Genomic DNA, 57221 nt, shown 5'->3' on the forward strand with positions numbered 1-57221 from the left:
CCTGGTCTACGTCTGGGGCGGCATGTCCACCGACGGCATCGACTGCTCCGGGCTGGTGCACCTGGCCTGGCGGCGGTACGGGATCACGCTCCCCCGCGACGCCGACGACCAGGCGGCGGCGACCTCGCGGGTGCCGCTGGACGCGGAACGCCCCGGCGACCTCTACTTCTTCGCCCGGCCCGGCCGGCGCATCCACCACGTCGGGATCGTGTCGGCCGAGCCGCGCGGCGGCCGGCGCCGGATGCTGCACGCCTGCTACCTCACCCGCCGGGTGGTCGAGGAGGAGCTGCCCGCCGACCGGACCGCCACCCTCGTCGGCGCCCACCGCGTCTGACCCCCGACACGCCGCGGGGCGCCCCCCGGATGGGAGCGCCCCGACGGTACGAGTGGGTCAGCGACGGGCCTGGGCCAGTTCCCGGCGCCGGTCCCGTGACGACTTCACCAGGCTGGCGGCCGTGGCCACGGCCAGGGTGCCGAGGATGACCGTCAGCGAGAGCCAGATCGGGATGTGCGGGGCCCACGCCACGTGCTCGCCGCCGTTGATGAACGGCAGGTTGTTCTCGGCCAGCGCCTCCAGCACCAGCTTCACGCCGATGAAGCCGAGCACCACGGCCAGCCCGTAGCTGAGGTAGATGAGCCGGTCCAGCAGGCCGCCGAGCAGGAAGTAGAGCTGCCGCAGCCCCATCAGCGCGAACACGTTGGCGGTGAAGACCAGGTACGGCTCCTGGGTGATGCCGAAGATCGCCGGGATCGAGTCCAGCGCGAAGATCAGGTCGGTGGTGCCGATCGCGATCATCACGATCAGCATCGGGGTGAACAGGCGCCGCCCGTGCTCGTGGGTGGTCATCTTCGCCCCGTCGTAGTCCCGGGACAGCGGGAGCGCCTTGCGGCTCCACCGGATCAGCAGGTTCTCGCTGAACTCGCCCTCGTCCGGCTCGCCCTGCCGGGCCAGGTTCACGGCGGTGTAGATGAGGAACGCGCCGAAGATGTAGAAGACCCAGGAGAACTGGGAGATCAGCGCCGCGCCGGCCGCGATGAACCCACCCCGCATGATCAGCGCCAGGATGATGCCGACGAGCAGCACCTTCTGCTGGTACTGCCGGGGTACCCCGAACCGGGCCATGATGATCACGAAGACGAAGAGGTTGTCCACCGAGAGGCTGTACTCGGTGAGCCAGCCGGTGTAGAACTCGCCTGCCACGCGGCCACCCGCGGTCAGCCAGAGCACCACGCCGAAGAGCAGCGCCAGGCCGACGTAGAAGCCCACCCACAGGCTGGACTCGCGGACGCTCGGCTCGTGCGGCCGCCGGCCGATGATGAACAGGTCGGCGAGCAGGACCGCGATCATCGCGATCAGCGTTACCGCCCACACCAATGCGGACACGTTCAAATCCATCCTCCGGCAGACACGCTGCGTCGGGCACACCGTACGCCGGATGTGGTGCCGGGGTGCGTCGACGCTGACAGGGGTGACTGTCGGAGGTCTCTTCCGCCGGAGCCCGGGTGCCGGGTTCCGACCGGCGGAGCCGGGTCGGGCTACCGGGGGTGCCGGCGCCCTTCCGTGCTGACGACTCCGTCGCGGGGGAATACTCCCCTCCTCGGCCGCCATTGTTCACCATCACACCCAGGTGGCGCATCTCCGGGCCACCCGTCGATGTCCCGACGTGCCGCGGGTCACGTCCCGCAGGGCGTCCTAGGAGGCTAGCCATGTGCCCACGTGGGGCTCCGGGAAGTCACCCGGGACGTACCGGCGGCGGGCCGGCATGGCAGGCTGCCAGCATGGTTCTTGAGGTCGCGCTGATCGATGTCACGCCCGGACACGAGGACGAGTTCGCCGCCGCCTACGCGCAGGCGCGGCCGATCCTCGCCGGCGCCGAAGGCTGCCGCTCCGTGCGGATGACCCGGGGCGTGGAGTCGCCCACCCGGTTCGTGCTGCTCGTCGAGTGGGACTCGGTCGAGGCGCACGACGTGAACTTCCGCCAGACCGAGCGCTTCGCGCAGTGGCGCGGGCTGATCGGCCCGCACTTCGCCGGCCCGCCGCTGGTCGAGCACTTCATCGACGTTCCGGCCTGAACTGTCGTACCCCTGGCGTAGCCTGCGCGCTGCGCGGCCACCGATCCCGACGGGCATCGGGGGCGCCGGGCCCGGTGGTCGCGCCACACCGACGGCGGGCCGTGCGGCTCACTCCCGCTCGTGCGGATCGCGCGGCCGGGGCACCGGCGCCGCGCCGAGCCGCCGGGCCACCAGCTCGGCGGAGGCGTCCGCCGGCAGCGCCGCCGCCAACAGCCGCTCGATCACCCGCTCGTAGTGGGTCACGTCCGCCTCGGCGACCAGCCGCAGGTCGGTGGTGAGCGTCTCCACCAGCACGGTGCGCGGGTCCTCCGGGTCGGGGTAGGAGTAGTAGGAGAACGGCGCCAGCGGGTGCGGCCCGTCGCCGCTCGACGCCGTGGACCGCAGCACCCGGACGGTGACCCGGGGCCGTTCCGCGAGCGCGAGCAGATGCCGCATCTGGTCGCGCCACACGTCGGCGGGCAGGCCGTCCGGGTCGCAGACGCGCTCGTCCACCAGCGCGGTGTAGTGCGGCGGATCCGGCCGGATCAGCAGCTCCTGGCGCGCGACCCGGGCGCGCACGTCGGCCTCCACGTCCACCTCCCCGGCCAGCGCCGCGCCGGCCGACACGCGCAGCCGGGCGTACGCCGGGGTCTGGAGCAGGCCGGGCACGAGCACGCACTGGTACTCCACGATGCGTTCCGCGCCCGCCTCCAGCTCGGCGTACGCCCGCTGGCGCTCCCCCATCTCGCCGAGCGCCTTCGACCAGCCCCGGCCGGTGGCGGCGTCGCGGGCGATGACGATCAGCTCGTCGCGCTGCGGCGGCGGCACCTCGTAGACGTCGAGCAGGTCGAGCACGTCGGCCAGGTCGGGCCGGCTCTGCCCCAGCTCGATGCGGGACAGCTTCGAGGTGGACGCCCAGCCCAGCCGGGCGCAGACCTGCTCCAATGTGAGCGACTCGCGACGACGCAGCCGGCGCAGCTCCACACCGAGCCTCGCCCTCCGGACCACAGGACTTGCTGACAACGGCATGCACGCCTCCCGGGAGGGAGCGTACGCATCACCGTCACGCTCGGCAATACCTCGCCCACACAGCGCAACCGTACGGTCGGCGCGCTCAGGGCCGGTAGGTGCCGAACGACCAGACCAGCCCGGCCAGGTCGCGGGCGGCGTAGTCACGGGAGCCGTAGTCGGTGTCGAACGGCGCCCGGACGATCTCCGCCCCGGCCGCCCGGGCGCGCTCGTGGTGCGCGTCGACGTCGTCGAGCGCCACGTAGACCCGGTAGTCGTCGTCGGCGGGCCGGGCCCGCGGCGCCGGCCCCGGGCCGAGCATCACCAGGTCGCCGCCGTACGCCAGCTCGGCGTGGCCGATCGTGCCGTCGGGCAGCTCGTGGGCCTCGCGCACGGTGAAGCCGAACGCGGAACAGAGGAAGTCGACGGCGGCTCGCACGTCGGGATACCGCAGGACCGGATAGATGCTTCGCATGGCCGTCAGTCTGCCGCCGGGGCGGTCAGGCCGGATTGGACGAATGCGATCAGGGCGCGGTCAGCGCGGCCGGGGTGGCGCCGGCGAACTCGCGGAACTCCCGGATCAGATGCGACTGGTCGTAGTAGCCCCACCGGGCGGCCCGCTCCGCCCACCCGGCGTCGTCCGGCACGGCGGCCGGCGCGGTGAGCAGCGTGCGGCCCAGGCTCGCGTACGCCCGCTCGAAGCGCACCAGGCGGGCGGCAGTCTTCGGCGGCAGGCCGAACTCCCGCCGGAACCGGACCGACAGGTGGCGGCGGGACCAGCCCAGTTCCCCGGCGAGCGTGGCCACGCCGACCGCTCCCCCGCTGCCGTGCAGGCGCCGCCAGGCCGCCAGCAGGTGCGGGTCCACCGGCGCGGTCGACGCCAGCCGTGCGGCCAGGGCGGCGTCGAGCCGGGCGAAGCGCTGCGGCCAGCCCGGATCGCCGGCCAGCTCGTCGCGCAGCCGGGCCAGCCAGCCCGCCACCGCGTCGACCGGCACCGCCCGGTTGGTGAGCTCGGCCAGCGGCAGCCCGAGCAGGCGGCGGGCCGCCGGGGCGGTCAGCAGCACCTGCACCCCGGTGCCGGTCCCGGCCGTCCGGGTGACGCACCAGCCGTCGAACGGACCGGCCAGGAAGGCGTTGGCGGCGTACGCGCCCCGGCCGGGGGCACGCGGGTCGGTCACGTCCAGCGGGTCGCCCCAGCCGAGGATCAGCACGACGAACGCGCCCGCCACCTCACGGCGGACGAGCGGGACGGGCGCGTCCTCGCGGTAGCCGAGGTAGCGGTCCACCCACTGGCGCAGCCGCGGGTCGGGCCGCCCGATGACGGCCTCGGTCAGCATCGCGCCGCCTCGGCCGTCGCGCCGGTCACCGGACTCCTGCGGCGTCCATCCCCCGCAGCTCCTTCTTGAGGTCGGCGACCTCGTCGCGGATCCGCGCGGCCAGCTCGAACTGCAACTCGCGCGCGGCGGCGAGCATCTGGTCGTTGAGCTCCTGGATGAGGTTGGCCAGGTCGGCCCGGGCCATCCCCTCGCGCGACGGGGTCGCGGCGGCGCCCCGGCGGCTGCGCGTCTCCTTGACCGGCGCCTTGCCGCGGGACAGCTGGCGAACGGCCCCGCCGACGTTGCTGTTCTCGGTGTCCTCCGCCTCGCGGTAGATGTCGTCGAGGATGTCGTGGATCTTCTTGCGCAGCGGCTCCGGCTTGATGCCGTTGGCCTCGTTGTGCGCGATCTGCTTGGCCCGGCGCCGGTTGGTCTCGTCGATGGCGCTCGCCATCGACGGGGTGATCTTGTCGGCGTACATGTGGACCTGGCCGGAGACGTTACGGGCCGCACGGCCGATGGTCTGGATCAGCGACCGGCCGCTGCGCAGGAAGCCCTCCTTGTCGGCGTCGAGGATCGCCACCAGGGAGACCTCGGGCAGGTCGAGACCCTCCCGGAGCAGGTTGATGCCGACGAGCACGTCGTAGTCGCCCTTGCGCAGCTCGCGCAGCAGCTCGACCCGCCGCAGCGTGTCGACCTCGGAGTGCAGGTAGCGCACCCGGATGCCGTTCTCCAGCAGATAGTCGGAGAGGTCCTCGGCCATCTTCTTGGTCAGCGTGGTGACGAGCACCCGCTCGTCCCGCTCGGTGCGCAGCTTGATCTCGTGCATGAGGTCGTCGATCTGGCCCTTCGTCGGCTTGAGAACCACCTCGGGGTCGATCAGGCCGGTGGGCCGGATCACCTGCTCGACGAACTCGCCCTGGGCCTGCTCCAGCTCCCACGGGCCGGGGGTGGCGGAGAGGTAGACCATCTGGCCCACCCGCTCCAGGAACTCGTCGAAGCGCAGCGGCCGGTTGTCGGCCGCGCTCGGCAGCCGGAAGCCGTGGTCGACCAGCATCCGCTTGCGGGAGGCGTCGCCCTCGTACATGCCGCCGATCTGCGGGATCGTCACGTGCGACTCGTCGACGACCGTCAGGAAGTCGTCGGGGAAGTAGTCGAGCAGGCAGTGCGGCGGGCTGCCCGGCAGGCGGCCGTCGATGTGCATCGAGTAGTTCTCGATGCCGGAGCAGAAGCCCACCTGGCGCATCATCTCGATGTCGTAGGTGGTGCGCATGCGCAGCCGCTGGGCCTCCAGCAGCTTGCCCTGCCGTTCCAGCTCGGCCAGCCGCTCACCCAGTTCGGCCTCGATGTCGCGGATCGCCCGCTCCATCCGCTCCGGACCGGCGGCGTAGTGCGTGGCCGGGAAGATCATCAGGCTGTCGACCTCGCGGACCACGTCACCGGTCAGCGGGTTGAGGTAGTAGAGCTTCTCGATCTCGTCACCGAACAGCTCGATCCGGACCGCCAGCTCCTCGTACGCCGGGATGATCTCCAGTGTGTCGCCGCGGACCCGGAACGTGCCGCGCTGGAAGGCCATGTCGTTGCGCGTGTACTGGATGTCGACCAGCCGGCGCAGCAACTGGTCGCGGTCCAGCTCCTGCCCGACCTTGACCCGCACGGCCCGGTCGAGGTATTCCTCCGGCGTGCCCAGGCCGTAGATCGCCGACACGGTGGCGACCACGATGACGTCCCGCCGGGTGAGCAGCGACATCGTGGCCGAGTGCCGCAGCCGCTCGACCTCCTCGTTGATCGAGGAGTCCTTCTCGATGTAGGTGTCGGTCTGCGGGATGTAGGCCTCGGGCTGGTAGTAGTCGTAGTAGGAGACGAAGTATTCGACCGCGTTGCGCGGCAGCAGCTCGCCGAACTCCTTCGCGAGCTGGGCGGCCAGGGTCTTGTTCGGGGCGAGCACCAGGGTCGGCCGCTGGAGCCGCTCGACCAGCCACGCCGTGGTGGCGCTCTTGCCCGTGCCGGTCGCGCCGAGCAGCACGGTGTTGCGGTCGCCGCGCCGCACGCGACGCTCAAGCTCGTCGATGGCAGCCGGCTGGTCACCGGCCGGCTGGAACTCACTGACGACCTGGAAGCGGCCGTCGAGCCGGGGAATGTCGAGCGCCATGACACCAACCGTACGCCCGCGGTCCGACACTTCCGGCCACGACCACGGACCGTCCCTGATCGGCTTCGATATTCCCATTGTGTGGCTCATCTCACCGGTCTACCCTCGTACCGTAGGCCGCTCGCGGCGGCCGACCGGGCCGGTGATCGCCCCTCGCGGGCCGGTCGCCCCCGGCGCCAGGGCCGCAGCACCCGGGACGACCGGCGTGCGCGCCGACGGTGGTCGCGCGCAGCGCTGACCGGCCGCCGCGAGCGCCCCTGCTCGTCACCGAAACCCCGCTCTCGCGTTCTCCACTCGTGGGGACCTCTCCCGAGCGCCGGCCGCGACGCGAGCCCGACACCGGCACGCCCCCGCCCGCCGACGAGCCGGGCCGCCAGCGCGCCGCGAGCCGCCCGCACCGGCTCTCCGCGCGCGGCGACGGCGACCAGGCCGTACCCCGGGAACCGGGCCGGGGTCATCGTCGTGGCCGCACCAGCACACCGACCCGGCCCGCCACAGTGGCCGGCCGGCGCCGCCGCGCCGACCCGCTCGCCGGCCGCCGTCCCACGCTCACCACCCGGCCGGGCGGCGACCCGGAGCTGGACGGCGCCGACGACCCGCCCGACGGGCCGGACCGGCGCCGGATCGCGCTCACCGCGCTCGTGGCAGCCGCCGCGATCTCCGCCGCGACGCTCGTCGCCGGCCTGCTGACCTGGGTGCCCGACCCCGCCGACGAGAACGGGACGGCGCGCCCGCTCACCGCCGCCGAGGCCGACCGGGTGGCCGCGCTGCGGGTCACCAACCTGCGCGACCTACGCGCCGGCGTCCGGGTCACCGTCGGGGCCCACGCCGCCCGCACCGAACTGGTCGGCTGGGTGGACTGGGCGCGCCCCCTGGTCTACCTGGACGTCGGCGGTCCGGGCGCGGGCGCCGACCGGGGCCTGGTCCAGGCCACCGCGTCCGCGCTGCTGGTGCGGCCCGACCCCGGCGCGCTCCCCACCCCGGCCCGGCCTCCGCTGGTGCCGCCGGCGGACCGGTGGCGGATGCGGGAGCCGGCCGGCGGCCACGGCCTGGGCGCGGTACGCGACCTGCTGATCGGGCTCGGCGCCGACCGGGTCGACAGGCCCGCCGCCGACGGCCGTCGGCTACGCGACGACCGGGTGGGCGGCATCCCGGTGGACGTGTTCCAGGCACCCCTCGCACCGACTGGTGGCCCGCCGCCGACGCTGTGGGTGGACGCGGACGCCCGCCTGCACCGGCTCAGCGGCCGGATGGCCGACGGCACTCCCGTCACCGTCGACCTGACCCGCGCCGACCGGCCTGCCCTGCACCCGGTGGACGCCCTCGGCGGCCGGCCCGGGCAGCCCCGGGCGCTCACCGACGACGAGGCCGCCCGGCTGGCCGCGCTGCCCGCCCGGCTTCGGGCACTGGGCGGCGCGGCGGTGACGGTGGCCGCTCCGCTCGCCCCGTCGGCCAACCTGCGGGCCACCGGCACGGCGGACTGGACGAGCCCGTCGGCGTACCTCGCGGTGATCGAGGAGGGCAGCGGCCGGCGTACCCTCCGCTGGGCCCGGCCGGGGCGGGTGGCGCAGGTGCCGCGGTCCCCCGACGGGCCCGCGACGCCCCCGGCTCCCGTGCCGGCCGCGCTGCTCGCGGCCCCCGCGCACCCGCCCGGCGACGACCTGGACCGGCTGCTCGACGCGGCGCTGCGGGCGGCTCAGCGCCCGCCAGCCGGCGACGCCGTCCGGGTCCGGGAGGACCGGCTGGACGACCGGACGGTCGACGTGTTCGGGCTGCCGGGCGGCCGCCGCCTGTGGCTGGACCGCGGCGGTGTGCCGCGCCGGATGGAACTGCGGACCGGTTCGGGCGTGTGGATCCGGCTCGACCTCACACCGGGCCGTCCGTCGGGCAGCGGCGGGTCGCCGGCCCCGGCGTCCCGCTGAACCCCGGTGGGTCGGGACGCCCCGCTCAGGGCCGCCAGCCGGTCTGCGCGGCCCACTCCTCGGCGCGCAGGTGCTCCTCGTCGAACCAGGGATCGGTCACCGTGCCCCAGGCCGCGTGCTCCGGCGCGGCCGCCGCGAGTTCCCGCTTCACCTGGAGGTAGTCGGCGCGCCGCGCCGGGTCGGCGCGCAGGTGGTCGCGCATCAGCAGCGCGTACCGCCAGCCGGGCGAACCGGCCTCCCGCAGGTGCAGGCGCACCGGGCGCACCGGGTCCGCGCCACCGTGCAGCCGCTTGGCCCAGCGCACCGGCTCCGGCTGCCGCGGAGCGTCCCACCACTCGCCCGGCAGCCGGGGGAAGCCGGCATCGGCCAGCCGCTGCGCGAGCGGCCCGTCCGCCTCGTCGAGCGAGGACACCGTCACCTGAATGTCGATCACGTCCGGGGCGGCAAGTCCCGGCACGGCGGTGGAGCCGACGTGGTCGACGCGGATGTCGCGGCCGGCCGCGTGGCGGATCCGGGCGGCCAGCCGGGCGTACTGTTCGGGCCAGGTCGGGTCCGGCCCGACGAGCGCCGCCGGGTCGGGCGGCACGGCGCGGCGCTCGCGGACGTTGTGCTCGTAGGGCAGCAGACGGTCCCGCCAGAGGACGTCCACCGCGGCGTGCAGCTCGGTGAGCGTGCCGTCGTTGGCGAGCAGCACGTCGGCGACCGTGCTGCGGGTGGCGTCGTCGGCCTGCGCGGCGATGCGCCGCTGCGCCTCCGCCGGGGTCATGCCCCGGTCGCGGGTCAGCCGGGCCATCCGGGTCGGCACGGCCGTCTGCACCACGACCACCAGGTGGTACGTCGGCGCCAGTCCCACCTCGACCAGCAGCGGCACGTCGTTCACGACGATCGCGTCGGCGGGGGCGGCGGCGACCAGTTCGGCGCTGCGCGCGCGTACCCGGGGGTGGGTGATCCCTTCGAGGGTGCGGCGGGCGGCCTCGTCGCCGAAGACCAGCGCGCCGAGGGCGGCCCGGTCCAGCGCACCGTCGGCGTCCAGGACCTTCTCGGAGAAGGCGGCGACCACCTCGGCCAGCCCGTCGGTGCCGGGCGCGACGATCTCGCGGGCGATGCGGTCCGAGTCGACGATCACCGCGCCCAGCGCGGCGAGGCGGCTCGCCACCGCGCTCTTGCCCGATCCGATTCCGCCGGTCAGCCCCACCTTCAGCACCCGGACAGTCAACCGGATCCGGCCTCCGCATGCCAAACCCGCCCGGCGTACGACGCGGGCCCCGCCCCCGGCGCTCCGCTGGTGCGGAACGCGGGGACGGGGCCCGTCGTCAGAGGCAGTCGCCGGTTCGTCCGGTGGGACGAACAGGCGTCAGCGTCCGGTCACTTGCCGCCGGCGAGCTTCTCCCGCAGCGCGGCGAGCGCCTCGTCGGTCGCGAGCGTGCCGGCCGGCTCCTCGGCCTGACGGCTCGGGGCCGAGGTCGAGGTGGTGGTGCCGCTGGTGACGGGCGGAGCCGGGTTGGCAGCGGCCTCGGCGTCGGCGGCGCGGGAGGTCTGCACCTGCTTGGTGTGGGCCTCCCAGCGCTGACGCGCCTCGGCGTACTGCTGCTCCCAGGTCTCGCGCTGCTTGTCGTAGCCCTCGAGCCACTCGCCCGTCTCCGGGTCGAAGCCCTCCGGGTAGATGTAGTTGCCCTCGTTGTCGTACGTCGCGGCCATGCCGTAGAGGGTCGGGTCGAAGTGCTCCTCGCCCTCGACGAAGCCCTCGTTGGCCTGCTTGAGCGACAGCGAGATCCGGCGACGCTCCAGGTCGATGTCGATGACCTTGACCATGACCTCGGAGCCGACCTGCACGACCTGCTCCGGGATCTCCACGTGGCGCTCGGCCAGCTCGGAGATGTGGACCAGGCCCTCGATGCCGTCGTCCACCCGGACGAACGCGCCGAACGGCACCAGCTTGGTGACCTTACCCGGCACGATCTGCTGGATCGCGTGGGTGCGGGCGAACTGACGCCACGGGTCCTCCTGCGTCGCCTTCAGCGACAGCGAGACCCGCTCGCGGTCCAGGTCGACGTCCAGGACCTCGACCTCGACCTCCTGGCCCACCTCGACGACCTCGGACGGGTGGTCGATGTGCTTCCAGGACAGCTCGGAGACGTGCACGAGGCCGTCCACGCCACCCAGGTCGACGAACGCGCCGAAGTTGACGATCGAGGAGACGACGCCCTTGCGGACCTGCCCCTTCTGCAGCTTGTTGAGGAACTCGGTGCGCACCTCGGACTGCGTCTGCTCCAGCCAGGCACGGCGGGACAGCACCACGTTGTTGCGGTTCTTGTCCAGCTCGATGATCTTGGCCTCGAGCTCGCGGCCCACGTACGGCTGCAGGTCACGCACACGCCGCATCTCGACGAGCGACGCGGGCAGGAAGCCACGCAGGCCGATGTCGAGGATGAGACCACCCTTGACGACCTCGATGACCGAGCCGCGGACGACGCCGTCCTCGTCCTTGATCTTCTCGATCGTGCCCCAGGCCCGCTCGTACTGCGCCCGCTTCTTGGAGAGGATCAGCCGACCCTCCTTGTCCTCCTTCTGGAGGACGAGGGCCTCGATGTGGTCGCCGACCGAAACCACCTCGGCCGGGTCCACGTCGTGCTTGATCGACAGCTCCCGAGAGGGGATGACACCCTCGGTCTTGTAGCCGATGTCGAGCAGGACCTCGTCCCGATCGACCTTGACGACGGTGCCTTCGACAATGTCGCCGTCGTTGAAGTACTTGATGGTCTCGTCGATCGCGGCGAGGAAAGCTTCCTCAGAGCCGAGGTCGTCGTGGGTGACCTTGTTGGCGCTCGAGGTGGCCTCGATGCTGCTCGTCATGTGGGCGGTTGCTCCGGTCGGATGGGTTGTCACAGCGGGCATGGGTGTCGCAGTGACTCTTCCGCGCCAACGGATCCGTCGCCGGGCACACCGAACGATCGACGCGAGAAGATCATTAGTGGCTCCGGTGACCGCGCACCTGCTCCCTGCCGAGGCACACGATCCGCGAGCGCATCGTCTAGCCTACCCGCTGCATTACCACAGCGTGCAAGCCCTCCCGGGTCCGCGCGAACTCATCCGCTGCGAAAGCGGAGATTTTGCTCGGTAAGGTGCCACAGCTGTCTCGTCCGTCACATCCGTCCCAGCCGCCACCCCACCGCACCGCGGCCGCGCCGCCGGACCTAGCGTGAACCCGTGGACGACGACAGGGTGACCCGCCGACGGGTCGACGCCGGGGAGATCCGCCGCGCCAACCGCGGCTGGTGGGACACCGACGCCGACGCGTACCAGGCCGAGCACGCCGCGTTCCTCGGTGACGCCGACTTCGTCTGGTGCCCGGAAGGGCTGCGCGAGGCCGACGCCCGGCTGCTCGGCGACGTGACCGGCCGGCGGATCCTCGAACTCGGCGCCGGGGCGGCCGCCGCCGCCCGCTGGCTCGCCGCCCAGGGCGCCCGGCCGGTCGCGCTGGACCTGTCCGCCGGCATGTTGCGGCACGCCGCCGAGGCCGCCGAACGCACCGGGGTACGCGTGCCGCTGGTGCAGGCCGACGCGCTCGCTCTGCCGTTCGCCGACGCCGCGTTCGACACCGTCTGCACCGCGTTCGGCGCGATCCCGTTCGTCGACGACTCGGCGGCGGCGATGCGCGAGGTGGCCCGGGTGCTGCGCCCCGGCGGCCGGTGGGTCTTCTCGGTCACCCACCCGATGCGCTGGATCTTCCTGGACGATCCGGGCGAGGGCGGGCTGACCGCAGTGCACTCGTACTTCGACCGCTCCCCCTACGTCGAGCAGGACGAGCACGGCGTGGCCACGTACGTCGAGCAGCACCGCACCCTGGGCGACCGGATCCGGGAGCTGGTCGGCGCCGGTTTCCGCCTGCTGGACCTGGTGGAGCCGGAGTGGCCGGCCGGGCACGAGGGGATCTGGGGCCAGTGGAGCCCGCTGCGCGGCCGGCTGTTCCCCGGCACCGCGATCTTCGTCGCCGAGAAGCCGACGGACTGAGCGCGTCGCACGTCGCCGCCGCAGGGATTCCCTTCTACTGGCGGATCGAGCAGGATCCGGTGCACCTCTACGCGTACCGGATCGGCCCGGGCGGCGAGCGGCAGTACGAACTGGTGGACGACGGCAGCGAGGTGATCGAGCTGCCCGAGCCCTTCGCGATCAAGCTGCCGATCGCGGAGATCCGGCCCTGACGACGCCGTTACTCGATATCCACTCCGGGTAACCGGGCGGCATGGCCGAGAAGGAGTTCCACGCCGGTGACCACGTCTCCTGGGCCAGCCACAGCGGCCGGGCGTACGGCGTCGTCAAGGAGAAGCTGACCGAGCGCACCCACGTACGCGGGCACACGGTGAACGCCTCGCCGGAGCAGCCGCAGTACCGGATCACCAACGACGACTCCGGCCGCGACGTCGCCCACCGTCCGGAGGTGCTTCGCCATGAGTCGCGCTGAGGATCCGCAGCAGACGTACCGGGAATTCACCGACGCGGTGAACATGAAGCCGGGCGAGCTGTCCCGCTGGCTGGAGAGCGAGGAGTCCAAGCACGTCGGATGGCACAAGAAGGGCACCCAGGGCGGCGAGTCGGTCGGCCACGACTCCGGCCGGCGCATCGTCGACCTGCTGCGCCGCAAGCGCGCCGACCTCACCGCCGCCGACTACAAGCACATGCGCAAGGTGATCGGGTACGTCCACCGCCACCTGGCGCAGCGGCCGTCCGGCGACGTCCGGGACACCAGGTGGCGCTGGTCGCTGATGAACTGGGGGCACGACCCGCTCAAGGGCTGAGCCGGCCGGTCCGTTCGCCGCGCGTTGGTACCGTGCCGGCGATGACGACAGACGTCTCGACCGCCGGCCGTCATCCCCGCGCCGGAAGGGTGGTCCTCCTGGCGGGCCTCGGCCTGATCGCCGTCGCGGCAGTCTTCCTGGTGGCGACCGGCAACACCGGCGTCAGGTACAGCGCCGACCACGACGGCACCGTACCGATGTGGAGCCGGTGGATTCCGGCGCTCGCCGGGATCGCGCTGATCCGGCTGATCCCGCCCGCACCCGGCCCGAGATGGCCGGACCCGGTCGCGCCGTACCGCGAGGCGGTGCCGCTGCTGCTCGCCGGGATCGCGTTCGCCGCCGTCATGCCACTGCTGGGCGGCGAACCCGCGTACACGCTGTTGAAGCTCGCGCTGCTGCTCGGCGTACCGATGGTGGTGTTCCTGGCTGCGCGCCGGTGGCCGCCACGGTGGCGGCCGGGCCCGGCCCCGGCGGACGCCGCCCACCGGTGGGGTCCGGCGCTGCCGGGGGCGGTGTGGCTGGTGCTCAGCTACGCGACGCCGCTGGCCGTGCCCGCGAGCGACTGGGGACGGACCGTCACGCCGGTCGAACTGGTCGTCACGCTGCTGGTGGCCTTCGCGGTGAACGCGCTGCTGGAGGAGGCCTTCTACCGGCGGTGGCTGCAGACCCGGTGGGAATCCCTGCTCGGCCGGTGGCCGGCGATCGTGCTCGCGTCGCTGGTGTGGGCGGCCTGGCACGTGGCCATCCAGGGCAGCGGCCGGCCCGCCGTCGACCTGGCGTCGGTGGTCGTCAACCACGGCGTGATCGGGCTGTTCCTCGGCTACCTGTGGTCGCGGTACCGCCGGATGTGGCCGCTGCTCGTGGTGCACGGCGCGGTCAACGCGATGCCCGTCCTGCTCGGCCTCTGACCGGCCCGCTTGACCCTGCCGCAGGCGGCAGGGTCGGACGATGCCGGCATGGAACGCCGCACGCCACGCGTCGCCGTGGTCACCGGTGCGGGCACCGGCATCGGCCGGGCCACCGCACGCTCCCTCGCCACCTCCGGGTACGCAGTGGTCGCGGTCGGCCGGCGCGCCGCGCCGCTGACGGAGACCGCCGCCGGCCGGCCCGACATCGCCCCGCTGGCCGCCGACGTCACCGCGCCCGACGGGCCCGGCCGGATCGTGGACGCCGCGCTCGACCGGTACGGCCGCCTCGACGTCCTGGTCAACAACGCGGGCGTGGCCGGCGGCGGGCCGCTGGCGGAACTCGACGAGGGCGCCGCCCGGCGGCAGCTGGACACGAACCTGCTGGCCCCGATCCGGCTGGCGCACGCCGCCGTCGAGGCGCTCGCCGCGACGCGCGGCGTGATCGTCAACGTCACCACGTCGGTCGGCCTGCGCGCCTGGCCGGGCAGTTCGGTGTACGCGGCGGGCAAGGCCGCGCTGGACTCGCTGACCCGCAGCTGGGCGGTGGAGCTCGCGCCCCGTGGCGTCCGGGTGGTGGCGGTGGCGCCCGGCGCGGTCGACACCCCCATCGGAGTGCACAGTGGCCTCTCCCCCGAGCGGCGCGCGGCGGTGCGGGACTGGCAGCTCGCACACACGCCGGCGGGCCGGATCGGCCGGCCGGAGGACGTAGCCTGGGCGATCCGGCGGCTGTGCGAGCCGGAGGCGGACTTCGTCACCGGTGTGGTGCTGCCGGTGGACGGGGGCGCGGTGGTCGCGTGAGAGAACGGTGGCAGCGGTGCGGATCGGCGCGGTGGCGAAGGCGACGGGTTGCACGCCGCGTGCCCTGCGGCACTACGAGGAACACGGGCTCATCGCCTCGGCCCGGGCGGCGAACGGCTACCGCGAGTACGACGACGCCGTGGTCACCCGGGTCCGCAACATCCGTCACCTGCTCGACGCCGGGCTGACGTTGGACGACGTGCGGGTCTTCCTGCCCTGCCTGGACGGGGACGTCGCGTCGGCGCCGCCGTCTCCGGCCGGGCTGCGGGTCGGCCGGGAGCGGCTGGCCGTGCTGGAGGCCCGGATCGCCGCCCAGGTGGCCGTCCGCGACCGCCTGGCCGCCGCCCTCCAGGCCGCCGCCCCACCTGCCGCGCCTCCGCCTCTTACGCGGTGATCAAGGAGTTTGTGTCCCCGAACAGGCTCGGGCGTGACACAAACTCCTTGATCACCGCCGGGGTGTGGTGCAGGTCAGTGGTCGGCGCTGTTCCAGTCGCGGCCCTCGCCCACGGAGACCTCCAGCGGCACCGACAGCGGGTACGCCTCGCCCATCTCCTTGCGCACCAGCGCTTCCAGCGCCTCCCGCTCACCCGGCGCGACCTCGAAGACCAGCTCGTCGTGCACCTGCAACAGCATCCGGGACCGCAGCCCGGCGTCGCGCAGCGCGCCGTCGACGTGCAGCATGGCGACCTTGATGATGTCGGCCGCCGAACCCTGGATCGGGGCGTTGAGCGCCATCCGCTCGGCCATCTCCCGGCGCTGCCGGTTGTCGCTGACCAGGTCGGGCAGGTAGCGGCGGCGGCCCAGGATGGTGGAGGTGTAGCCGTCCTGGCGGGCGCGGGCCACCACCTCCTGGAGGTAGTCGCGGACCCCGCCGAACCCGGCGAAGTAGTTCTCCATCAGCCCGCGCGCCTCCTCCGCGGTGATGCCGAGCTGCTGGGACAGGCCGAACGCGCTGAGCCCGTACGCCAGGCCGTAGTTCATCGCCTTGATCTTGCGGCGCTGGTCGGCGGTCACGTCGCCGACCTCGACCGTGAAGACCGAGGACGCGGTGGCGGCGTGGAAGTCGTGCCCGGAGTTGAACGCCTCGATCAGCGCGTCGTCCGAGGACAGGTGCGCCATGATCCGCATCTCGATCTGGCTGTAGTCGGCGGTGAGCAGGCACTCGTAGCCCTCGCCGACGACGAACGCGCGCCGGATCCGCCGCCCCTCCTCGGTGCGGATCGGGATGTTCTGCAGGTTCGGCTCGGTGGAGGACAGCCGCCCGGTCGCCGCCACGGTCTGGTTGAACGTGGTGTGGATCCGGCCGTCGTCGGAGACGGACTTGAGCAGACCGTCGACTGTCGACTTGAGCTTCGCCACGTCGCGGTGGCGCAGCAGGTGGTGCAGCAGCGGGTGCTCGGTCTGCGCGTAGAGCCACTGGAGCGCGTCGGCGTCGGTGGTGTAGCCGGTCTTGATCCGCTTGGTCTTGGGCAGGCCCAGCTCGGTGAAGAGGATCTCCTGCAGCTGCTTCGGCGAGCCGAGGTTGAACTCCCGGCCGACCACCTCGTACGCGCCCTGGGCAGCGGCCTTCACCTCGGCGGCGAAGTGCGCCTCCAGCTCGGAGAGGTAGTCGGTGTCGGCGGCGATGCCGGTGCGTTCCATGGTGGCGAGCACCCGCATCAGCGGCAGCTCGACGCCGGCCATCAGCCGGGCCGACTGCTCGCCGTCGCGGGACAGCTCGGCGTCGATCGCGTCGGCCAGGTCGAGCGTGGCGCGGGCCTTGAGCATGAGGTTCTGCTCGGCCACGCCCTCGTCGCCGAGCCCGTCGAGCGTGAGCTGACCGCTCTCCGGCGCGTCGACGCGCAGCTCCCGGTGCAGGTAACGCAGCGCCAGGTCGGTCAGGTCGTAGGAGCGCTGGTCGGGGCGGGCCAGGTAGGCGGCGATCTGGGTGTCGCGGGCGATGCCCTGCAGCTCCCAGCCGTGCGCGGCGAAGGCCAGCACCGTCGGCTTGCTGTCGTGCAGCACCTTCGGGCGCTCGGCGTCGGCCAGCCACCCGGCCAGCGCGGTCTCGTCGTCGGCGGCCAGCCGGCTCGGGTCGAACCAGGCGCCCGCGCCGGCGGCGGTGGCCAGCGCCATCGCGGTCACGGTGGCGGTGTGCCGGCGGTTGGGGCCGGTGTCGAGCGTGACAGCCAGGCCCACCGGGGCACCCGCCGGGGCGTACGTGTCGAGCCAGCCCGCGAGCGCGCCCGGCTCGGTGAGCACCTCGCCGGCCAGATCGAAGCCCGCCTCGGCCTCCGGCTCGACCGCCTCCAGATATTGGTAGAGCCGGTCGCGCAGGATGCGGAACTGCAGCGTGTCGAAGACCTGGTGCACCGCCTCGCGGTCCCAGCCCTGCCAGCGGGCGTCGTCCGGGCGGACCGGCAGCTCCAGGTCGGAGACCAGGCGGTTGATCTCGTAGTTGCGGATCACGTCGGCCAGCCGCTCGCGCAGGCTGTCGCCGGCCTTGCCCTTGATCTCGTCGGCCCGGGCCACCACGCCCTCGACGCCGCCGTACAGGTTGATCCACTTGGCCGCGGTCTTCGGGCCGACGCCGGGCACGCCCGGCAGGTTGTCGCTGGTCTCGCCGACCAGCGCGGCCAGGTCGCGGTAGCGGTCCGGGGTGACGCCGTACTTCGCCTCGATGGCGGCCGGGTCCATCCGGGCCAGGTCGGAGACGCCCTTGCGCGGGTAGAGCACAGTCACGCGCTCACCGACGAGCTGGAACGCGTCCCGGTCACCGGTGGAGATCAGCACGTCCATGCCCTGGTCGCGGGCCTGGCAGGCGAGCGTGGCGATGACGTCGTCGGCCTCGTAGCCCTCCCGCTCGACCACCGGCACGCGCAGCGCGGCCAGGACCTCCTTGACCAGGCTGACCTGGCCCTTGAAGTCGGTGGGGGTCTCGCTGCGGCCGGCCTTGTACTCGGCGTACCTGTCCGTGCGGAAGGAGCGGCGGGAGACGTCGAACGCCACGACGATGTGCGTCGGCTGCTCGTCGCGCAGCACGTTGATCAGCATCGAGGTGAAGCCGTAGACGGCGTTTGTCGGCTGCCCCGTGGTGGTGGAGAAGTTCTCCACAGGCAGGGCGAAGAAAGCCCGGTATGCCAGGGAATGTCCGTCGACGAGGAGCAGGCGCGGCGTCGTAGCTGTCACGGCAGCGACTCTAGTCCGTACGCCCGACAACTCCGGCCTCCGGTGCGGCGCGCGCCGCACCGGAGGCCGAGGTCAGAGAACCTTGGCCAGGAACGCCTTGGTCCGCTCGTGCTGCGGCGCCGAGATCACCTCGCGCGGGTCACCCTGCTCGACCACCACGCCGCCGTCCATGAACACGAGGTGGTCGCCCACCTCACGGGCGAAGCCGATCTCATGGGTCACCACGATCATCGTCATGCCGTCGCGGGCCAGATCCTTCATCGTGTCCAGCACCTCGCCCACCAGCTCCGGGTCGAGCGCGCTGGTCGGCTCGTCGAACAGCATCAGCTTCGGCCGCATGGCCAGCGCCCGGGCGATCGCCACCCGCTGCTGCTGGCCGCCGGAGAGCTGACCGGGGTACGCGCCGAGCTTGTCGCCCAGCCCCACCCGGTCCAGCAGCTGCGCGGCGTGCTCCCGGGCCTGCGCCTTCTTGGCCTGGCGCAGCAGCACCGGGGCCTCCATGACGTTCTGCAGCACCGTCATGTGCGGGAACAGGTTGAACCGCTGGAACACCATGCCGATGGCGCGGCGCTGCGCGGCCACGTCCCTGTCCCGCATCTCGTACAGCTTGCCGCCGCGCTCCCGGTAACCGATCAGGTCGCCGTCGACCCGGATCCGGCCGGCGTCGATCTTCTCCAGGTGGTTGATGCAGCGCAGGAACGTCGACTTGCCGGAGCCGGAGGGCCCGAGCAGGCAGCACACCTCGCCGGAGCGGACCTCCAGGTCGATGCCCTTGAGCACCTCCAGCGGCCCGAACGACTTGTGCACCTGCTCGGCCCGCACCATCAGCCCGGACTCGGCGGTCGGCGTCTCCGGGGAAGCGGTCGTATCCGTCATTGCGCCGTCCCACTCGTCGTGCTGCCGCTCTCGGCGGCGAGCCCTCGCAGCCGCTGTCGAGCCCGCGTACTGCGCCCGAAACCCTTCGAGTAGTGCCGCTCCAGGTAGTACTGCCCCACCAGCAGGACGCTGGTCAGCAGCAGGTACCACAACGTCGCGGCGACGTACATCGGGAAGGGCTGGAAGGTCCGGGAACCGACGGCCTTGAGCTGGAAGAACAGCTCCATCGACACCGGCACGAAGGCCACCAGCGAGGTGTCCTTGAGCATCGCGATGGTCTCGTTGCCGGTCGGCGGAATGATCACCCGCATCGCCTGCGGCAGCACGATCCGCCGCAGGATCTGCGCCCGGCTCATGCCCAGCGCCTGAGCCGCCTCGGTCTGCCCCTCGTCCACCGACTGGATGCCGGCCCGGACGATCTCGGCCATGTACGCGGCCTCGGACAGGCCCAGCGCCAGCATGCCGGCGACGAAGCCGGTCAGGATGTCGACCGCGCTGAACCCGAACAGCCGGGCCTCGAAGTCGTGCAACCCGAACAGGGCGCCGATCTGCCGGTCGAACGGCAGACCGAACTCCAGCCGCGACCAGAGGATGCCGAGGTTGCCGAAGAGGATCGCCAGCACCAGCCGTGGCACCGCCCGGAAGAACCAGGTGTAGACCCAGGCCACGCCGCGCAGCACCGGGTTGGGCGACAGCCGCATGATCGCGATGACGATGCCCAGGCCGATGCCGATCACCATCGACGTGATCAGCAGCAGGACGGTGCCGCGCAGCCCTTCGATGATCGGCGGGCGGAACATCTCGTCCACCATGAACGACCACTGGAACGCGGAGTTCGTGACCAGCATGTGCACGAACATCGCGACCAGCACGGCGATGACCGCCACGCCGGCCCAGCGCCCGGGGTGCCGCACGGGCACGGCCTTGATCGGTTCAGGCCGTGCCCGTCCGGATGTGTCGGCCGACATGGTCAGACCGACGGGTTCAGTTCAGCGTTGGTGATCGCGCCGCCCTCGACACCCCACTTGCCGAGCGCGGCCTTGTAGCTGCCGTCGGCGATGACCGCCTGCACGGCCTCCTTGAGCACCTCGGCGAACGCCTGCTGGTCCTTGTTCACCGCGTAGCCGTACGGCGCCGACTCGTAGATGTCGCCGAGCACCTCCAGCTGGCCGTTGCTCTGCTTCACCGCGTACGCGCCGACCGGGGAGTCGGCCAGCATGGCGTCGTTCTTGCCGCTGCCCACGGCGGCGGTGGCGTCGCTCTGCGCCTGGTACTGATCGATCTTGATGGCCGGCTTGCCGGCGTCGGTGCACTTCTTCGACCGGGCGGTGATGTCGTCGAGCTGGACCGTGCCGACCTGCACGGCGATCTTCTTGCCGCAGGCGTTCTCCGGGTCGACCCCGGCCGGGTTGCCCTTCTTGGTCGCCCACTGGGTGCCCGCCGAGTAGTAGCTCACCATGTTGACCGTCTTCAGACGGTCGGGGTTGATGGTAAACGACGAGACGCCGACCTCGTACTTGCCCGAACCCACACCGGGCAGGATCGCGTCGAACGGCGCCGACTCGTACTCGGCCTTGAGGCCGAGCTTCTGGGCCACCGCGTTGAACAGCTCCACGTCGAAGCCGACCACGGTCTTGCCGTCGGAGTCGAGGAACTCGGCCGGGGCGTACGTCGAGTCGGTGCCGACCTTGATCACGCCGTCGGCCTTGATGGCGTCCGGCACCTTCGCGGCCAGGTTGGAGTCCGCCGTGGCGGACACCGACGGGCCGTCGCCCGGCTCGGCCGAGTTCTCCTTCTCACCGCACGCGGCGAGGGAGAGCAGCAGGACGGCCGCACCGGCGACGCCGAGCGCCGCCCGCCGTCCGGGGTTGGGGTGGAACATGGCTGTACTCCTTATTGCGAGGGGTCGGCCGGTCAGGCCACGCCGAGGTAGGCCTCTTTGACCGAGGGGTCGTGCAGCAGGTCCGTGCCGGAACCGCTCTTGACGATCCGGCCGGTCTCCAGCACGTACGCCCGGTGGGCGCGCGCCAGCGCCTGCTGGGCGTTCTGCTCCACCAGCAGGATGGTGGTGCCCTGCTGGTTGATCTCCGTGATGATCGTGAAGATCTGCTGGATCAGCATCGGCGCGAGACCCATCGACGGCTCGTCGAGCAGCAGCAGCTTCGGCCGGCTCATCAGCGCCCGGCCCACGGCGAGCATCTGCTGCTCGCCGCCGGAGAGCGTGCCGCCGGCCTGCTTGCGCCGCTCGGCCAGCCGCGGGAACAGCTCCAGCACCCGGGCCAGGTCCTGCGCGATGCCGGCCTTGTCCCGCCGGGTGTACGCGCCCATGTCCAGGTTCTCCAGCACCGACATGCCGGGGAAGATGCCCCGGCCCTCGGGCGCCTGGCACAGCCCGCGCCGGACCCGCAGGTCGGCGCGGAGCTTGGTGATGTCCTCACCGGCGAACTTGATCCGGCCGGAGGCGACCGGCCGGATGCCGGAGATCGCCCGCATGGTGGTGGACTTGCCGGCGCCGTTCGCGCCGATCAGCGCGACGATCTCCCCCTCGTCCACGGTCAGGCTGATGCCGTGCAGCGCCTGGATCCGCCCGTAGAGCAGGCTCACGTCCTCGATCTCAAGCAGCATCGTCCGGCACCCCCAGGTACGCCGCGACCACCTTCGGGTTGTCCCGCACCTCGGCGGGCAGCCCTTCGGCGATCTTCTTTCCGAACTCCAGGACCACGATCCGGTCGGTCACGCCCATCACCAGGCGCATGTCGTGCTCGATCAGCAGCACCGTCACGCCCTGGTCCCGGATCTGCCGGATGAGCTGGAGCAGCTCCTCCTTCTCCGCCGGGTTGAAGCCGGCGGCCGGCTCGTCCAGGCAGAGCAGTTTCGGGTCGGTGGCCAGCGCGCGGGCGATCTCCAACCGCCGCTGCTCGCCGTAGGACAGGTTGCGGGCGAACTCGTGCATCCGGTTGCGGATGCCGACGAACTCCAGCAGGCGCTCGGCCTTCTCCCGGCCCTCGCGCTCCTCCTTCCAGTGCCGCGGCAGGCGCAGCAGGGCGGAGATCACGCTGGTCTTGTGGTGCGCGTCCGCGCCGACCTGGACGTTCTCCAGCGCGGTCATCTCCGGGAAGAGACGGATGTTCTGGAAGGTACGGGCCATGCCCATCCGGGTGATCTGGTGGCGCTTCTTGCCACTGATCTTCTGGCCCAGGAACCGGATCTGCCCCTCGGTGGGCTGGTAGATGCCGGTCATCGCGTTGAAGCAGGTGGTCTTGCCGGCGCCGTTCGGGCCGATCAGACCGAGGATCTCACCCTTGTAGAGGGTGAAGTCCACGTCGTTGAGGGCCACCACGCCGCCGAAGCGCAGCGTGACGTGGTCGACCTCCAGCAACGGCTCCCGCTTGCCGACCGCCTCGACGGCGGGGGCCGCCGCCTGGACCGGAACCTTCGGGTTCTGCTCGGTGTCACTCACCGACGATCACCTCCTTGCGGCGGTCCTTGAACTCCGCCGCTCGTCGCCGGTTCGGGATCAGGCCCTGCGGCCGGAAGATCATCATCACCACGAGCACCAGACCGAAGAACAGGAACCGGTACTCGTACAGCTCGATGCCGAACAGCTCGATGCCGCGGAACCGCTCGATCATGTACGCCACCAGGCCGCCACCGACGATCGCGCCGACGATGTTGCCCGAGCCGCCGAAGATGACAGCGGCCAGGATGATGATCGAGTTGAGCAGCTCGAAGTTCTGCGAGTTGACGAAGTTCTGCTTACCGGCGAACAGCGCGCCGGCCAGGCCGGCGATGGCCGCGCCGGAGGCGAACGCCCACAGCTTGAACTTGAACGTCGGCACGCCCATCAGCTGGGCCGCGTCCTCGTCCTCGCGGATCGAGATCCAGGCCCGGCCGACCCGGCTGTGGGTCAGGTTCCGCACCCCGATCACGACCAGGATGATCAGCGTGAGCACCAGCCAGTAGTACGGGCGGGCGTCGAGCACGCCGAACCACGGCCGGCCGTCGGCGTACTGGCCGGGCGGGTGCGGGATCTGGTTGAAGCCGCGCTGTCCCTTGAGGAACTCGGAGCTGACCGCCGCGATCCGGATCATCTCGGCGAAGCCGAGCGTCACCAGCGCCAGGTAGTCGCCGCGCAGACGCAGCGTCGGCGTACCGAGCATGACGCCGGAGACCATGGTCAGGCCGATCGCGATCGGCACCACCAGCAGCCACGGCCACAGCGTCTTGATGTCGCTGCTCGGCGAGGTCAGCACCGCGACGGTGTACGCGCCGACGGCGAAGAAGCCGAAGTAGCCGAGGTCGAGCAGGCCGGCGAAGCCCACCACGATGTTGAGCCCGACCGCCAGCAGCACGTAGATCGAGACCGTGAACATCACCTGCGTGAAGTTCGCGCCGGGCGTCGGGATCGGCCCGAGGTACTGGTAGAACTCCTTGTTCGGCAGCGCGTAGAAGAACGCGATGACCGCGACCAGCAGCACCCAGCGCACCCAGCGCGGCGCGTGGTGCCAGCGCTCCGAGATCGCGTGCCGGCCCTGCCGCAGCTTGTCCGCCGCCGTCTCCCGCCGCTCCGGCGGGTCGATGGTGGTCGTCATGCGCGTGCCCTCCCCAGTGATTCGCCGAGCAGACCGGTCGGCCGGAACATCAGCAGCACGACCAGCACCGCGAACGCGGCGAAGTCCTTCCACTGACTGCCGAACAGGCCCGCGGCGTAGTTCTCCACGACGCCGAGCAGCAACCCGCCGACGAGCGCGCCGCGCAGGTTGCCGATACCGCCGAGCACCGCCGCGGTGAACGCCTTGAGGCCCAGCAGGAAGCCGACGCTGTAGGTGAGCGTCTGGATCCGCACGTCGTACAGCAGGCCCGCGACGCCGGCCATGGTGCCACCGGCGATGAAGACCATCAGGATGATGCGGTCCTTGTTGACGCCCATCAGCGCCGCCGTGTTGGCGTCCTGGGCGACCGCCCGGATGCCGCGGCCGGTACGGCTGCGGTTGATGAACTGGTCCAGCGCGAACATCATCACCAGCGCGGAACCGATCGTGAGCAGCTGCACCGCGTCGATCGGCACCCCGGCGATGTGGAACAGCGGCTCGGAGCTGACCAGGATGGGCGCGCCCTCCGGCCGGCGCCGGGTGTAGACGCCGAACGCCTCCGAGATGGCGATCGAGGCACCGATGGCGGTGATGAGGAACGCCAGCGGCGGCGCGTTGCGCTTCCGCAGCGGCCGGTACGCGACCCGTTCGATCACCGTGGCGGTGCCCGCCGAGGCGATCGCCGCCACGATCATCGCCACCAGCAGATAGAACAGGATCGAGCCGATGCCACTGACCTGCGAGTTCTGGTCGAGTCCGAAGCCGTTCCAGGTCCAGATCGCGGCGAACGCGCCGGCGATGAAGACCTCGGAGTGGGCGAAGTTGATGAGCCTGAGCACGCCGTACACAAGCGTGTAGCCGAGCGCGACCAGGGCGTAGATGGCGCCCTGCGTCAAGCCGGTCGTGGTGAGTTCCCCGAAGTTGGAGAACAATCCGTCGAAGTCCAAGGGAGGGACGCTCCGTCGCTCAAGAGAAAAAGAGGGTGCGGCCGGGAGCCAGCTCCCGGCCGCACCCGCGATCACTACTCAATCGCCAGTCCAGCGATCGAACGATCAGGACTTGGGGATCTCCTGGTCCGGGACGACCTTGCCGCCCTGCACCTTGAACGCCCAGACCTTGACCTGCGCCGGGTCGAGCTCGCCGCCCTCGACGAACTTGTAGCTGGCGGCAACGCCCTCGCCGCTGTAGCCCTTCACGAACTCCAGCAGGTCGGCGCGGCTGCTCTTACCGGCCTTGATGCCCGCCAGCAGGATGTTCGCCGCGTCGTAGGCGGTGTCGCTGTAGGTGCCCGGCTCGGTGCCGTTGAGCGCCTTGAAGTCGGCGACGAAGCTGCCGCGGGCCTCGGCGGACGGAGCGCAGGGGCAGGTGAGGATGGTGCCCTCGGCGGCGGCCGCACCGGCGGAGGTGATGTACGCGCCGTCGTTCACGCCGTCACCGGCGACCAGCGGAGCGGTGACCCCGGCAGCGGTGAGCTGCTTGCGGATCAGACCGGCCTCCTGGTAGTAGCCGCCGTAGAAGATCGCCTTGACGTTGGCGGCCTTGACCTTGGTGACCACACCGGAGAACTCGACCTGCTTGCCCTCGCCCTGGACCTTGTCGCTGCCCACGACCGAGGCGCCGAGGACCTTCTTGACCTCGTCGGCCAGGCCGGCGCCGTACGCGGACTGGTCGTCGATGACGTAGACCCGGTCGGCCTTCATCACGTTCTTGATGTAGTTACCGGCGGCGGGGCCCTGGCTCAGGTCGTTGCCGACCGCGCGGAAGAAGGTCTTCCAGCCCTGCTCGGCGAGGCTGGGACGGGTCGCGGAGGGGGTGATGGTGACCAGACCGGCCTCGTTGAACAGCGGGCCGGCGGCCTCGGACTCGCCCGAGTAGGCCGGACCCACGACACCCAGGATCTTGGTGTCGTCGATCGCCTTCTGGGCCAGACCCGGCGCCTGGTCCGGGCTGCCCTGGGAGTCGAGCTCGGCGAGCTCGACCTTGCAGTCCGCGTTCTCCTTGTTGTACTTGTCGACGGCCAGCTTGACGCCGTTCTTCTCATTGATGCCCAGCGCGGCCGAGCTACCGGTCAGCGCGCCGAAGAAAGCGATCTTGCTCCCGCAGGCGCTGCCCCCGGAACCCTCATCGTCGCTGCCGCTGGAACAAGCGGTGCCACCGGCGACGAGCGCCAGCATGGCGACCCCGCCGATCACGCGTGCGAGCTTCTGCCTCAAGGCCGAACCCTCCTCCGTCCATGATCCGAACCACCCGCCGCTGATTGGCCCTTGCGGGGTGGACGAACCAAGACCGTCGTCGCCGGTCTGGGGCGGGACGTTATCCCACCGTGGGCGGTGGCGTAAGACCTGGAAAGCGGGGTTGACCGAACCGTTACACGCCGTGGCGGATTCAAGCCCATCGGCGTAAGAACCGAAGGCGGGAAAAGACTTTCGCCGACTATTCCTCGGTAACGAGCCAGGACCTCCCCACCCCCTACCGATCGACGGCCGGCAACGTCCCCCACCAGGCACGGGATGCCTTTCCGTCATCGGCGACCACGAGCAGCCCATCGTCGCGGACGGCCACTGCCAGCGCCGCGTCGCCCCCGTCCGGCACCGGCACCGGCGTGATCACCGGAAGCCACGACGCACCACCGTCACGCGACATCCAGAGCCGTCGCTGAGCCCCGTCCCCGGTCACCGCGACCAGCCGCCCACCGGACGCCGCGAGCGCGTCCACCGTCGACACCCCGGGGCCCGCCGAACCGAACCCGCCGACCCGCCGCCACCCCTGCGCCGCACCCGCCGCACCGGCGGACGGCGAGCCGCAGTCGCCGCACCCGCGCCACACCCCGAAGCGGTCACCGAGCGGGCCGACCGCCACCGGCCCGCCGTCGGCCGGCACCACCCGCTCCGCCGCCCCGGCCGCCCCCGACGGCACCGGCAGGACCACCCGCCGCCATACCCGGCCGTCGGCCGAGAACCACGACAGCGGGGTTCGGGCCGTACCGCCGGGCGGCAGCAACGACCCCACCACCAGCCAACCCGACCCCACCGCCGCCACGTCGTACGCCGCCGTCCGGCCCCGGCCGTCGCCGGCCAGCTCCGCGACGCCCTCGCGCAGCACGAACCCCTCCGCGTCGGGCGACGTCCACACCGCCGCTCCGTCCGCGCGCGCCCCGGCGACCAGCCAACCGCCCGGACCAGCGGCCAGCCGCGACGCGCTCACCGCGCGCGGACCGCCGAACAACTCGAACGCCGCCGGCACCTCCCGCACCGGCCCACCCGGACGCCACACCCACGTTCCGGTACGCGGATTGCCGTGCACGCCACCCGTCTTCGCGCCCAGCGCCGCCATGCCGTCGTCGCGGCACGCCACCGCGTAGAGCACGTGCTGGCGGCCGTAGAACGTCTGTCCGCGCACCGGAATCGGCGCCCACGTCACGCCGTCCGACGAGGACCACGCCGCCGGTCGGGTCTCCCCCGCCGGATCGGCCAGCCCGCCCACCACGTACCACCGGCCGGCGCACCGCGCGGTGTCGCGCAGGACCGGACGCCCGGTGGCGCCGGCGGGAAGGGCCAGCTCGACGGGCTGCCACTGCGGGCGGACCGGCGCGGGCTCGGGCAGCGGCCGCGGAGTGGCGTGGCAGGCCGACAGGAGCAGCGCGGCGGCGACGGCGAGCACCGGCCGGACGCGCACGGGAGACATGGATCCGATCCTATCGATCGGACGCCTCCCCGGGAGGTCAGGACGCGGGTTGCTCCACCTCGCCGCCGGCGGTCTCGGCGAGGATCCGCTCGGCGACCTCCTTCATGGTCATCCGGTGGTCCATCGCGGTGCGCTGGATCCACTTGAACGCCTGCGGCTCGGTCATCCCGTAGGTGGTCATCAGCGCACCCTTGGCGCGCTCGACGGTCTTGCGGATCTCCAGGCGGTCGGTCAGGCCGGCGACCTCCGACTCCAGCGCGGCGATCTCGGAGTAGCGGGACAGCGCGATCTCCACCGCCGGCACCAGGTCGCTCTTCTGGAACGGCTTGACCAGGTACGCCATCGCGCCGGCCGCCCGCGCCCGCTCCACCAGGTCACGCTGGCTGAACGCGGTCAGGATGATGACCGGGGCGATGCGCGCGCCGGCGATCCGCTCGGCGGCGGCCAGCCCGTCCATGATCGGCATCTTGATGTCGAGGATGACCAGATCCGGCTTGAGCTCCTCGGCGAGCTTGACGGCGGTCTCGCCGTCACCGGCCTCGCCGACGACGTCGTAGCCCTCTTCGACGAGCATCTCGGCCAGGTCCAGCCGGATGAGCGCCTCGTCCTCGGCGATCAGAACGCGCTTGCGCTCGGCGTCCGCCTGCATCTCGCCCACGAGCCACTCCCACCGGTTCGAACTCGACACCCGCCCTGCCGGGTGTCGCCGCCTTCAGCCTAGCGGGTAGGCTGTCGAGGCCGAATCACGGAACGCCCTCGTAGCCCAACTGGCAGCAGGCAATGGATTCAAACTCCATACAGTGTGGGTTCGAATCCCACCGAGGGCACCAGAAATGTCATACAGGCGTTCGACCATAGGGTTGTGCATCCACCCGAACTGCGCGCCCGGGCGCGGCGTCTCTACCTTGACGGCGCGACCGTCGCCGAGGTGGCGCGGACCGTGGGGCTCTCCTATCCGACGGTCCGCCACTGGTGCAAGGATCGGCCGGTGCCGAAGCAGCAGGGCACCGCACTGCGATGCTTCCGCTGTCGTGACGACTTGCACGCTCCGACAGACCCGGCGGCCTACGCCTATCTCCTCGGCCTCTACCTCGGCGACGGGCACCTCGTCACCAAGGCCCGGGTGCCGGTGCTCCGGATCGCCTGCAGCGACTGCTGGCCGGGCCTGATCGAAGCGTGCGACCACGCCATGCGAGCGGTGCTGGCCGAAAAGGTGCAGCGGGTCTCAAAACCGGGCTGCGTCAATGTGCAGAGCTACGGCAAGCACTGGCCGTGCTTACTACCGCAGCACGGGCCCGGCAAGAAGCACGAGCGTCCGATCGTCCTTGCGGACTGGCAGCGCACCATCGTCGAAGCTCGGGCCGGCGACTTCCTGCGCGGCCTCTTCCACTCCGACGGGTGCCGCTTCGCCAACCGGGTCGTCGTCCGGGGCAAGGAGTACGTCTATCCCCGTTACATGTTCAACAACGAGTCGGCCGACATCATGGGCCTGTGCCAGCAGGCCCTCGACCGGCTCGGCATCGCCTGGCGGATGAACCGCCGCAACTCCCTCTCGGTGGCCCGCCGGGAAGCCGTAGCCGCCCTCGACCGGCACGTCGGCCCGAAGTCGTGACCCGACGACGCCAGGGTCGTGGGCGACCGGCCGCTGTCAGATCCGCGCCAGCGCCCGCGCGAGATCCGCCCGCAGGTCCTCCGGGTCCTCCAGGCCGACCGAGACGCGCAGCAGCCCGCCGCAGGGCTTGGCGTCACCCTCGACCGGCCGGTGGGTGAGCGAGGCCGGGTGCTGGATCAGCGTGTCGACGCCGCCGAGCGACACCGCGTGCGTGATCAGCTCGCAGGCGCCGGCGACCTCGGCCGCGGCGGGCGCGCCGCCGCGTACCTCGAAGGCGAGCAGGCTGCCGGTGCCCGACATCTGGCGGCCGACCAGCCCGGCCGGGTCGTGCAGCGACGGGTGGTGGACGCGCTCGACGGCGGGGTGCCCGGCGAGCCAGGCGGCGAGCTTCTCCGCGCCGGCCTGCTGGGCGCGGACGCGCAGCGGGAGGGTCTGGATACCGCGGTGCAGCAGGTAGGCGCCGAGCGGGTGCAGGACGGCGCCGGTGACGGCGCGGACCTGGCGCAGCCGGGCGGCCCACTCGGGTCCGCAGGCGACGACGCCGGCCAGGACGTCGCCGTGGCCGCCGATGCTCTTGGTGGCGCTGTGCAGCACGAGCGCGGCGCCGTGGCGGGTGGGCTGCTGGAGCACCGGGGTGGCGACCGTGTTGTCGACGAGCAGCGGAACGTCACCGGCGGCGTCGGCGAGCGCGGCGATGTCGACCAAATCGAGGCTGGGGTTGGCCGGCGTCTCGACCAGGACCAGGGCGGTGTCGGGGCGGATCGCGGCGGCCACGTCGGCGGGGGTGGCCCAGGTGACCTCGGTGCCGAGCAGCCCGGTGGCGAGGACGTGGTCGGTGCCGCCGTAGAGGGGGCGGACGGCGACGACGTGACGCTTGCCGTCGCGGGTGGCGGCGAGCAGGGTGGCGGTGAGCGCGGCCATGCCGCTGGCGAACGCGACGGCCTCGGCGGTGCCTTCGAGCTGGGCGAGCGCGGTCTCGAACCGGGCCACGGTGGGGTTCCAGAGACGCTGGTAGACGGCGCTGCCGCCGGCCGGGAGGGTGCCGCCGGTCGCGAGCGTCTCGTAGTCGTCACCGCCGCCGGCCACCGAGGGCAGCGGGTTGGTGGTGGACAGGTCGATGGGCGGGACGTGGACGCCGAGCCCGGCGAGGTCGGCGCGCCCGGCGTGTACGGCTGCGGTGTCCACGGAAGTCATGTCGGAAGCGTCGAACATGACGACGGTGGGAAGCAATAGCAGCGAACAATATTCTGGCAATCCCGCTTTCGCCCGGCGACGATTCGGTGAAGGATGGTCACATGCCTGCCGCACCGAATGATGTACGGCCGTTCGCCGGCCTGGACGACACCGACCGCGCGATCCTCACCGAGCTGGCGGCCGACGGTCGGCTGCCGAACAACGCCCTGGCCGAGCGGGTCGGGGTGGCGCCGTCGACGTGCCTGACGCGTACCCGGGCGCTGCGCGAGTGCGGGGCGATCCGCGGATTCCACGCCGAGGTGGACCCGGCGGCGGTGGGGCTGCCGTTGCAGGCGCTGGTCTCGGTGCGGCTGACCGCGCACGAGCGGGCCGCTGTGGACGCGTTCCGGGCCCGGTCCGTGCGGCTGCCCGGGGTGGTGTCGGTGTTCCACGTGGCGGGCGCGGAGGACTACGTGTTGCACGTGCGGGCCGCCTCCGGCGACGCGCTGCGGGACTTCGTACTCGATCATCTGGCTGTCGATCCGGCGGTGCAGCACACGCAGACCAGCCTGATCTTCGAGCAGGCCCGGGGTATGGGGTAGCGCACCCGGCGGAACAATTCCGGCACGTCGCGGGTTGCACCTCTCTGTGATCGACGTACCCATGTCTGTTCTTGATCTTGCCCCGGTGGCGGCTACCGGCAGTGCCGGTGAGGCGCTGCGGTACACCACGGAGCTGGCCCGCCGCACCGAGGAGCTGGGCTACCGCCGGTTCTGGGTGGCCGAGCACCACAACATGCCCGCCATCGCGAGTTCCGCGCCGGCGGTGCTGCTCGCGCACCTGGCGGCGAACACCAGCACGATCCGGCTCGGTTCGGGCGGCGTGATGCTGCCCAACCACGCGCCGCTGGTGGTGGCCGAGCAGTTCGGCACGCTGGAGGCGCTGCACCCGGGCCGGATCGACCTGGGCATCGGCCGGGCGCCCGGCACCGACCAGGTGACCGCGCTGGCGCTGCGCCGCACCATGGAGGGCCTGTCCGCCGAGCACTTCCCGCGCGAGCTGGCCGACCTGATGAACTACTTCTCCGGCGCCGAGCCGGGCCCGATCACCGCGACGCCGGGCCGGGGGCAGTCGCCACAGGTGTGGCTGCTCGGGTCCAGCGGGTTCAGCGCGCAGCTGGCCGGTCTGCTCGGGCTGCCGTTCTCGTTCGCGCACCACTTCAGTTCGCAGAACACGATTCCGGCGTTGCAGCTCTACCGGCAGAACTTCCGGCCGTCGCAGTGGCTGGACCGGCCGTACGCGATGGTGGCGGTGAACGCGGTCTGCGCGGAGACCGACGAGCAGGCCGAGTGGCTGGCCGGGCCGGCCGGGCTGTCGTTCCTGAAGCTGCGGTCGGGGCGGCCGGAGCCGCTCGTCACGCCCGAGGAGGCGGCGGCGTACCCGTACTCCGAGTTCGAGCGGGAGTTCGTGGCCCAGCGCCGCGACGGCCAGGCGACCGGCTCGCCGGAGACGGTTGCCCGGCAGCTCGGTCAGCTGCTGGAGCGCACCGGCGCGGACGAGCTGATGCTCACCACGATGGTGTACGACGTGGCCGACCGGATCCGCTCGTTCGAGCTGATCGCCGAGAAGGTGGCGGGCGGTCTGCGCCGGGAGGGCTGAAACACGCTCTTCATAGCCACGTCACCGCACCGTCGCGCGGGACGCATAACTTTGTCCTCGGTGGTGGTACGGCATTCCCGGTCGGGACGGGTCGGGAATGCTGCGGTGTGGTGCACCGGGTCGCCGGCGGAGCGGATTCCGCGGCCGGCGACCCGGTGCCTGCCGTTTCAGCGCAGGTAGATGTTCGGCGCCGGCGGGGTGCTCATGCCGTCGCCCAGGTAGAAGCCCGGGTGCGGCGGCTGGTTGTAGGCGGTGTTCTGCCAGGCCACCGCCACCCGGTACTGCGGGTCGTGCATCAGCGTCGGCAGACGCAGGCCGGTGGTGACCGGCGTGCTGTAGATCCGTAGCGCGGTGCTGTCGGAGGTGCGCCAGACCACGTCCTCGCGCCAGTCACCGAGCAGGTCGGCCGAGAGCGCCGGGGTGGACTTGGTGCCGTTGTTCGAGGCGACGCCGCTGCCGGTGAGGAGACGGGTCTCGCCGCCGGTGCCGTACTTGTCGATCTTCGTGGCGTCGAGCAGTTCCCGGACCGGGTCACCGTCCCACCAGATCAGGAAGTTCGCCGACGACGGCTTGCGCCCGACGTTCTGTCCCCGGGTGTTGAGCAGCCCGTCGACCGCCGACGACCACGATTCAGCCCCCGGGCTGCCCGCCCAGACGTCGGCGGAGACGCCCCGGCCGTTGTCGCCGTTCGGCGCGGTCTGCCAGATGATCTGCCCGGTACGCGCGTCGGCCATCCAGGAGCTGGGCTTGCTGCCGTCCTCGTCGACCTTGAACACCTCCAGGCCCGAACGGGCGGGGTCGAGGTCGCCGACGTGCAGGGCGTCGCCGTGGCCGTTGCCGGTGGAGTACAGCAGCCGGCCGTTGTCGTCGATGGTGGCGGCGCCGTACACGATCTCCTGGCGGCCGTCGTTGTCCACGTCGGCCACGGAGAGCTGGTGGTTGCCCTGGCCGGCGGCGGCGCCGTTGCCGGAGGCGTTCGAGTCGAACGTCCAGCGCTTGCGCAGCGTGCCGTCGCGGAAGTCCCAGGCCGCGACGACGGCCCGGGTGTAGTAGCCGCGCGCCATGATCAGCGAGGGGCGCTGCCCGTCCAGGTACGCGGTGCCGGCGAGGAACCGGTCGACCCGGTTGCCGTACGAGTCACCCCAGGAGGAGACGGTGCCGCGCGGCGGGTCGTAGTCGACAGTGGACAGGGCCGCGCCGGTACGGCCGTCGAACATGGTCAGGTACTCCGGGCCGGCGAGCACGTAGCCGCTGGAGTTGCGGTGGTCGGCCGAGCCGTTGCCGATCACCTGGCCGGTGCCGGAGCGGGTGCCGTCGGCGGTCTTCATGGCCACCTCGGCGTCCCCGTCGCCGTCGTAGTCGTACACCTGGAACTGGGTGTAGTGGGCGCCGGCGCGGATGTTGCGGCCGAGGTCGATGCGCCACAGCCGGGTGCCGGTGAGCGTGTACGCGTCGACGTAGACGTTGCCGGTGTAGCCGGACTGCGAGTTGTCCTTGGCGTTCGACGGATCCCACTTGAGCACGAACTCGTAGCGGCCGTCGCCGTCGAGGTCACCGACGCTCGCGTCGTTCGCCGAGTAGCTGTACCCCTCCCCGGCGGGGGTGGTGCCGCCGGGCGGCGGCTGGATCGGCACGTCCAGGTAACCGTTGGCGAACTGGAGCGCCGGGGCGGACGCCGCCTGCTCGGCGCCGTTCACCACGGCCCGCACGGTGTACGCCGATCCGGCCGCCGCGCCGCTGTCCAGGTACGTGGTGGCGCCCGTGATCGGGCTGGCGTTGACCTTGGTGCCGCCCCGGTAGAGGTTGAACGCCACACCCGTGGTCTCGGTGCCGAGCAGCCGCCACGAGACCAGGTTCCCGCTGCCGGAGCGGACGCTGACCAGGCCCCGGTCCAGGGCCTCCATCTGCTTCCCGCCGGCCGGCGGGGTGGTCGGCGGCGGCGTGGTGGGCGGGGGCGTGGACGGCGGTGGAGTGCTCGGTGGCGGCGTGCTGGGCGGGGGTGTGCTCGACGGTGGCGGGGTGGTGGACGGTGCGCCGGTGCAGGCGGTGCCGTTGAGCGTGAACGCGGCCGGGACCGGGTTCGACGCGTTGTTCCACGAGCCGTTGAAGCCGAAGTTCGCGGTGCCGCCGGTGCCGATGGCCGCGTTGTAACCGGCGTCGCGGGCGCTGACCTGGGCGCCGGACTGGCTGACCGTCGCGTTCCACGCCTGGACGACCTGCTGGCCGGCGGCGAAGCTCCAGCCGAGGGTCCAGCCGTCGACCAGGTCGCCGAGGTTGGTCACTGTCACGTCGGCGCCGAAGCCGCCGCTCCACTGGTTGGTGATCCGGTAGTCGACCCGGCAGGCGACGGCCGCCGCGGCGGCCGTCATCGTGGTGAGCGCGCCGGCCAACAGCGTGACCGCCGAGGCCGCGGCGAGCAGCGCGATCCGGCGGCGTGGTGTGGTGGGGTGCACGGGGATGCCTTTCGCGGAGGTCAGGCACGCGACGACGCCGGCCTGCCCGGACCGGCGGGGAAGGTACGTGCCCTGATGCGACGGGCGACGCCGATATATCGACGTCGGTGATTAGGCTCCGCGCTTCGCCAGCTTAGCCATCTGCCCGCGCCCCGACAAGCGCGGCGCCGAGAGCCCTCGCTGTGGGCGAGACCGGAGGCTCAGCCCTTTTCGACGGCGGTGGCGAGCCGCCGGGGCTCCTCGGGCTCGGCGACCGGCGCGGAGGCGTCCACCGAACCGGCGGCAACCGGCGCCGGGGCGTCGACCGAGCCGGCGGCAACCGGCACCGGGGCGTCGGCCGAGCCGGCCGCGAGCGCGGACTCCACAGTGGCCCGGGCCCGGCGGGTACGGCGCAGCGCCCGCACCGCCAGCCCGACGGCGACCACCCAGGCGGTGGCGAGCAGCGCGTACACCACCGCCGGCACCGAGCCGCCCAGGTCACCGGCGCGCAGCAGGGTGCGGGCGTTGGTCAGCACGATCACGCCGCCGATCACGGCGCCGAGCAACTGGGCGGGGACGATGCGGACCAGCCAGGCCGCGATCGGCGCGGCGATCAGGCCACCGACCAGGAGCGCGGCCACAGTGGGCAGCAGGAAGCCCTCGGAGCCCAGGCCGATCAGGAAGCCGATGCTCGCCGCGCCGGCCACCACGAACTCGGAGGTGTCCACCGAGCCGATGACCTTACGGGGTTCCATCCGGCCGGAGACCAGCAGCGCCGGGGTGGCGACCGGACCCCAGCCACCGCCGCCGGTGGCGTCGACGAAGCCGGCGACCAGGCCGAGCGGGGCGAGGAAGCGGCTACGCAGCCGGCCACCCGCCCGGTTTGCCCGCAGCGGCCGGGAGAACCGCACCAGCAGGTACGCGCCGAGCGTGAACAGGATGGCGGCCATCCACGGCGCCGCCGCCTCGGTGGAGATGGAGCTGAGGAACGTCGCCCCGGCGAACGCGCCGATCGCGCCGGGGAGCGCGATCCGGCCGACCACCTTCCAGTCGACGTTGCCGAAACGCCAGTGCGAGACGCCCGCGGCGAGCGTGGTGCCGATCTCGGCCAGGTGCACCGAGGCGGACGCGGCGGCCGGCGCCACGCCGGCGAACAGGAGAAGCGTCGAGGAGGTCAGCCCGTACGCCATGCCGAGCGCGCCGTCGACGAGTTGCGCGGCGAGCCCGACGAGGGCGAGGACCAGCAGCTTGCGCACGAGCGCCCCCTGACTTTTCGGTATCTCCTATCAACTTGGTCGACAATGCGGCACGGAGGCGTCCCGGGTCAAGTCCCCCATCCGGTTGGTAGGAGACGCCGGACGGTGTGGTCAGCTCCAGGCGCGCGGGTCGGCGGCCAGCTCGTTGACCCGGCCGGGCAGCGCGCCGGCGGCCACGTCGGCGATGGTGACCAGGTCGAGGATCTCCCGCTCGCTGGCGCGCAGCGCGATCCAGACGTCCTGCAACGCGCGGGCCGCACCCTGGTAGCCGAGCTGTTCCGGGCGGTGCCCGCGCACATGCGCGAGTGGACCGTCGATGACGCGGATCACCTCGGCCAGGGAGATCTCCCCGGCTGGCCGGGCCAGCCAGTAGCCGCCCTCGGGGCCACGCTGGGCGTGCACGATGCCGCCCCGCCGCAGCTGCAGCAGGATGCTCTCCAGGAACTTCGGCGGGATGTCCTGTGCGCGGGCGATCTGTTCGGCGGTCACCGGGCGGCTCCGCCCGGTGGTCCCTCCGTCCGCGACCGAGGCCAGCTCAGCGGCCGCGCGGAGGGCGTAGTCGACCCGGGCGGAGAGACGCATACGGCCAGGTTAGTCCGCTGCCCCGCGGACCGGCCCCCCGACCCGCGCCCGGACGATCACCGGCCGGGCGGTCAGCCGCCGACGCGCCGCAGCAGCCCCTCCTGTACGGCGCTGGCGATGTGCCGGCCGTCGGTGGTGAACATCCGGCCCGTGGCCAGCCCGCGGGCGCCCGACGCGGACGGGCTCCAGCAGTCGTACAGGAACCACTCGTCGGCGCGGAAGGACCTGTGGAACCACAGCGCGTGGTCGAGGCTCGCACCGACCACGCCGCCCGGGCCCCACACCTCGCCGTGCACCGAGAGCACCGAGTCCAGCAGCGTCAGGTCGGAGGCGTACGTGAGGGCGCACGCGTGCAGCAGCGGATCGTCCGGCAGCTTGCCGTCCAGGCGCATCCACACCCGCTGGTGCGGTTCGGCCGGGCGGTCGCCGGGGCGGACCCAGCCGGGCTCGCCGACGTAGCGCACGTCGATCGGGCGCGGGATCATCCCCCAGATACCCAGGCGCTCCGGGTAGCGGGAGAGCCGGTCGGTCATGGTCGGCACGTCGTCCGGGCCGGGTACGTCCGGCGGGAGCGGGGCGTGGTGGTCCAGCCCCTCCTCCTGACGCTGGAACGACGCGGACATGAAGAAGATCGGCTTGTCGTGCTGCAACGCCACCGAGCGGCGTACCGAGAAGGACCGGCCGTCCCGGACGTTCTCCACCTGGTACTCGATCGGCTCGGCCGGGTCGCCGGGGCGCACGAAGTAGCCGTGCAGGGAGTGCACGGCCCGCTCCGCGTCGACGGTGCGGCCGGCCGCGACCAGGGCCTGGCCGGCGACCTGCCCGCCGTAGACCCGCTGCGGGCCCACCTGCGGGCTCATCCCACGGAAGGTCATCTCCCCGGTACGGGCGAGGTCGAGCACCTCCAGCAGCTGGTCGACGGCCGCCTGCCCGGTCGCCACCGCGCCTTCACTCACTGCGTCACCTTCGTTCGCGACTGCGGGGCTCGCAAACCCGGCTCACTCCTCGCGCTCACTGAAGAGCTCGCGCCGAAGCGGCGTCGACCAGCGAGCCGAGCTGGTGCACGCGCAGCGTGTTGGTGGAGCCCGGGGTGCCGGGCGGGCTGCCCGCCACGATCACCACGTAGTCGCCCGGGTTGGCCCGGTTGAGGCCGAGCAGCGCCTGGTCGACCTGGCGGAACATGTCGTCGGTGTGCTGGACGAACGGCATCAGGAACGTCTCCACGCCCCAGGACAGCGCGAGCTGGTTGCGCACCTCCGGCACCGGCGTGAACGCCAGCAACGGCAGGTCGCAGTGCAGCCGGGCCAGCCGCTTGACTGTGTCACCGGTCTGCGAGAACGCGACCATGGCCTTGGCGCCGATGGCCCGGGCGATCGACGAGGCGGCGACGGTGAGCGCGCCGCCGTGCGTACGCGGGTCGTGCTGCAACCGCGGGACGGCGATCGAGCCGGCCTCGGTGGTGGTGACGATCTTCGCCATGGTGCTGACCGTGAGCACCGGGTACTTGCCGACGCTCGTCTCGCCGGAGAGCATCACCGCGTCCGCGCCGTCGAGCACCGCGTTCGCCACGTCGGAGGCCTCGGCGCGGGTCGGGCGGGAGTTCTCGATCATCGAGTCGAGCATCTGGGTGGCGACGATGACCGGCTTGGCGTTCTCCCGGCACAGCTGCACGGCGCGCTTCTGCACCAGCGGCACCTGGTCCAGCGGCAGTTCGACGCCCAGGTCGCCGCGGGCGACCATGACCCCGTCGAAGGAGAGCACGATCGCCTCGAGGTGGTCGACCGCCTCCGGCTTCTCGACCTTGGCCAGGACCGGGCGGCGCACGCCCTCCTCGTCCATGATCGAGTGGACGAGCTTGATGTCCTCCGGCGAGCGGACGAAGGAGAGCGCGACCAGGTCGACGCCGAGGCCGAGGGCGAAGCGCAGGTCCTCGGCGTCCTTGTCCGACAGGGCCGGGACGCTCACCGCGACGTTCGGCAGCGAGACGCCCTTGTTGTTGGAGACCGGACCGCCCTCGGTGACCAGGCACCGGATGTCGTTGCCGGTGACGTCGCTGACCTCGACCGCGACGCGGCCGTCGTCGATCAGCAGCCGGTCGCCCGGCTTCACCTCCTGGGGCAGCTTGCGGTAGGTGCAGGAGACCCGCTCCTTGGTGCCCACCACTTCGTCGCCGGTGATCACGACGGAGTCGCCGGTGCGCCACTCGTGCGGGCCGTCGGCGAACTTGCCCAGGCGGATCTTGGGACCCTGGAGGTCGGCGAGCACCGCGACCGGCTTGCCGGACGCCTCGGCCGCCTCGCGGACCAGCCGGTAGACCGACTCGTGGTCGGCGTGACTGCCGTGGCTGAAGTTGAGCCTCGCCACGTTCATGCCTGCCTCGACGAGTCCCCGGATACGCTCCGGGGACGAGGTGGCGGGGCCGAGGGTACAGACGATCTTCACGCGGCGTGTCACGCCCATCAGGCTAGTCTCTCCTCCGGGTCGGCCTCCCGGCCGACCCCTTGCGGACTGCGGAACATTTGTCCAACGACGCGCGTCAACCGCGTGGGCGGGGCGGTAGGCGTACCGCACCGGAACGTCGTGTGGCGGGCATCGGCGACCGCGCGGTGAGAAATCGTACCGCTCGCCGCCACGGGCCGGCCCGGGGCACTGTGGGGCCGCCGCGCCCGGCCGTCCGGCCGTGGGCGGGCACTGGGTACGCGGCAGCGGGCGGTGCTGCCGCAGGGGCGCGCGGGGAGTCTCAGCTCTCCGTCTTGACCAGCGGGAACTCCAGTGAGCCGGCCGGGCAGAGGAAGGTGAGCACCTCGACGCGGTAGAGACCGGCCTGCACCGCCGGGTCGGCCTCCATGACGCTGCGGACGTCGTCCACCGAGCCGGTCCGGGCCAGGCCGAAACCGATCGGCGGGTCGGGTTCCCGGGCCGGGCCGTCCACTGACCCGTCCACGAGCACGATGCCGCGCCGTTGCAGCGCCCGCATGTGCTGGAGGTGCTCGGCCTGCAGCCGCTGCACGGTCTCGTCCGGCAGGGCCCGCCCCGAAGGGCCGGGGTAGAGCACGATGCACTCGTACGTGTCGAGCGCGAAGTCGAGCCGTGGCGTCGCGGCCATGCGCACCTCCTGACCACCGTCCCGCCCAGCCTCCCACGGCGGCCCGGTGTGCCGGGGCCGCTCGCCGCAACTACCAGTGCTTCGCCGCCACGATTCAGGGAATGTCCAGGGGTCGGGGCGCAGTCCCGCCCCGCGAGGTACGAACGAGCACAGGAGGACCGCGAATGGCCACCAGCACCCAGCCCGCCAAGGCGTCGGGCAGCTACCGGATCGGTGGTGACCTGCCGGTCGACCGCCTCGGCTACGGGGCGATGCAGCTCACCGGCCCCGGCGTGTGGGGCGACCCCAAGGATCCGGCCGAGGCGGTACGGGTGCTGCGCCGCGCGTACGAGCTGGGCGTGACGTTCATCGACACCGCCGACTCGTACGGGCCGTTCGTCAGCGAGCTGCTGATCCGTGAGGCGCTGCACCCGTACGCCGACGACCTGGTCATCGCGACGAAGGCCGGGCTGACCCGCTCCGGTCCGGACGACTGGCGCCCGGTGGGGCGCCCGGAGTACCTGCGTCAGCAGTGCGAGCTGAGCCTGCGCCACCTGGGCCTGGACTGCATCCCGCTCTACCAGCTGCACCGCATCGACGCGAAGGTGCCGCTGGCCGACCAGCTCGGCGAGCTGGCGCTGCTACGGCAGGAGGGCAAGATCCGGCACATCGGGCTGTCCCAGGTCAGCGTCGAGCAGATCGAGGCGGCCCGGGCGATCGCGCCGATCGTGTCCGTGCAGAACCTCTACAACCTGGCCGACCGCGGCGCGGAGGACGTTCTGGAGCACTGCGAGCGCCACGACCTGGCGTTCGTTCCATGGTTCCCGATCGCCACCGGCAACCTGGCCCGGCCCGGCGGCCCGCTCGACGCGATCTCGACCGCGCACGGGGCCAGCCCGGCGCAGCTCGCGCTGGCCTGGCTGTTGCGCCGCTCGCCGGTGATGCTGCCGATCCCGGGTACGTCGTCGGTGGCGCACCTGGAGGAGAACGTGGCGGCGGCCGAGGTGGAGCTGACCGACGACGAGTTCGAGGCGCTGGCCAAGGCCACCTGAGCCGGCCGCCGCACCTCCGCCGCCCGGCCCTTTCGCGGAATGTGATCGAACAACTACTGTCAGAGGGATTCTCACGAGTGGGGGTCCGCTGTGGAGGAGTTCGACTACGTCATCGTGGGGGCCGGTGCGGCGGGGTGCGTGCTGGCGAACCGCCTCACCGAGGATCCGGGGACACGGGTGCTTCTGCTGGAGGCGGGCGGCTGGGACCGCAGCCCGTACGTGCGGGTGCCGAAGGCGTTCTCCCGGCTGATGGACGACCAGCGCACCGCCTGGCACTACCCCGCCACCACCGGGCCGGGCCGCCAGGAGATCTGGCAGCGCGGGCGGATGATCGGCGGCTCGACGTCGGTCAACGGCATGATCTGGAGCCGCGGCGCGGCCCGCGACTGGGCCGCCCTCGAACCGCTGGGCTGGGGCTGGCCGGCAATGCGCCAGGTGTTCCCGCGGTTGGAGGACCATCCGCTCGGGCCGGCGCCGCACCGGGGCACGGGCGGCCCGGTGCGGCTGTCCATCGCCACCGGCACCGACCCGCTCGCCGAGGAGATGGTGGCCACCGGCGCAGAGCTGGGCTGGCGCCGCACCGACGACCTGGACGCCCACGACGACGAGCGGATCGGCTACCCCACCGCCACCATCCACGCCGGACGCCGGGTCAGCACCGCGGACGCGTTCCTGCACCCGGTGCGGCGCCGGCCCAACCTGACCGTGGAGGTCGGCGCCGTCGTCCTGCGGGTGCTCGTCGAGGGCGGCCGGGCCACCGGCGTACGGGTGGCGCACGGCGGCCGGGAGACCGAGTACCGGGCAGCAGGCGAGGTGATCCTCGCCGCGGGCGCCCTCGCGACCCCGCACCTGTTGCAGGTCTCCGGCATCGGTCCGGCGGACACGCTGCGCGCGGCTGGGGTGCCGGTGCTGCTCGACCGGCCCCGGGTCGGCGCCGGGCTGCGCGAGCACCGGTCGATGGTGCTCCAGTACCGCCTCGCCGAACCGGGCGGCCACAACATGACCATCGGCAGCCCGCTCGGGCAGGCCCGGGCGACGCTGCGCTGGCTGCTCACCGGGGGCGGCCCGCTCGCCCTGCCGGTGCTCGACGTGGCGGCCCACCTCAAGTCCCGCCCGGAGCTGGAACGTCCGGACGCGCACCTGCTGATGGCGCCGTTCTCGGCCGCCCCGCCACGGCCCAGCAAGGCCCTCGAACTGGAACGGGAGCCGGGCCTGATGTGCCTGGGCACCGTCACGCGGCCGGACAGCGAGGGCAGCCTGACGATCACCGACGCGGACCCGCGTACGCCGCCGGCCATCGTGGCGAACTACCTCACCACCGAGCACGACCGGCGGGTGGCGGTGGACCTGTTCCGCCGGATGCGGGAGTTCTTCGGCACCGGCCCGATCGCGAAGCGCATCCGCTCCGAGACGGTGCCCGGGACGGCGACCACGACCGACGCGGAGATCGTCGAGGCGGCCGTGGCGCGCGGCTACTGCGGCTACCACGCCATCGGCACCTGCGCGATGGGCGCCGGCGACGAGCACGTGGTCGACCCCGAGCTGCGGGTACGCGGCGTCGACGGGCTGCGGGTGGTCGACGCGTCGGTGCTGCCGGTGATGGTGGCCGGCTGGACCAGCGCCCCGGTGACCGCGCTGGCCTGGCGGGCCGCCGACCTGATCACGGGACGGGAAGCGGACTGAACGACGGCACGCACGACGGCCCGGCCGGACGTGCCCGGGTCCGCGCGGCGGCGGGCCCGGGCACCTGTGTCAGACAGCGAAGCAGTTCGGCTGGACCGGGGCGCCGGCGAGCACCTGACGCACCGCCGTGTACGTGGTGCCGTCCAGCACCAGCCCCAGGTGGCCGACGACCCGCAGCGGGCACCACGCCTGCACCAGGATGTTCGTCGCGCCGTCGGCGAGCAGGGCGTTGTCCACCGGCCGGACCAGCTCGTCCTGCCAGGTGCGCACGGTGGCCCAGCGCACCGGGCCGGGGGTGTCGTCCCCAGCGTTGAGGTCGGCCAGGAAGCTCGACCCGATGGTCATCTGCTGACAGGCGATCACCCCGGCGCAACTGCCCAGCCCGAGGACGGCGACCAGGTTCGCGACGTAGGTGCCGTACTGCGGGCTGCCCAGGCTGACGTACTGGTCGACCGTGGCCGCGCCACCGAGGTACTTGACGTACCAGCGGCTGACCAGGCCGCCCTCGGAGTGGCCGACCAGGTCGACGCGGGCCGCGCCGGTGGCGGCGCGCAACCGGTCCACGTAGGACGACAACGCCCGGGCGGACTCGCGGATGTCTCCGAGGCCGAGGTTCGGCAACTGGAAGATCGAGACCCGGTAGCCGTCGGCGCGCAGCCGGGCGGCGATCGGCTCGTACGCGATGGAGATTCCACTCAGGCCACCGACCACGATCACCGGGTCGGCGGCGGCGGCGGCCCGTTCCGCGGCGGTGGCGACGGTGGCCGTGGTCGACGGGGCTGCGGGTTCCGCGGCGGCGGCCTGGGCGGCGGCCGGGACGAGCAGGACGGTGGCGGCGGTGGTGGCGGCCAGGATCGTTCGGAGCAGCATGGGCTGCACCTCCGGGGGGAGGCACCTGGGCGGGCCCGGGGGGACGGGTGGGATCCGATCGATCGTGGACACGATGATGCGTGTCCGATTTCACACACGTCAATGAAAAGTTACGCGGCGGTAACCCTTGTCGCGCCCTGCGCGCAAACCGGCATGCCGGACCGGCTCAGTTGCCCAGCGCCTGGACCTTCGCGATGGTCTCCTGCACGTGCTGCCGGGCCGGCTCCCCGCCCTGCGCGGCCTGCGCCAGCGCCTGCCGGTAGGAGTCGATGACGCCGATCAGTGGGCCCGCCGTGGCCCCCTCCAGCGCGCCCGCCACCAGCGCCCGCGCCTCGGCCGCGTCCTGCGCGGCAGCGGCGGTGCGCGCCTTGGCCTCGTCCAGCTTCTGTGCCGCCGCCGCCAGCCTGGCGATGATCTCCGCCGCGCTCACACGCCCTCCCCAGCTCACCCACCCGCGCGAAGCCTACCTTCCCACCCCCGCCCCCCGCCTTCGCGATCTTGCACTTCCCGCCCACCCGAAAGCCACATATGCCGCACCCTCGGGGCCGCAACTCCATGATCGACGGAGCGGGGTGGGCGGGGGCGGGGGCGGGGGCGGGGGTCAGCGGAGGAGGCGGAACAGGAGGAGGTAGAGGCAGAAGAAGGACGGGGAGACCAGCGCGCAGATCACGAAGCCGAGCGGCACGTACCGCCCGGCCGGCGGCGCCTCGCCCTCCACCACCGGGCGGCCCCACCGGGCGAGCACGACCTGACCGGCCACGAAGGACAGCAGTGGCACGCCCGCGCAGGACAGCGCCGCCACCAGGTCCAGCCCGGTCACCGGCAGCGACGAACCCACTATCGCGATCAGCATCAGCAGCGAACCGGCGAGCGCGCAACCCGCGTACACCACCACCGCCCGCGCCGGCGCGGACCAGGTGGGCAGCAACACCGGCGTGCGGGCCAGCGCGTCGGCCTGCTGCCCGAACCCGTCGGCTTCCTCGACGAGCCGGCCCGCCGCCGCCAGCTCCGCCGCCGGGTCGCCGGCCCGCGGCGCCGGAACACCCCCCGAGGGGTACGCCCCGACGTCCGGCCGCCCCGGCGCGTCGGCTGCGCCGCCGGGCATCCCGTCCCCCGGTCCCGGCGCGGGACCAGGCGCTCCCCCACCGGTCACCATCGCCGGCGCCGGCGCCTCCGCCGGGACCGACGTCATCGGCACGCCGATGGCCTGCCCGAGCCGGTCGAGGTGCTGCCCCTGGGCGGCGAGACGCTGCCCGAGCGTGTCGACGGCGCTCTGGAGGCCACGGCGGCGCTCCGCCTCGGCGGCGATTTCCCGCTCCCCGCCCCGCTGCCGGGTGGACAGCTCCCGCAGCAGCGCCGCGTACTCGTCGAATCCACTCATGGAACGTCTCCCCCGGCGGCGAACGGCACGATCAGCGCGGTGCGGTGCTCGTGCCGGTCAACGAGCAGGGCGCGGCCCTCGCGCGGGACGTACGCCAGGTCGTGCACGCCGAGGTGCAGGCCCAGGTCGGCGGCGGGGACGTTGAGCGCGACCAGGCCGGTCACGTCGTCGCGGTGCCCGCTGCCGCCGAGGTCGTCGGCGAGCCGGCGCAGCCCGCGCCACCAGCCGAGCACGTGCACGCCGCGCGCGGGGCCCTGGCGCAGCACGGCGCGCAGGTCGTCGTACCCGGAGCGGAACGTCGCCGGGTCGGAGGCGGCGAGCGTCGTGGCGGCGGCGTCCATCCCGAACACCACCAGGTAGGTGCGCCCGGTCGCCGGGTCGTCACCGGTTACGGTCTCGGCGAGCTGGGCGCGCAGCGCACCGGCGTCCAGGCGCCGGACCGGGTGCCCGGCGGCGGCCAGCGTCATGGCCAGGTCGTCGGCGGCGTCGGTGGTGCCCGGCGCAAGCGGCGCGAACAGGAACCGGGCGGTGCCGGGGGCGTGCTGGCGGGCCAGGGACAGGGTGGCCGACCGGAGCACGTCCGCGCCGGCCGCCGAGGTGCCGACCACTGCCAGGTGCCGGCCGGGGCTGGCGTCGAGCGCGAACCCGGCCGGGCTGCCGGGGACGTCGACCACGCGGCCGACGAGCGCGTGCGGCGGGTCGGCGCCCGGTGCCAGCGCCGTCCAGGCGGGGTCGTCGGTGAGCCGGGGCGTCTCGTGTCCCCGGAAGACGGCAGGCGGGCGCGACCCGGCGGGGCGGGCCGCGTGCAGCTCGTGGCGCAGGGCGGCGAGGTCGGCCGAGGCGGCGTGCGCGTCGGGGAACCGCACCTCCACGTCCGAGCCGGGCCCGCCCGCGCCGGTGTTCACCACGGCGGCGCCGACTGTGAGTCCGCGTGCAGCGTCGTTGCGGGGATCCAGCACGGCGTCGCCGCCGGGCAGCGCGATCCGCAGCGGGAACTGCCCGAAGATCGCCTCGGCCCGGCCGTACAGCGCCTCGATCCCGGTGGTGCTCTGGCTCGCCAGCACCATGTGCAGGCCGTACGAGCGGCCCTTGCGGGCCAGTTCCTCGATCAGGTCGACCGCCTGCCGGGCCAGCGCGTCGTTGCCGGCGAACAGCACGTGGAACTCGTCGACGACTGTGACGATCCGGGGCGGCCGGGCGTTCGGCGGCAGGTCGGCCAGCCGGCTGACGCCGTGCCGCTTCAGCAGGTCGGCGCGGCGGCCCAGCTCGGCGCGCAGCTCGCGCAGCACCGCCACGCCGTACTCGCGGTCGGATTCGATGCCGACCGCGTCGGCGTGCGGCAGCCAGGACGGGTCACGGTCGGTGGGCACGAACTCGGTGAAGCTGACGCCCTCCTTGAAGTCGAGCAGCATCAGCCGCAGCTCGGCCGGGGAGTAGCGGGCGGCCAGCCCGTAGAGCACGTCCAGCAGCAGGACCGTCTTGCCGGCGCCGGTCCGCCCGCCGATCAGCCAGTGCGGGGTGGCGTCGTCGAACGCCACGCTCAGCGGCCGGCGGCCGGCCCGGCCGAGCGCGGTACGCAGCCCGGAGGCGGCGGACCCGGCCCAGCGCTGCGCGGGCAGCAGGTCGGCGAACGTGACGTTGTCCTGGCCGGCGGCCTCGGCGTACCGGCGGGCCAGCGCGGTCACCGTGGCGTGCGACGGGTCGCCGTCGAGCACCACGGGCGCGGCCAGCCCGCTGCCGTCGGTGCTGAAGGGGCGCCCGGGCGGGTCGCCGACGAGCGTGTACCGCTCGGTGACGCGCAGCTGGGTGGTGGCGCCCAGCGGCGGCGCGGCGGTCGGCCCGGCCGGTGGGTGGCCGGCCAGCAGCACGCAGACCGCAGCGGCCGGGCCGGCGTGGGTGAGCGCGGCCAGGCGGGCGAGTTCCCGGGGCGGTGGCGCGGACGCGGCGACCACCACCAGCAGCTCGCGGTCCTCCGGCGCGGACCGCTGGGCGGTACGGGCGTGCCGCTCGGCCAGGTCGAGCAGGGCCGTCGTCTCCGCCTCGGTGGTCGCCGTCGCGGCGAGCACCCCGGCGTCGTGCAGCGGGCGCAGCGGCAGGAAAGCCGCGCCGAAGGCGGCCTGGTCGATGCCGGCCACCCGGATGGCGCCGGCCGGGGCGGCGGTCAACAGCCGTACCACCACCGCCCGCAGCAGCTCGCCGACGCGCGGGTCGCGGGCGTCCACGTCGACCGCCAGGTGCGCGCCCGCCCCGACCGGCACGAGCACCGGGAACGCGCCGTCGACTGTGGTCGCCGCGCCGAGGCGTACCGGAACGGGGTGGGTCGCGACGCGGGCCGTGCCGGGCACCGCGGCGGCCAGCTGACCGCCGAGGCGGGCCAGCCGCGCGACCAGCTCGGGGCTGCCCACGGGCGCCGGGCCGGCGGCGCCCAGCAGCCGCCGGGCCGCCTCCCAGTGCCGCACCGCCCGTCGATGCCGATCGACCGCCTGCCGGTACGCCGCCGCGAGTCTGCCCACCGTCCGCCCTCCGACGTTTGCGATCGAGGGGAACCCTAACGGACGCGCGCCGCACCGGCACGGGGCGCTCCGCACCGGGGATTCGTCCACTGTTCACCCGGCGTCGGGCGGGAGCACCGCCCACCGTTCCCCCGGCCCGGCTTGCCTTCCCTCAGCGAACCGTGCGCACAGGAAGGCGACGACGTGACCACCTCACCTCTCTCCCGGCGGTCCCTGCTGCGCGGCGGCGCGGCCGGCGGACTCGGCATCGTGGTGGCCGGCAGCCTGGAGGCCATCGCCGGACCGGCCGCGGCCCGGCCCGCGTGCCGCCCCGCAGTCGGCTACGGCGACCTGGTGCCGGACCCGGCGGGCCTGCTGGCGCTGCCGCCCGGCTTCTCGTACACCGTCGTCGCGCAGGCCGGCGCGACGCTGCTGGAGTCCGGGCAGCCCACCCCGAGCGACGCGGACGGCACCGGCTGCTTCCGCGGCCCGCACGGCTCGGTGCTGGTGAACAACCACGAGATCGGCGGCGACGAGCCGTACCCGGTGCCGGCGCTACCAGGCCTCACCTACGACCCGGGCGCCCGCGGCGGCACCACCACCATCGAGGTGGACCGGCACGGGCGGCGGCTGCGCGAGTACGTCGGCGTGGCCGGCACGCACAACAACTGCGCCGGTGGCATCACCCCGTGGGGCACGTGGTTGACCTGCGAGGAGACCGAGCAGCGGGCCGGTGGGCGGTATCTGAAGGACCACGGGTACGTCTTCGAGGTCGACCCGCACGACCCGTCCGCCAACACCGACCCGGTGCCGCTGACGTTCCTCGGCCGGTACTCCCACGAGGCGGTCGCGGTCGACCCGTACACCCACTCGATCTACCTGACCGAGGACGCGAGCGGGCCCAACGGCCTGTACTTCCGGTGGACGCCGCCGCCCGGCTTCCGGGCCGGCAAGGGCGCGCTGCGGGCGCTGGCCCAGCGGCCCGACGGCGGCACCGCCGGGAGCCTCGCCGCGATGCGCTGCCTGCGTGGCGACGCGCACGTGGCCGACCTGTCCGAGGCCACCACCCCGGGCACCCGGTATCGGGTGGAGTGGGTCGAGGTGCCGGACCGCGACGCGCGGACCGTGTCGGTCCGCAAGCAGTTCACCGACGCCGAGGTGACGCGCAGCCGCAAGCTGGAGGGCGCCTGGTGGGGCGACGGCGGCGCGTACTTCGTGGCCAGCTACGCCCGCCACGACGACGGGAGCGCGAACGAGCACGACGGCCAGGTGTGGTTCTACGACCCGCGCCGGCAGACGATCACGCTGAAGACCATCTTCGGGGTGAACACCGACCCGGAGGCCGACCACGGCAACTACGACGGGCCGGACAACATCACCGTCTCGCCGTACGGCGGGGTGATCCTGGCCGAGGACGGCGAGGGCGTGTCGCACCTGGTCGGCGTCACCGAGCAGGGCAGGGCGTACCCGCTGGCCCGCAACGACCTCAACGACAGCGAGTTCACCGGGCCGACGTTCAGCGCGGACGGGAAGACGCTGTTCGCCAACATCCAGTCGCCGGGTTACGTGTTCGCGATCACCGGTCCGTGGGGGCGGCCGAGCAACGGGCACCGCTGAGAAGACGCCGGCCGGCGGTTCCCGGAGAGGGGCCGCCGGCCCGCCGCCACAACGACACGTGGACGTGACGGCGCCTCTTCAGCAATCAGATCAACTCGGCAGTCAGGGCTGGGTCCACATCTCCTGCGCTGCTTGACGCGAACGCTCGCGCAGCATCACTCGGCGGCCGGGCGGCCACTGCTGCTCCACCTGAACGCGTTGCTTCCGTGCGCGAGCGCAGCCCTGGGCAGAGACGGCCATACCCCTCCGGGCCAGTTCGGCATCGAGATCCTCAGCCAGCGTCGGTGCTGGTGTCATCGGCGCTCGCTCGCGCCGATGACCTTGGCCAGACTGACGAAGCGCTGCCATGCTGCTGGCTCGAAGGCCAAGGTTCCCCCGGCTCGATCTTTAGAACTCCTAACTTTGGGTGCGTTGGAGTTGGCGCCAGCAGATGAGGGCGCAGGCGAGGCTGAGGAAGGACCCATCAGCGCTCTTTGTGCTCTTGCGCCATCGCGCACCGGTCATGTCCATGCTCTCGCCGCTTCCCTGATCAGGTCTAGTGACTGGGTTCGGGAAAGGGAGTCGCCTCTGATGCGCTCCCATCTACGGCTGAGCGTAGCAATGGCCGCAGCCTCATTTAGGAGCTGCGCGGACGCCTGACTGTCGACGTGCGCGACATGTTCGCCGGCGGGCAGTTCGGCGAGGATGAAGCCACCACCGAGCCCCGGATACATGCCGATGTCCCTCGGCACGAGGTGTAGCTGCACACCGGGCAGGGCTGCGCAGCGGAGCAGGTGCTCAAGCTGCTCTCGCATCAGCTCGCGGTCGCCGTAGGCCGACTGATGCAGCACACCCTCGAAGATGACCGCGACGACCAGGGGCGGGCGGTCCCGACGGAGGATCGCCTGTCGTTCGAGCCGCGAGGCGACCAGCTCATCGATCTCCGCCGAGGTCAGCGCCTCACCCCTGAGCGTGGCCCGCGCGTACGCCTCCGTCTGCAACAGTCCGGGCACCCAGGTGTGCTCGAACCAGCGGATCGACACGGCGTCCCGCTCCCAGTCGACCCACTCACGCAGCCACGGCGGCTCACGGCGCTTGAGGACATCGGGCCAAAGGTCCCCGACGTCCCGCCCGAGGAGCGCCGCCACCTGCGCACGTCGGCGGGGTTGCGGAACGCGTCCCGGAGAGATCCAACGAGCCGCCGTCTTCGGATCCACACCGGTCTGAGCTGCGAGGCTCTCTGCCGTTTCGCCAGCTTCGGTCATCGCCACCTGGAGTGCGTGATTCATCCTTCCTCCCCTATGGACGTCCAGGACACCCCGACACCATACGACAACGCTGTGTATTGGTCCGGTAGCCGTCGGCAAGGTGGGGCACAGGTTGATGCCGCCGATATCCCAAGGGGGAGAACTCATGCCCGACGACAGGCCGAAGGCGAGGCGTGCCGGCGCACCGCCGACCACGCCGACAAACACTCGACCGATCAAGGCGGGCGACCTCCTGCGCCTCGGCCGCGCGGCGAGCGTGCAGTTCTGCCGCCCGATCACGGTGCGCGTCATTCGGGAGATCGCCGAGCGCCACCCGTACGACGGTTGGGCGTGGATCGAGGCGTACGAGTTGAACGGCAAGGGCGTCGCGGTCGCCAAGCGAGAGCTGTTCGTGCGGCTCGCCGGGCTGCGCTGGCTCAATGCCGGTGCCGGGCAGGGGGCGGCCTTTGGGCACCGTGTTCGGATCGCCGCCCGGCCACAGGTGCCGGCGTGAGCACCGGCACCCGTCCGCATCTACCGATGCGTCCACTCTGGATCTGCAAGCGCTGCGCTCACCCGTGGCCGTGCGCGGAGGCCCGGCTGGCGCTGCTGACCGAGTACGCGGGTGACCGCCTCGCCCTGTCGGTCTATCTGTGCGGGCAGCTTTACGACGCAGCTCAGGAGCTGCATCGCCTCAACCCGCACGAGGCCCCGAGCCCGCAAGCGCTGTTCGCCCGCTTCGTCGGCTGGGCGCCCTTGCGCTCGCCGCCGTTGCCGTGAGGTCGAGCCCGCTAAACCTCCTAAAGTGCTCGCGCGACGGGCCGAAAAAAGTTGCCGCCCCCCGGCGGGGAAGCATTTCACGCCCTGTCGCGTGACCGAGCAGGGCAAGGCGTCCCCGCCAGCCCGCAATAAGCTTCAATCGACAGCGAGTTCACCGGGCCGAACTCAGCGGGGGCGGGAGATTGCCGTCACCAACACCCACTCCTCCGGGTGGCGCATGTTCGCGATCAACAGACCGTGGGTCTGCCGCGCGACGTACACAGTCAGGAACGCGAAGGCCGGCGATTCCTGATTGGAAGCCGCCGGCCCTTGCCAGCTCGGCCACTACGGCGGCCTTCGCAGCCGTCCATAACCGTCATGGCTACGGAGCGTTCAATTCGCTCGCGGCAACGTCATTGGTCTTCAAACTCACAGCAGCGGAGTTAGTTTACGCCCTCCGCCCGTCCGATTTCCTCCAGGAGACCTCGCCTTAACGCATCCGCGCGGATATCGAAGAGAGGCGTCAGGTTGCCACCCCGACGCACCTTCCACGCGCTCCAGCCATTCATTGTTGACTTACCGGTGACTGTCGAACCGGCAGGAGATGGGGATTCAAATACCTCGCCGCTATCCAGCTGAATATTACCCGCCTGGTTAATTCGCGCCGTGTGCGAAACCCGCTTGTAGGTCAAATGCAGCTGCTCGCCAACGGTTAGTGCACCGGCGGCGACAAGTCGGGCGACCGTTACACCACCGAAGTGGGCGCGGGTGCGCCTCGCGGCCCGGGACGGCACTTGCCGGACAGGCATAGCCAACTCCGCCTGGCTGGCTTCGACAGCCGTCGCTCTCATTCCGGGCGGCAGGATGAAGCCAAGATCTCCTGGGTTCCAGATGAGTTCACACAGCCGCTCGTAGAGCTGCTGTCGGACCTCAATCTCCGTTCGACCGAAATTGGGCATTGGGCGGAAAAGCCGACCCAATTCATGCTTCTTGATAAACCCTGCTGTAAACGGCTTGTTCCGCTGATGCGTGGCCGCATGCAGCGATGCGGCAAGATGGTTCTGGCCGCGGTACCACTCGACTTTCTGTTCGTACGGGGCATCCTGGTAACTTGCGTTGTGCGACTTCCTTAGCAGCAGAAGCGCTCCCACCCGGTTTCGAGCGACACGGAAGGCCGCTTCCGTCTTCACCTCCGGCTGATGGCGCTCGAACTTGTTCGCCCAAATATGCTCGATCTCGAAGGGTTCATCCTTGTCCAAGTATCGCGGCATCTCGTTGGGTCGACCGCTCTCGGTCTCCACGAATGCAGTCAAGCGGGCCAGCAGGTATCTGACCTGAGGCCGGTTGTCCGCACGGAGACCGTAGCCCTTGACCCCGGTGAAATCGACGTCAAGCAGAGCGATCCGACGTCCAAGTGCCTTGGCTACACCGTCGACGTCTCGGGTCGACCGCAGGTCGAGTAGGACGGGTATGCGATCCGCCTCGACTCCGCCTAGTTTAGTAAGACGGTTGTTGACGGCCATACGCACGAAGACCAAATCGAGATAGGCGGCAACAAGGAACACCTTGTCCCTGAACTGAGCCTCTGTGTCGTCCGGGTCGATCGCCGCCATCAAAAATGGCATCTGGTCAATTTCGTTCTTTGCGTTGTAGAAGACCGGTTCCAAACCTGCTTCGAGAGTGGCAGAGGCCGCCTTCAGCGTTGCATATCGGGTCGATAGCTTAACCAAGTCACGTTCGATGAAGCGAGCGAAGTCCGGTGCATTGATGAGGCCCATGCGGCTGGCGTGGTGCTCCTGCACCCATCCATGAAAGGACACCGAGATGTCCGCCGCCTCATCCTCATTTTGGGCATGACGGCCGATCAACAGCGACTGCAAGAATTTGGCCGCCGCCTGAGGGGCGCGATTGTCAATCCGAGTCAGGACGCGACCCCATGCATCGCCGAGTCGCGGCAGGTTGTCCCGGTTGCTGGCCTTTCGAAGCAGGAAGCTTTTCAGAAGATCTGCGGGGCCGAGTTGCACGCCCCGATCATTCATCGTCTCGAAGATCTCCCAGCCCTGTCGGCGATCGTTGGCATTGATGCCAACGAGGCATACCCGATTCAGTAGCCAATGGATGAAGAGTGGGAGCGCCTCATCCCGGATGGCCTCCGGGAGCAACTCGTACAACTCTTGGCTTCGCTTGTACAGGTTCTCCACCGAGGGCCCAGCATCAGCCGGTGGCACGTAGGGCTTGTCCTCAAATATCGCTTCCAGCACAGGAGTTCGCTTCTCAGAGCGGATGGCATAGGCCCGCTCTCCGTACGAGGTGCCAGCGATCAAGGGCTCCAGGGCGGCGAGGTCGTTCTGATACTCCGGTCGGTCAGCATCGATCGCAAGCCGGCGAAGCTGCAGCAATAGAAGGTGAAGCGTCGTGATACGTTGCTGGCCGTCGACCAAGGCGGCGAGGTCGTCATCGCGGTAGTAGACGAATGGTCCGAGAAAGTACGGGCGGTAATGCCGAACCTCACGACGATCGTCGCCCGGAGTCCAGTCCTCAATGAAGTGGCCGGTCAAATCATCGATGAGCATCTTCACGTCTTCGCGGGCCCAACTGTACTCCCGCTGGTAGGGGTCGAGCCGGAACTGGAACTGGTTAAACAGCTGCTGGATCGTAAAGCCGTCGCCACGGATCGGCGCTTCCGGCATGCGATCACCCTCCCCCAATGCACTCAGCGTGCCCTAAGTCCGCGACTAGCTTCTAGACCCAAGGGTCTCGGCGATGGCGGCGAACTCCGTAAGAGCCGCCTGGAGGTCGTCGACAATCTCCTGAGCGATTACCTCGGGCGGCAGTAGCGAGTCGGCGTCCTCCAGTGAGGCGTCCTTGAGCCAGGTGATGTCGAGGTTCACCTTGTCCCGGGCGATCAGCTCGTCGTACGAGAACGCGCGGAAGCGCTCGGTCTCCTCCCGCTCGGCGCGGTCCCTGCCCGGCAGGTAGCGGTCGATGAAGTCCTGGAGGTGCTCGCGTCGCAGCGGGTTCTGCTTGAGCGTGAAGTGCTGGTTGGTCCGGAAGTCGTACACCCAGAGCTTCTGGGTCCACGGTTCCTCACGGGCGCGCTTGCGCTCGAAGAAAAGCACGTTGGCCTTCACACCGCCCGCATAGAAGATGCCGGTGGGCAGCCGCAGCATGGTGTGCAGGTCGTACTGCTTGAGCAGCCGACGGCGGATGGTCTCCCCCGCGCCGCCTTCGAAGAGCACATTGTCCGGCAGGACGACGGCAGCGCGACCGTCGATCTCCAGCAGAGAGGCGATGTGCTGGACGAAGTTGAGCTGCTTGTTGGCGGTGGTAGCCCAGAAGTCGCCCCGCTCGATCTCCCGTTCCTCCCGGCTCGACCGGCCGTCCCCACCGACGACCCGAATCGAGGAGCTACGGCCGAACGGCGGGTTGGCCAGCACCAGGCTTACGCGGCGGGCGGGTTCCTTGCCGAGCGCGTCCTCGACAGCGATGAGCGACGGTCCGTTCGGCGCGCCGATGCCGTGCAGCAGCATGTTCATGGCGGCCAGTCGAGCCGTGCCGTCGACCAGCTCGGTGCCGGTGATCGCGCCGTTGGCGAGTCGCCGCCGCTGATCGGGCGTCAGCGCGCTGCCGTGGTGCCGCTGAATGTGCTCGTAAGCGGCGAGCAGGAAGCCTCCGGTGCCGCAGGCCGGGTCGGTGATCGTGTCGTCCGGCGTGGGCAACATGCAGTCGACCATCGCGACGGTCAGCGCACGGGGGGTGAAGTATTGCCCCGCGCCGGACTTGGCGTCCTCGGCCCCCTTGGCGAGCAGTTCCTCGTAGGCATCGCCCTTGACGTCGACACCGGTGCCCGACCAGGACTCTTTGTCGATCAGGTCCACGATCAGCCGCTTGAGCTTCGCGGGATCCTGGATCTTGTTCTGTGCCTTACGGAAGATGGTGCCGAGGGTGCCGCCCTCCTTGCCCAGCCCGGTGAGGATGTGCCGGTACTGCACCTCAAGCGCGTCACCGTCGGCATCGAGCAGGGTTTGCCAGCTCAGCTCGTCGGGCACGATCTGTTCGGGCTTCATGGCTCGCCGGGCGCGCTCGTCGGCCATCTTCAGGAACAACAGGTAGGTCAACTGCTCGACGTAGTCGATGGTTGAGACGCCGTCGTCACGCAGCACGTCGCAGTAGTTCCAGAGCTTCTGCACCAGCCGGCGCGAATCTACAGTGCTCACAGCGGCAGCGCCTCCTGCTGATAGTTGTCGCCGGTCACCCTGGTCGGCGGAGCCGCCAGCTCTTTCCGAGTACGCGTGGCGCGTGCTTTTTGCTTCGGCGCGGCGGTTGCCCGTTCGGCTTGAATCCGGGCAAGCAGCTCCGACGCCGGCTCGTCTTCCGGATCCTGCGGCACGAGCCGCCCGACAAACGCCTGAGTCAGCACCGACGAGCGCAGGCTACTCGCGCGGCGAGCAGCAACCCGAACGGAGCCGCTCAAACGGTCTATCGCACTAGCCGTCGACCTCCAACGACTTACAATCTCGTCTTGCTCACCCAATTGCGGTACAGGAATCTGGATTTCACCCAGGAGGGACTGGTTTATCTTGTAGATTCCCGCCGTGGTTCGCACCTTTGATTCGATCTGTCGCCGTACATACCGCGAATTCCAGATTATCGCGAGATACTCTTGTCGAATCTTCGTCGAGTCCGTTCGCACTCTGATCATGGTGTCAGGGAAGGCTACCGGGTATGGATCGGAGGCGACGAGGGCACCTCGACCAACAAGATGGATGGATCCATTGCCTCGACCAACAAGGAAGTCACCACGACGCACAAGATAGGGGGCTGCGGCGGCAGCATCCCATGCGCCCTCCTTCGACTGACCTAGATCAACCAAGCCGTCCTGCAATGCAGTCAAGCGAAGAACCGGGAAGCCCCCGGGCTGGGTTGGCACGGATTTACCATTGATCATTTTGCCATCAAGAAGTGAAATGAGTCCGCGCAGCGGCGCATCTGAGGCATCAACGAGCTGGGTAACGGCCGCAGCCCGGAGGACCGATAAACGGCGCAACGCCGACCTCACACTCGACTCGGCGGAAGCCAGCCTAGACAAGCGCTCCTCAAGAGCTGCGATGATGCGGCCCTGCTCACCAAGAGGCGGAACCGGCACCGGGAACCGCTTCATTGTCGCCAGACTGATCGATGCCAGGTTCACACTCTGCAGTCCGTTTTGCTCGAACCACCGCTGGCCGATGCCGTTTGCAAAGTGCGCCAGAAGTCGCGGCTCCAAAACGCGCTGACGAATACGCGCGCGAAAAACATGATTCTGATGTATACAGTCCTCGATTTGCTCGTCCCAAACCCAACCACGGCCAAGCTTGTTTCGGTCACCACCTTCGTTCAGCAGGACATCGCCGCGCGAAAGCTTCAGAGCCACCGCCTTTTGTGGCGGCACTCTAATTGACAACACATTGGAGAGGTCGAGATATCCGCGTTGCACATTGGCAACCCTGAGGTAGGGGACCTCCACGAAGCTCGGATCTTCCTGACGCTTCGCATCCTTGGTTACTCCGCCGACAACATCTGCAATTTCGCCAAGCGTTGTCCAAGCCCAACTTGCCGGGATGTCGAACGGATGGGTCACGCGGACAGCTCCTCGTTCAGCTCGGCCAGCAACGGCTCGGCCCGGTCACCGAACGCGCCCGCGTATCCGTCGATGCCACCCCGCTCGGTGAACGGCGCTCCCTCCAGGTCGTCCGGGCTGATCTCCACGCTGACCGCTATCACGTCCTTGATCCTCTCCAGCCACCACGCCTGATCGGCAGTGAACGTAGCGCCCGCCTGCTCCTGTCGCAGCAGCCACCCACGGAAGCGTTCCTCGACCAGGCTGCGGTACGGGCGCAGCTCCTGGTCCAGCCCCAACTCATACCGCACGAGGCTGACAAGATCGGTGATGCCCCGGTTGCCGGGGGCCTCGGCGGTGCGCCCGAGCAGCACGTACGATTTCCACAGCGACTCGGGCGTCCACGCCTGCGGCGGCCGGGCGATCCGCGCGGCCAGTTCCTTGAGCTGCTCGTAGCCGACTCGGCCCCGGCCCTCGTAGAAGACCTGCAAAGCGGTGATCTCGTCGCGGTGCTCCTCCAGGTAGTCGTGCCAGCTCTTGACGGTGACCTGGGCGCGTTCCTCGGCCGGCACTCCCTGCGCCGAGATCAGGCGGTCGGCGTTCACCTCGTCGATGGTGATGTCGTGGGCCCGGCGGATCTCCAGGATGCGTTCCCGCAGCGGCGGGTTCGCGGCGAGCGGGCGCAGCGCGCCGGCCAGCAGGTCCCGCACCGCAGCCGGGCCGGCCTGGGTGGCCGGGTTGAGCTGTTCCGGGGCCACCGCGTCGGTGAGGCCGTGCACGATGTCCCTGAGCGGCTGCCCGGCGAGGTCGGCCAGCTCGGCGCGTTCGTCGTCGGTGAGCTGCTGGTTGAGGCGGGACAGCCGTGAGGCGAGCGTGGCCACCTCGTCGGCGTCGGCGGTCAGCGTGCCGGCCTTGCGGAGCAGGTCGCGCAGCGAGATCTGGCGTTCCGTGTGGCGTTGCAGCGGGACCGCCTCGTCCAGGTCGGCCTCGGTGACACCGACCGCGTCGACGATGACGAACCGGTCCTTGACCTCGGCGTCCGGCGTGACGGCCTGGAAGTCGGCGGCGTCGATGGTGCGGGCGCCGCGCCCCTTCATCTGCTCGAAGTAGGTGGAGCTGCGCACCGGGCGCAGGAAGAAGACGCACTCCAGGGGCCGGACGTCGGTGCCGGTGGCGATCATGTCCACGGTCACCGCGATCCGCAGCTCGGGGCTGTTGCGGAACGCCTGGATCAGCGTGTCCGGGTTGTCGCCCTCGCGCCGCGAGGCGTACGTGATCTTCTTGACGAAGTCGTTGCCCCGGTTGAAGACGAGCCGGACCATCTGCACGATCTCCTCGGCGTGGTTGTCGTCCCGCGCGAAGATCAGCGTCTTGGGCACTGTCGACCGTCCCGGGAAGATCTCCTCGAAGAGCTTGTCGCGGAACGTCTCCAGCACCAGTTTGAGCTGACCCTTCGAGATCACCGACCGGC

Annotated in this window: 52 protein-coding genes, 1 tRNA gene and 1 pseudogene (2 of these 54 cut by a window edge); 19 read left to right on the plus strand and 35 right to left on the minus strand. The window is 71.4% G+C overall.

Annotated elements, in window-relative coordinates:
• Window positions 1–334, plus strand: partial view of a C40 family peptidase gene (locus GA0070562_RS13275; RefSeq protein WP_091420492.1) — the final stretch only. It extends 737 nt beyond the left edge of the window; only the last 334 of its 1071 coding nucleotides appear in the window; its start codon lies off the left edge, out of view; the stop codon is at window positions 332–334.
• A gap of 57 nt (window positions 335–391) precedes the next feature.
• Here GA0070562_RS13275 and GA0070562_RS13280 read toward each other — a convergent pair whose 3' ends face one another.
• Window positions 392–1390, minus strand: a complete 999-nt coding sequence (locus GA0070562_RS13280) for a TerC family protein (RefSeq protein ID WP_091420495.1) — start codon at window positions 1388–1390, stop codon at window positions 392–394.
• A 389-nt stretch (window positions 1391–1779) separates the two neighbouring features.
• On the opposite strand from GA0070562_RS13280, the gene GA0070562_RS13285 reads away from it, so the two are divergent.
• Window positions 1780–2073 carry an antibiotic biosynthesis monooxygenase family protein gene (locus GA0070562_RS13285; RefSeq protein WP_013287496.1) on the plus strand — a complete coding sequence of 98 codons (294 nt, stop codon included), beginning with the start codon at window positions 1780–1782 and terminating at the stop codon, window positions 2071–2073.
• A gap of 108 nt (window positions 2074–2181) precedes the next feature.
• On the opposite strand, the gene GA0070562_RS13290 is transcribed toward GA0070562_RS13285, so the two are convergent.
• The 4 genes from GA0070562_RS13290 to uvrB all read right to left on the minus strand — a co-directional run bounded on the left by GA0070562_RS13290 (window position 2182) and on the right by uvrB (window position 6528).
• The gene (locus GA0070562_RS13290; RefSeq protein WP_091420497.1) at window positions 2182–3081 is read right to left on the minus strand and encodes a DUF5753 domain-containing protein; all 900 of its coding nucleotides are present in this window, start codon (window positions 3079–3081) and stop codon (window positions 2182–2184) included.
• Between the two features lie 85 nt (window positions 3082–3166).
• Window positions 3167–3535 (minus strand): VOC family protein, encoded by a 369-nt coding sequence (locus GA0070562_RS13295; protein WP_091420501.1) that lies wholly within the window; start codon window positions 3533–3535, stop codon window positions 3167–3169.
• Between the two features lie 49 nt (window positions 3536–3584).
• Window positions 3585–4397: a helix-turn-helix domain-containing protein gene (locus tag GA0070562_RS13300; protein WP_091420503.1), complete on the minus strand. Its 813-nt coding sequence runs from the start codon at window positions 4395–4397 to the stop codon at window positions 3585–3587.
• A 25-nt stretch (window positions 4398–4422) separates the two neighbouring features.
• Window positions 4423–6528: an excinuclease ABC subunit UvrB gene (gene uvrB / locus GA0070562_RS13305; RefSeq protein ID WP_091420505.1), complete on the minus strand. Its 2106-nt coding sequence runs from the start codon at window positions 6526–6528 to the stop codon at window positions 4423–4425.
• Between the two features lie 296 nt (window positions 6529–6824).
• Between uvrB and GA0070562_RS13310 the strand changes: the two genes are divergently transcribed.
• On the plus strand, window positions 6825–8450 hold the full coding sequence (locus GA0070562_RS13310; protein WP_254663790.1) for a hypothetical protein: 1626 nt from the start codon (window positions 6825–6827) through the stop codon (window positions 8448–8450).
• A 25-nt stretch (window positions 8451–8475) separates the two neighbouring features.
• Here the strand turns inward: GA0070562_RS13310 and coaE are convergent, their stop codons facing one another.
• Both coaE and rpsA read right to left on the minus strand, forming a co-directional pair.
• Window positions 8476–9654, minus strand: coding sequence for a dephospho-CoA kinase (gene coaE / locus GA0070562_RS13315; protein ID WP_091420509.1), 1179 nt, complete (start codon window positions 9652–9654; stop codon window positions 8476–8478).
• A 161-nt stretch (window positions 9655–9815) separates the two neighbouring features.
• Window positions 9816–11345: a 30S ribosomal protein S1 gene (gene rpsA / locus GA0070562_RS13320; protein ID WP_091420512.1), complete on the minus strand. Its 1530-nt coding sequence runs from the start codon at window positions 11343–11345 to the stop codon at window positions 9816–9818.
• Between the two features lie 312 nt (window positions 11346–11657).
• On the opposite strand from rpsA, the gene GA0070562_RS13325 reads away from it, so the two are divergent.
• From GA0070562_RS13325 to GA0070562_RS13355, 7 genes and pseudogenes are all read left to right on the plus strand, one after another.
• Window positions 11658–12461: a class I SAM-dependent methyltransferase gene (locus GA0070562_RS13325; protein ID WP_091420515.1), complete on the plus strand. Its 804-nt coding sequence runs from the start codon at window positions 11658–11660 to the stop codon at window positions 12459–12461.
• 59 nt (window positions 12462–12520) lie between these two features.
• Complete coding sequence (locus GA0070562_RS30900; RefSeq protein WP_276526478.1) at window positions 12521–12652, plus strand: hypothetical protein; 132 nt, start codon at window positions 12521–12523, stop codon at window positions 12650–12652.
• Between the two features lie 41 nt (window positions 12653–12693).
• Window positions 12694–12912, plus strand: a complete 219-nt coding sequence (locus GA0070562_RS13335; protein ID WP_043329581.1) for a hypervirulence associated TUDOR domain-containing protein — start codon at window positions 12694–12696, stop codon at window positions 12910–12912.
• A pseudogene (locus tag GA0070562_RS13340) lies at window positions 12899–13243 on the plus strand (DUF3140 domain-containing protein); the annotation flags it as partial. The gene GA0070562_RS13335 and the pseudogene GA0070562_RS13340, both read left to right, overlap by 14 nt.
• Before the next feature lie 44 nt (window positions 13244–13287).
• A complete protein-coding gene (locus tag GA0070562_RS13345; RefSeq protein ID WP_091420521.1) occupies window positions 13288–14154 on the plus strand; it encodes a CPBP family intramembrane glutamic endopeptidase in 867 nt (288 codons plus the stop codon).
• Between the two features lie 48 nt (window positions 14155–14202).
• Window positions 14203–14952 carry an SDR family NAD(P)-dependent oxidoreductase gene (locus GA0070562_RS13350; protein ID WP_091420524.1) on the plus strand — a complete coding sequence of 250 codons (750 nt, stop codon included), beginning with the start codon at window positions 14203–14205 and terminating at the stop codon, window positions 14950–14952.
• 7 nt (window positions 14953–14959) lie between these two features.
• The gene (locus GA0070562_RS13355) at window positions 14960–15346 is read left to right on the plus strand and encodes a MerR family transcriptional regulator (RefSeq protein ID WP_091420528.1); all 387 of its coding nucleotides are present in this window, start codon (window positions 14960–14962) and stop codon (window positions 15344–15346) included.
• Window positions 15347–15420: 74 nt separating this feature from the next.
• Here GA0070562_RS13355 and polA read toward each other — a convergent pair whose 3' ends face one another.
• The 11 genes from polA to GA0070562_RS13410 all read right to left on the minus strand — a co-directional run bounded on the left by polA (window position 15421) and on the right by GA0070562_RS13410 (window position 27930).
• On the minus strand, window positions 15421–18120 hold the full coding sequence (gene polA, locus GA0070562_RS13360) for a DNA polymerase I (protein ID WP_091420531.1): 2700 nt from the start codon (window positions 18118–18120) through the stop codon (window positions 15421–15423).
• Window positions 18121–18192: 72 nt separating this feature from the next.
• A complete protein-coding gene (locus tag GA0070562_RS13365) occupies window positions 18193–18996 on the minus strand; it encodes an amino acid ABC transporter ATP-binding protein (RefSeq protein WP_091420535.1) in 804 nt (267 codons plus the stop codon).
• On the minus strand, window positions 18993–19964 hold the full coding sequence (locus GA0070562_RS13370; RefSeq protein WP_091420538.1) for an amino acid ABC transporter permease: 972 nt from the start codon (window positions 19962–19964) through the stop codon (window positions 18993–18995). Before GA0070562_RS13370 ends, GA0070562_RS13365 begins: the two co-directional genes overlap by 4 nt.
• Window positions 19965–19966: 2 nt before the next feature.
• Complete coding sequence (locus GA0070562_RS13375) at window positions 19967–20878, minus strand: ABC transporter substrate-binding protein (RefSeq protein WP_091420541.1); 912 nt, start codon at window positions 20876–20878, stop codon at window positions 19967–19969.
• Window positions 20879–20910: 32 nt separating this feature from the next.
• Entirely contained in the window at window positions 20911–21621 is a 711-nt protein-coding gene (locus GA0070562_RS13380; protein ID WP_091420546.1) for an ABC transporter ATP-binding protein, read from the minus strand.
• Window positions 21611–22456 (minus strand): ABC transporter ATP-binding protein, encoded by an 846-nt coding sequence (locus GA0070562_RS13385; RefSeq protein WP_091420549.1) that lies wholly within the window; start codon window positions 22454–22456, stop codon window positions 21611–21613. Before GA0070562_RS13385 ends, GA0070562_RS13380 begins: the two co-directional genes overlap by 11 nt.
• Window positions 22449–23588, minus strand: coding sequence for a branched-chain amino acid ABC transporter permease (locus GA0070562_RS13390; RefSeq protein WP_091420552.1), 1140 nt, complete (start codon window positions 23586–23588; stop codon window positions 22449–22451). The genes GA0070562_RS13385 and GA0070562_RS13390 overlap by 8 nt, the downstream gene beginning before the upstream one ends.
• A complete protein-coding gene (locus tag GA0070562_RS13395; protein WP_091420555.1) occupies window positions 23585–24535 on the minus strand; it encodes a branched-chain amino acid ABC transporter permease in 951 nt (316 codons plus the stop codon). The genes GA0070562_RS13390 and GA0070562_RS13395 overlap by 4 nt, the downstream gene beginning before the upstream one ends.
• A gap of 105 nt (window positions 24536–24640) precedes the next feature.
• Window positions 24641–25801 (minus strand): branched-chain amino acid ABC transporter substrate-binding protein, encoded by a 1161-nt coding sequence (locus GA0070562_RS13400; protein ID WP_091420558.1) that lies wholly within the window; start codon window positions 25799–25801, stop codon window positions 24641–24643.
• A gap of 256 nt (window positions 25802–26057) precedes the next feature.
• Window positions 26058–27272, minus strand: a complete 1215-nt coding sequence (locus tag GA0070562_RS13405) for a hypothetical protein (protein ID WP_091420561.1) — start codon at window positions 27270–27272, stop codon at window positions 26058–26060.
• 37 nt (window positions 27273–27309) lie between these two features.
• Window positions 27310–27930 carry an ANTAR domain-containing response regulator gene (locus tag GA0070562_RS13410; protein WP_047894795.1) on the minus strand — a complete coding sequence of 207 codons (621 nt, stop codon included), beginning with the start codon at window positions 27928–27930 and terminating at the stop codon, window positions 27310–27312.
• Between the two features lie 94 nt (window positions 27931–28024).
• Here GA0070562_RS13410 and GA0070562_RS13415 point away from each other — a divergent pair.
• Window positions 28025–28102 (plus strand) — tRNA-Leu (locus tag GA0070562_RS13415).
• On the plus strand, window positions 28075–28884 hold the full coding sequence (locus tag GA0070562_RS13420; RefSeq protein ID WP_254663791.1) for a helix-turn-helix domain-containing protein: 810 nt from the start codon (window positions 28075–28077) through the stop codon (window positions 28882–28884). The genes GA0070562_RS13415 and GA0070562_RS13420 overlap by 28 nt, the downstream gene beginning before the upstream one ends.
• Before the next feature lie 36 nt (window positions 28885–28920).
• Here GA0070562_RS13420 and GA0070562_RS13425 read toward each other — a convergent pair whose 3' ends face one another.
• Window positions 28921–30096 (minus strand): trans-sulfuration enzyme family protein, encoded by a 1176-nt coding sequence (locus tag GA0070562_RS13425; protein ID WP_091420568.1) that lies wholly within the window; start codon window positions 30094–30096, stop codon window positions 28921–28923.
• Window positions 30097–30179: 83 nt separating this feature from the next.
• Between GA0070562_RS13425 and GA0070562_RS13430 the strand changes: the two genes are divergently transcribed.
• Window positions 30180–30659 carry an Lrp/AsnC family transcriptional regulator gene (locus GA0070562_RS13430; protein ID WP_047894721.1) on the plus strand — a complete coding sequence of 160 codons (480 nt, stop codon included), beginning with the start codon at window positions 30180–30182 and terminating at the stop codon, window positions 30657–30659.
• Between the two features lie 34 nt (window positions 30660–30693).
• Window positions 30694–31716, plus strand: a complete 1023-nt coding sequence (locus tag GA0070562_RS13435) for an LLM class flavin-dependent oxidoreductase (protein ID WP_091420571.1) — start codon at window positions 30694–30696, stop codon at window positions 31714–31716.
• 167 nt (window positions 31717–31883) lie between these two features.
• Here the strand turns inward: GA0070562_RS13435 and GA0070562_RS13440 are convergent, their stop codons facing one another.
• From GA0070562_RS13440 to GA0070562_RS13465, 6 genes are all read right to left on the minus strand, one after another.
• On the minus strand, window positions 31884–34169 hold the full coding sequence (locus GA0070562_RS13440) for a rhamnogalacturonan lyase family protein (protein WP_091420575.1): 2286 nt from the start codon (window positions 34167–34169) through the stop codon (window positions 31884–31886).
• 200 nt (window positions 34170–34369) lie between these two features.
• A complete protein-coding gene (locus GA0070562_RS13445; RefSeq protein WP_091420579.1) occupies window positions 34370–35404 on the minus strand; it encodes a sulfite exporter TauE/SafE family protein in 1035 nt (344 codons plus the stop codon).
• A gap of 111 nt (window positions 35405–35515) precedes the next feature.
• The gene (locus tag GA0070562_RS13450; protein ID WP_091420583.1) at window positions 35516–35986 is read right to left on the minus strand and encodes an RrF2 family transcriptional regulator; all 471 of its coding nucleotides are present in this window, start codon (window positions 35984–35986) and stop codon (window positions 35516–35518) included.
• 71 nt (window positions 35987–36057) lie between these two features.
• On the minus strand, window positions 36058–36927 hold the full coding sequence (locus GA0070562_RS13455; RefSeq protein ID WP_013287530.1) for an acyl-CoA thioesterase: 870 nt from the start codon (window positions 36925–36927) through the stop codon (window positions 36058–36060).
• 70 nt (window positions 36928–36997) lie between these two features.
• Window positions 36998–38446, minus strand: coding sequence for a pyruvate kinase (gene pyk / locus GA0070562_RS13460; protein ID WP_091420586.1), 1449 nt, complete (start codon window positions 38444–38446; stop codon window positions 36998–37000).
• 280 nt (window positions 38447–38726) lie between these two features.
• Window positions 38727–39092, minus strand: a complete 366-nt coding sequence (locus GA0070562_RS13465; RefSeq protein WP_013287532.1) for a YciI family protein — start codon at window positions 39090–39092, stop codon at window positions 38727–38729.
• A 164-nt stretch (window positions 39093–39256) separates the two neighbouring features.
• Here GA0070562_RS13465 and GA0070562_RS13470 point away from each other — a divergent pair, with 164 nt between their 5' ends.
• Window positions 39257–40123 carry an aldo/keto reductase gene (locus tag GA0070562_RS13470; RefSeq protein WP_091420590.1) on the plus strand — a complete coding sequence of 289 codons (867 nt, stop codon included), beginning with the start codon at window positions 39257–39259 and terminating at the stop codon, window positions 40121–40123.
• A gap of 90 nt (window positions 40124–40213) precedes the next feature.
• Window positions 40214–41806, plus strand: coding sequence for a GMC family oxidoreductase (locus GA0070562_RS13475; RefSeq protein WP_091420594.1), 1593 nt, complete (start codon window positions 40214–40216; stop codon window positions 41804–41806).
• 69 nt (window positions 41807–41875) lie between these two features.
• On the opposite strand, the gene GA0070562_RS13480 is transcribed toward GA0070562_RS13475, so the two are convergent.
• The 4 genes from GA0070562_RS13480 to GA0070562_RS13495 form a co-directional block, all read right to left on the minus strand.
• The gene (locus tag GA0070562_RS13480) at window positions 41876–42676 is read right to left on the minus strand and encodes a lipase family alpha/beta hydrolase (protein ID WP_091420597.1); all 801 of its coding nucleotides are present in this window, start codon (window positions 42674–42676) and stop codon (window positions 41876–41878) included.
• A gap of 166 nt (window positions 42677–42842) precedes the next feature.
• Window positions 42843–43106, minus strand: a complete 264-nt coding sequence (locus tag GA0070562_RS13485) for a DUF6244 family protein (protein WP_013287536.1) — start codon at window positions 43104–43106, stop codon at window positions 42843–42845.
• Between the two features lie 171 nt (window positions 43107–43277).
• Entirely contained in the window at window positions 43278–44057 is a 780-nt protein-coding gene (locus GA0070562_RS13490; RefSeq protein WP_091420600.1) for a hypothetical protein, read from the minus strand.
• Window positions 44054–46570 (minus strand): FtsK/SpoIIIE domain-containing protein, encoded by a 2517-nt coding sequence (locus GA0070562_RS13495; RefSeq protein WP_091420603.1) that lies wholly within the window; start codon window positions 46568–46570, stop codon window positions 44054–44056. Before GA0070562_RS13495 ends, GA0070562_RS13490 begins: the two co-directional genes overlap by 4 nt.
• 183 nt (window positions 46571–46753) lie before the next feature.
• On the opposite strand from GA0070562_RS13495, the gene GA0070562_RS13500 reads away from it, so the two are divergent.
• Window positions 46754–48166, plus strand: coding sequence for an alkaline phosphatase PhoX (locus tag GA0070562_RS13500; protein WP_091420606.1), 1413 nt, complete (start codon window positions 46754–46756; stop codon window positions 48164–48166).
• 293 nt (window positions 48167–48459) lie between these two features.
• Here GA0070562_RS13500 and GA0070562_RS13505 read toward each other — a convergent pair whose 3' ends face one another.
• Complete coding sequence (locus GA0070562_RS13505; RefSeq protein ID WP_091420609.1) at window positions 48460–48630, minus strand: DUF397 domain-containing protein; 171 nt, start codon at window positions 48628–48630, stop codon at window positions 48460–48462.
• A 36-nt stretch (window positions 48631–48666) separates the two neighbouring features.
• Entirely contained in the window at window positions 48667–49434 is a 768-nt protein-coding gene (locus tag GA0070562_RS13510; protein WP_091420611.1) for a DUF5753 domain-containing protein, read from the minus strand.
• Between the two features lie 124 nt (window positions 49435–49558).
• Here GA0070562_RS13510 and GA0070562_RS30665 point away from each other — a divergent pair, with 124 nt between their 5' ends.
• Together GA0070562_RS30665 and GA0070562_RS13520 are read left to right on the plus strand one after the other, a co-directional pair.
• A complete protein-coding gene (locus tag GA0070562_RS30665) occupies window positions 49559–49906 on the plus strand; it encodes a hypothetical protein (RefSeq protein ID WP_254663793.1) in 348 nt (115 codons plus the stop codon).
• Window positions 49907–49932: 26 nt separating this feature from the next.
• Window positions 49933–50172, plus strand: a complete 240-nt coding sequence (locus GA0070562_RS13520; RefSeq protein WP_073831037.1) for a hypothetical protein — start codon at window positions 49933–49935, stop codon at window positions 50170–50172.
• Between the two features lie 422 nt (window positions 50173–50594).
• Here GA0070562_RS13520 and GA0070562_RS13525 read toward each other — a convergent pair whose 3' ends face one another.
• The 4 genes in view from GA0070562_RS13525 to GA0070562_RS13540 are tightly spaced (at most 45 nt apart) and all read right to left on the minus strand, a layout consistent with a single transcriptional unit that may run on beyond the window.
• Entirely contained in the window at window positions 50595–52841 is a 2247-nt protein-coding gene (locus tag GA0070562_RS13525; protein ID WP_091420616.1) for a GmrSD restriction endonuclease domain-containing protein, read from the minus strand.
• A 45-nt stretch (window positions 52842–52886) separates the two neighbouring features.
• A complete protein-coding gene (locus tag GA0070562_RS13530; RefSeq protein ID WP_091420620.1) occupies window positions 52887–54368 on the minus strand; it encodes a type I restriction-modification system subunit M in 1482 nt (493 codons plus the stop codon).
• A complete protein-coding gene (locus GA0070562_RS30470; protein ID WP_217493427.1) occupies window positions 54365–55771 on the minus strand; it encodes a restriction endonuclease subunit S in 1407 nt (468 codons plus the stop codon). Before GA0070562_RS30470 ends, GA0070562_RS13530 begins: the two co-directional genes overlap by 4 nt.
• Window positions 55768–57221: the final stretch of a type I restriction endonuclease subunit R gene (locus GA0070562_RS13540; RefSeq protein WP_139135454.1), read on the minus strand. It continues 2038 nt past the right edge of the window; the window shows 1454 of its 3492 coding nt (coding positions 2039–3492); its start codon lies off the right edge, out of view; its stop codon occupies window positions 55768–55770. The genes GA0070562_RS30470 and GA0070562_RS13540 overlap by 4 nt, the downstream gene beginning before the upstream one ends.

It is taken from the genome of Micromonospora tulbaghiae (assembly GCF_900091605.1).
Taxonomy (GTDB): Bacteria; Actinomycetota; Actinomycetes; order Mycobacteriales; family Micromonosporaceae; genus Micromonospora; species Micromonospora tulbaghiae.

Bases quoted from the DNA above. Each gene is read 5' to 3' on its own strand.
- GA0070562_RS13285 (WP_013287496.1), top strand. From the start codon at position 1,780: ATGGTTCTTGAGGTCGCGCTGATCGATGTCACGCCCGGACACGAGGAC.
- GA0070562_RS13290 (WP_091420497.1), bottom strand. From the start codon at position 3,081: ATGCCGTTGTCAGCAAGTCCTGTGGTCCGGAGGGCGAGGCTCGGTGTG.
- GA0070562_RS13295 (WP_091420501.1), bottom strand. From the start codon at position 3,535: ATGCGAAGCATCTATCCGGTCCTGCGGTATCCCGACGTGCGAGCCGCC.
- GA0070562_RS13300 (WP_091420503.1), bottom strand. From the start codon at position 4,397: ATGCTGACCGAGGCCGTCATCGGGCGGCCCGACCCGCGGCTGCGCCAG.
- uvrB (WP_091420505.1), bottom strand. From the start codon at position 6,528: ATGGCGCTCGACATTCCCCGGCTCGACGGCCGCTTCCAGGTCGTCAGT.
- rpsA (WP_091420512.1), bottom strand. From the start codon at position 11,345: ATGCCCGCTGTGACAACCCATCCGACCGGAGCAACCGCCCACATGACG.
- GA0070562_RS13335 (WP_043329581.1), top strand. From the start codon at position 12,694: ATGGCCGAGAAGGAGTTCCACGCCGGTGACCACGTCTCCTGGGCCAGC.
- GA0070562_RS13345 (WP_091420521.1), top strand. From the start codon at position 13,288: ATGACGACAGACGTCTCGACCGCCGGCCGTCATCCCCGCGCCGGAAGG.
- GA0070562_RS13350 (WP_091420524.1), top strand. From the start codon at position 14,203: ATGGAACGCCGCACGCCACGCGTCGCCGTGGTCACCGGTGCGGGCACC.
- GA0070562_RS13365 (WP_091420535.1), bottom strand. From the start codon at position 18,996: ATGACGGATACGACCGCTTCCCCGGAGACGCCGACCGCCGAGTCCGGG.
- GA0070562_RS13370 (WP_091420538.1), bottom strand. From the start codon at position 19,964: ATGTCGGCCGACACATCCGGACGGGCACGGCCTGAACCGATCAAGGCC.
- GA0070562_RS13375 (WP_091420541.1), bottom strand. From the start codon at position 20,878: ATGTTCCACCCCAACCCCGGACGGCGGGCGGCGCTCGGCGTCGCCGGT.
- GA0070562_RS13380 (WP_091420546.1), bottom strand. From the start codon at position 21,621: ATGCTGCTTGAGATCGAGGACGTGAGCCTGCTCTACGGGCGGATCCAG.
- GA0070562_RS13390 (WP_091420552.1), bottom strand. From the start codon at position 23,588: ATGACGACCACCATCGACCCGCCGGAGCGGCGGGAGACGGCGGCGGAC.
- GA0070562_RS13405 (WP_091420561.1), bottom strand. From the start codon at position 27,272: ATGTCTCCCGTGCGCGTCCGGCCGGTGCTCGCCGTCGCCGCCGCGCTG.
- GA0070562_RS13425 (WP_091420568.1), bottom strand. From the start codon at position 30,096: ATGTTCGACGCTTCCGACATGACTTCCGTGGACACCGCAGCCGTACAC.
- GA0070562_RS13430 (WP_047894721.1), top strand. From the start codon at position 30,180: ATGCCTGCCGCACCGAATGATGTACGGCCGTTCGCCGGCCTGGACGAC.
- GA0070562_RS13450 (WP_091420583.1), bottom strand. From the start codon at position 35,986: ATGCGTCTCTCCGCCCGGGTCGACTACGCCCTCCGCGCGGCCGCTGAG.
- pyk (WP_091420586.1), bottom strand. From the start codon at position 38,446: ATGGGCGTGACACGCCGCGTGAAGATCGTCTGTACCCTCGGCCCCGCC.
- GA0070562_RS13465 (WP_013287532.1), bottom strand. From the start codon at position 39,092: ATGGCCGCGACGCCACGGCTCGACTTCGCGCTCGACACGTACGAGTGC.
- GA0070562_RS13470 (WP_091420590.1), top strand. From the start codon at position 39,257: ATGGCCACCAGCACCCAGCCCGCCAAGGCGTCGGGCAGCTACCGGATC.
- GA0070562_RS13480 (WP_091420597.1), bottom strand. From the start codon at position 42,676: ATGCTGCTCCGAACGATCCTGGCCGCCACCACCGCCGCCACCGTCCTG.
- GA0070562_RS13490 (WP_091420600.1), bottom strand. From the start codon at position 44,057: ATGAGTGGATTCGACGAGTACGCGGCGCTGCTGCGGGAGCTGTCCACC.
- GA0070562_RS13505 (WP_091420609.1), bottom strand. From the start codon at position 48,630: ATGGGTCCTTCCTCAGCCTCGCCTGCGCCCTCATCTGCTGGCGCCAAC.
- GA0070562_RS13510 (WP_091420611.1), bottom strand. From the start codon at position 49,434: ATGAATCACGCACTCCAGGTGGCGATGACCGAAGCTGGCGAAACGGCA.
- GA0070562_RS30665 (WP_254663793.1), top strand. From the start codon at position 49,559: ATGCCCGACGACAGGCCGAAGGCGAGGCGTGCCGGCGCACCGCCGACC.
- GA0070562_RS13520 (WP_073831037.1), top strand. From the start codon at position 49,933: ATGCGTCCACTCTGGATCTGCAAGCGCTGCGCTCACCCGTGGCCGTGC.
- GA0070562_RS13525 (WP_091420616.1), bottom strand. From the start codon at position 52,841: ATGCCGGAAGCGCCGATCCGTGGCGACGGCTTTACGATCCAGCAGCTG.